This window comes from Dyella jejuensis (assembly GCF_044904675.1).
Lineage (GTDB): Bacteria > Pseudomonadota > Gammaproteobacteria > Xanthomonadales > Rhodanobacteraceae > Dyella_B > Dyella_B jejuensis.
The window spans coordinates 226,945-283,124 of record NZ_JADIKJ010000015.1; the positions used below are offsets into that span (position 1 = coordinate 226,945).

A 56,180-nucleotide genomic window follows, 5' to 3' on the forward strand; every position below is an offset into this window, starting at 1 on the left:
TCGGGGGTTTGCGCGATCACCCACACGCGATCGCTCGCCAGGCTGTGCGGGTCGGAGGGATCGTGGCCCCAATGGATGAACTTGCCGGACGCGGCGTCGTACTGGTTCAAGCCGGCATCCAGGCCGCCCGCCCAGAGCCGCCCCTGCTGATCGACCAGCAATGAGGAAATTTCATTGTTGTAGAGCGAGCCGGGATCTTGCTCGATATGCCTGAACACCCGGAAGTGCACGCCGTCGAAGCGCGCGATGCCGTCCTTGGTGCCGAACCACATGGCGCCCTCGTCATCCTGCGCCATTGCGTTCACGCTGCTGCTGGGCAAGCCATCGTTCATGCCGTAGCGGCGGAACTGGGGGGTGGGCAGCGGGGCGGCGGCGGGCGTATGCGAGGCGGGCCGGGCCGGTGGCGCCGCGGAAGCGGCCGACGCGGGGCCGCCAGGTACGGAAGTACCCAGCATGAAGGCCAGCCCCAACATGAAAACCGCCACAGTGGCCCCCTCAGGCACGTCAGGCGGGGTGGTGCCCTTCACACACCCCGCACAGCGCGGATCATGCCAAATCCCGGGGTCCGCCGTGTGTCTTTTCTGCGACGGCTGTTGTCGCCTGCGCGACAACGATCCGTTTCCGCCCGCCGGCTGGCGACATCGGGGCGTTTCGGCCAGACTCCTAAGCATGGTCCGCCGCCTTCCCTATCTGTTGTCCTTGGCCTGCCTTGGATGCATGGCGCCAGGACCTTGCGTCCATGCCGCCTCCGCTACCTATCGCTACGACCCGGTGCACAGCCAGATCGTCTTCAGCATCGACCACGACGGCTTCTCGCGTCCGCTAGGCCGGCTGCATATCGCCCATGGCTGGCTGCGGTTCGATCCGGATGACTGGTCCGGCGCCGCCACCGAACTGGATCTCGACATGACGGGCGTGGACCTGGGCGATGCCGCCTGGAACGCCGCGGCATGCCAGCCCTCGCTGCTCGACTGCAAGGCTTATCCGATCGCGCATTTCGCCAGTACCTCGGTGGAACGCAAAGACGCCACGCATGGCGTGCTGCACGGCGTATTGAGCTTGCATGGCATCCACCGGCCGATCGACATTGCCTTCCGGGTCAACCGGATCGGCACGACGATCTACGGCATGCATACGGTGGCCGGCTTCTCCGCTACCGCCAGCCTCGACCGCACGGCGTTCGGCATCAACGGTTTTCCCCATGCCATCGGCCACGATGTAGCGCTATGGCTGGAACTGGAAGGCATCCGCGACAGTCAGACTTCCACCGCCGATAATCCGACCCATGGCAAGGAGCACCCATGAGCCTGCGCAACGACAACCGCCAATGGGGATCGGTTGCCAAGTTTTTCCACTGGGTCATGGCGCTGGGCATTCTCGGCAATGGCGCCTGGGGATTGCTGATGACCGGCATGTCGCCCTCGATGAGCAAGATCAATGTCTATGCGCTGCATAAGTCGATCGGCCTGACCATCCTGGCGTTGTTCGCGCTGCGACTCGCGTGGCGCCTGTTCGATCGCGCCCCGCCGGATGAACCTGCGCCGCGCTGGCAGCGCATCGCCGCCCATGCCACCCACGTGCTGCTGTACGGGTTCATCCTGGCCATGCCGCTGAGCGGCTGGTGGTACAACTCGCTGCACGGTTATCCGCTGCAATGGTTCAAGCAATTCAATCTGCCGGCGCTGGCGGCGAAGAACGACGATCTCGCCCATACCGCGCACGCCGTGCATGAATATCTGTTCTACCTGCTGTTGCTGGTGCTGGTCGGGCACGTCGGCGCGGCGCTGAAGCATCACGTTTTTGACCAGGACAATGTCTTGCGCCGCATGCTGCCATTCGGCCGCGTGCGCCACGGCAAGCCTTCCCCAGGAGAACTTTCATGACCGCCCGCGTTCGTTTCCTACCCTTCGCCTTGCTGTTGGCAGTGGCCGCCCCGGGCGTTGCCGGCGCCGCCGACTACACGGTGCGTCCGGGCAGCATGCTTGGTTTCAGCAGCAGCTTCCAGGGCAGCAGCTTCGATGGCCATTTCGATACATGGACGGCCACGATCCACTACGATCCGGCCCAACTGGCCAGTTCGGCATTCGATGTAACGGTCGATCTGTCCAGTGCAAAGACCGGCGACAACGATCGTGACAACGCCCTGCCAGGCACGGATTTCTTCGACGTCGCCAAGTACCCGCAAGCACACTTCGTCACCACCGCCTTTCACCAGCAAGGCGGCCAGGTGATCGCCGAGGGCATGCTTACGCTGCACGGTGTCACCAAGCCGGTGCGCTTGAACATCAACTTCAAGCCGCAAGGCAGCGGCGCGACGCTGGACGTAAGCGGCAGCCTGAAACGTCTCGATTTCGGTGTCGGCGGCGGTCAATACCAGGACACCTCGGTGATCGGCGCCGACGTTGCCGTGACGGCGCATCTGGTGCTTGGCGCGAAATAAGCAGCCGGCGGTAACCACTGGCTCTTGCGTTGAACCCAGCCAGCGCACGCTTCGCTTCAATGCCTTCGCAAGATTGCCCCTCACCTCGATCCTCTCCTCACTCCTCAAACCCGAGCACATCCGTGTGCTCTCCCCGCTTGCCCGCAGGGGAGAGGAGGAAAAGCGAGATGCTTTCGCAGTGGAGAAAAGCAGCGTGCTTGCGCGTTTGACGCCCTCTCCCCGCCGGGGAGAGGGCCGGGGTGAGTGGCAGCCGGCCCGGCTGCGCTCCGCGAGCGGTCGCACGCCTGGTTACTGCTCCGTCGGCTCCCCTATCCAGCGGGCCACGGCCGCGGCGTCGAACGGCCAATCCAGTTCCCGTCCATCGCGCAGGTCGCGCAATACCGGCACGCGCACGCCGTAGCGCTGCACGAGTTCCTGGCTGTCGTCGACCCAGATGCTGTCGAAATCCGGCGCACGCGCCTGCGCCAGCACCGCCAGGGCCTGGTCGCAAAGGTGGCAGTAGTCCCGCTGATAAAGAACAAACTCGGCCATACGGAGGCGAATACACTGCGGTCAGGTGGATGCCCGCGTAGAATAGCCAGTTCACTCCTGTCATCGCAGTGCATCCATGGCTGTCAGCGCTTTCGATATTTTCAAGATCGGCATCGGTCCGTCCTCCTCCCATACGGTGGGGCCCATGCGTGCCGCGGCGCGTTTTGCCGAACGCTGGCTGGAAGAGAAGGGCGTGCTCGACCGGGTCGCGCGCGTGCGAGCGGAACTGTACGGATCGCTGGCGATGACCGGCCGCGGCCATGGCACCGACAAGGCCGTATTGCTCGGCTTCGAAGGCGAACACCCGGACAAGGTCGACCCCGACCGTATTCCCGAAATCCTCAAGCGTGTGCGCACCAGCCAGCGCATCCGCATCCTCGGCAGGCACGAGATCGATTTCGAGGAAAAACGCGACCTGATATTCAACAAACGCCAGAAGTTGCCGTTCCATACCAATGGCATGCGCTTCAGTGCCTATGACGCCGACGGCAACGAGCTGGCCACGCGCGACTATTACTCGGTCGGCGGCGGTTTCGTGGTCAACCATGACGAGGCGGCGGAAGACCGCATCGTCGCCGACACCACCGAACAACCCTACCCCTTCGCCAGCGGCGATCAGCTGCTGGCGCTGTGCGAACAGCACCAGCTGACGATCGCGCAGCTGATGATGGAAAACGAGAAAGTGTGGCGCAGTGAGGCGGACATCCGCGCCGGCCTGCTGGCGGTCTGGAAGGCCATGCAGGGTTGCGTCGAACGCGGCTTGCGCTCGCCGGGGGTGCTGCCCGGCGGACTGAAAGTGACGCGGCGGGCGCCGGCCATGGCGGCCGAATTGCGTAACCAACCCGAAGCCGCGCTCAGGGACCCTCTCACCATCCTGGACTGGGTCAATCTCTATGCGCTGGCCGTCAACGAGGAAAACGCCGCGGGTGGACGGGTCGTGACCGCACCAACCAACGGCGCCGCCGGCATCGTTCCGGCCGTGATGCATTATTACCATCGCTTCTGCCCGAAGTCCGACGAGCATGGCTTGATCGATTTCCTGCTCACCGCTGCCGCGATCGGCATCCTCTACAAGGAGAACGCCTCCATTTCCGGCGCGGAAGTAGGCTGCCAGGGCGAAGTGGGCGTCGCCTGCTCGATGGCCGCTGGCGGGCTGACCGCCGCGCTTGGCGGCAGCGTCATGCAGATCGAGAATGCCGCCGAGATCGGCATGGAACACAACCTCGGCCTCACCTGCGATCCCATCGGCGGCCTGGTGCAGATTCCTTGCATCGAGCGCAACGCCATGGGTTCGGTCAAGGCCATCAATGCCAGCCGCATGGCGTTGAAGAGTGACGGCAAGCATCGCGTGTCGCTCGACAAGGTGATCCGCACCATGCGCGACACCGGTCGCGACATGAAGGATAAATACAAGGAAACATCGCGCGGCGGTCTGGCCGTGAATGTCATCGAGTGCTAAGGCTCGTGCTCTCGCATCCTTCTTTCCAGGAAAGGATGCAGGAGCCTCTACGCACATCCGGCCAGGGAGACATCCCGGCAAAAGCGCTCAGCGCGATCCTCGATCGAACACGATGCAGGCAATCGCACCGTTGGCATCGGTGCGTGGACGGATGGAAACATCCCATCCGTAGAGTTCGCACAGGCGCCGCACGATGGCCAACCCCAGCCCTGCGCCGCTGCCGCCCGCGCCTTCGCCACGCACGCCACGCTGGAACAGGCGTTCGGCATCTTCCGGCTTGATGCCGGGACCGGTGTCGATCACTTCGATGCGTCCGTGCTCCACCTGCACGCTCACGCGGCCTTCCAGCGTGTACTTGATCGCGTTGCCGATCAGGTTGGTAAGCGCGACCGACAACACCGACGCAGGCGCATTCACGCTGACCGAATCGCCCCGCAACAGCTCGATATCGACCGGTTTGTCGCGCAACTGCGGCCGCTGGCTTTCGATCACGTCGGCGGCCACCTTGGCCACGTCGGTGGTTTCGCCGCGCGTGGGGCCGCGACGTTCGGCGCGCGACAGCAACAGCAGCGCCTCGATCAGCTCGGTGGCCTGGCGCGAGGCGCGCTCGATGCGTTTGAGGCGCTCGCGCAGCTTGTCGGTGAGATCGGGCGAGCCTTGCAGCAATTCGGTCGTGCTGGCGATAACGGCCAGCGGCGTGCGCAATTCGTGGCTGACGTCGGAGTTGAATTCGCGGTCGCGCTCGACCATGGCGGTGAGGCGGGTGGAGTATTCATCCAGCGCCTGCGCGAGCTCGCCGACTTCGTCATCAGCAAAATGGGGAGCCAACGGTTCGGCACGCCCTGTCTTGCGGAAATCGCGCAGGCGCGTTGCCAACTCGCTAACCGGCTTGAGCACTTTGCGCGAAAGCCACAATCCGATAGCAAGCGACAGCAGGCTAAACAAGATGACCGCCGCAACCAGCGAGGTGATGAGTTGGCGTTTGCCCAGATCCTCACGGCTGATGTCGTAGCGAATAAATCCAATGATGCCGTCTTTGCGACGTACCGCAAGCTTGTAATGCCTAGGATGACCACCAGCATCCGTTTCGTACATATCGTGGACGCCGGTATCAAGATTCTGCCAAGCAAGCGGCATCTTATAGATCGTGCGATCGCTCTTTATCCAGGCCTCGACCAACTCGGACGCAACAGGTTGGTTGGGATTGGCAATCGTCTTGTCGACCGCCTGATCGACGTCGCTTTGCAACGCCACTGCGACAAGCTGGTCTTCAACCTTGGCCCGCACATACAGCGAGGCCATGGCAAACAACGCACTCAGTCCGAAGCCGAACAGCGCGAAGGAGACGATAAGGCGGAACCGCAGCTTACGCCTGGACTGCATCCGGATCGACCATGCGGTAACCGATGCCGTGCCTGGTGTGAATCAGCGCCTTGTCGAACGGCTTATCGATCGCGGCACGCAGACCGTGGATATGCACGCGCAGGCTGTCGCTGTCGGGCAATTCTTCGCCCCACACTTTCTGTTCCAGATCCTGGCGCGTGACGACCGAGGGGCTGGCTTCCATCAATGCCTGCAGCAGCTTCAGGCCGATCGGGTTGAGCTGGATCGACTTGCCTTCGCGGGTGACCGTGAGCGTATCCAGGTTGTAGGTAAGGTCGGCCACCTTCAGCACGCGGCTCTGCGGCCCCTTGCCGCGGCGCGCCAGCACTTCCAGGCGTGCGGCCAGCTCCTGCAGGGCGAACGGCTTGGTCATGTAATCGTCGGCACCGGACTCGAAGCCGGTGAGTTTCTGCTCCAGCGCATCACGCGCCGTCAGCATCAGTACCGGGGTCTGCTTGTGGGCCTCGTGCCGCAGCTTGCGGGCGACATCCAGGCCATCCATGCCCGGCAGGGTCAGGTCCAGCACGATCACGTCGAAGTCGTGCACCACGGCCAGATGCAGCCCGGTGACGCCATCTCCGGCGAAATCCACTACGTGGCCCCGATCTTCCAGGTAATCGCCAATATTGGTGGCGATGTCGCTATTGTCTTCAATCACCAGAACGCGCATGCGTCTCTCCGCTACGCAGCCGGCGCACAGGCCGGAGGAGGTCCAAGCTTAACGAGTGCGCGCGGCAAATGTTAAGCGCCCTGCTGAACACCGTGGCCGGGTTCGCTCGAGGCAAAGAAAAAGCCCGGATGCCGCGACATGTGTCGCTACACCCGGGCTGAAGCTACTGCCCCGATACCGTCGCCTGCTGTCACCGGACCTTGCGATTGAAGTGGCGAGCAAACAAACAGTGCAGCCTTTATAGGGGTGGGGGGGTTACGCGGCAGTTAACTTGCGCTCACTGGCAGGTTAATCCGGCGATATCACTCACGGATGACGCATGGGCGGTCCAGGGCTGTTGCTCGCCGGACAAGGATGAGCGAGTGCGTGTGCGGACGTACACGATCGATTGATGACGCCCCTGGCGGGCAAACTCGGGTGAGCGTTTCGCGAACAGTACGAGCAGGCCCCTCGGCTAATCGCGCCTGGCGGGCTTTCCTGCATGGCGCTCCAGGTGCTGGATGATGTGTTCGGACACGTTCACGCCCGAAGCCGCCTCGATGCCTTCCAGCCCTGGCGAGGCATTCACTTCCAGCACCAGCGGACCGCGCCGGGAACGCAGCAGGTCCACCCCGGCGATGCCCAGCCCCAGCGCTTGCGCGGCGTCCACCGCGATACGCTTCTCGGCCGCTGTCAGCTTGGCCGCCACCGCGGTGGCGCCGCGATGCAAGTTGGCACGAAATTCCCCGGGCAGCGCTTCGCGTTGCATGGCGGCAACCACCTGCTTGCCCACCACGAAACAGCGCAGGTCACTGCCCTTGGCTTCGGCGATGAACTCCTGCACCAGGAAGTTGGCGTACAAGCCGCGGAAGGCTTCGACCACGCTCTGCGAAGCGCTGCGCTTTTCCGCCAGCACCACGCCCGTGCCCTGGCTGCCTTCGTTGAGCTTGATGACGTGCGGCGGGTCGCCGAGCATGTCCAGCACGTCGGTGGTGTCGTCCGGGTTGTCGCCGAATACCGTCACCGGCATGTCCAGGCCCTTGGCGGCAAGAATCTGCAGGCAGCGTAGCTTGTCGCGCGCGCGCAGCACGGCGTCGGAGGGGTTGGGCGTATACACGCCCATCATTTCCAGCTGCCGCAGCACCGCCGTGCCATAGAACGTACTCGAGGTGCCGATGCGCGGGATCGCCGCGTCGATATCGTGCAGCGCCTTGCCCTTGTAGCGAATCTCCACCTCGCCCGGCGCGATGCGCACATAGCAACGCAGCGGATCGAGCACGCGCACCACGTGGCCGCGCTCGCGCGCCACTTCCACCAGCCGCTGGGTCGAATACAGCCGCGTATTTCGCGAAAGGATGGCGATTTTCATGACTTGTCCATCATCGTCGTGTGCGCGGGTCTGGGGAGGGTATAGGAAAGTGCGGGATTAACCGTGAAACGCCCGGCCAGCGCGGTGCGGCCCAGCAGCATGGGAAACAGCATGTGCCGGCGATCGGTCAGATTCATGTCAACCTCAAAACGCTCGCCGGCCAGCATGACCTGGGTGCGGATGAACCATCGCTCGCTGCGGCCGCCACCGGTGTCCATCACCACGCGACGATCACACGCCGGCGCTTCGCACTGCACGTGCCGCGCCGCGCGGCGGCCGAGCCCGACCATGAAGCGCAGCCAGGTATCGCCATCGCGCACGAACGTCTCCAACTCATCCACGTGCAACGAACTGGTGCGGGCACCGGTATCGAGCTTGGCCTTGAGCACAGGGATGCCGAACTGGGGCAACGCCAGCCGTTCCCGCCAACCGAGGGTAATCACGTCCGCCATATCAGCTCACGCTGTCGGGTTGGAAAATCTCGGTGGGGAACCGGAGGGATGGAAGCATGGAGCGGGTGAAGGGAATCGAACCCTCGTCAGTAGCTTGGGAAGCTACAGCTCTACCATTGAGCTACACCCGCTTTGCGTCCGGCGATGGTAACCGGCGGATGCGGCTTTTGGAATCCTGGAGCGCGCACGTTCCAGGTTCGCTTGGCAACGCCCGGTGCTCTTCGATGGCGTTTTCCTGAACTGCCCGCGCCACCATGGCATGCGGCAGATGCCGCCATCACGCGCCGTGCGCATAATCGAGCTGCAACAGCTATCCACAGACGCCGACGAAAGCGCGACCGTCTCGCGCGCCACAGCACGGAGAGTCGCATGCGTGCATTCGAATTTGCGGTTCCGTTCTCGCGCGGCTGGCGGTTGCTGTTTGCCGCCTTGCTGCTAGGAGCAGGCGCAGCCCATGCGCAAACGGATGCCGGCGATCCGCCGGCGCGGGTGGCGCGCGTGGCTTACGCGGCCGGTGATCTGGGGCTGATGCCCGCGGGCAGTACCGCGTGGAGCGCGGCCGATATCAACCGACCGCTGACCAATGGCGACAAGCTGTCCAGCGGGCCGGATGCCAAGGCGGAACTGGACCTCGGCGGCGCGGCGCTGCGCATCGCCGGCGGCAGCGACCTGGGAGTGCTCAATCTCAATGAGCAGATCGGCCAGTTCGAGCTGACCCAAGGCACCTTGAACCTCAGCGTGCGCAACCTCGATCCGGGCGCCAGCTATGAAATCGATACCCCGACCCTGGCGTTGGTGCTCAACCAGCCCGGCATTGTCCGGGTGGACGTGGACGGCGACGGCAATGCCACCTCGGTAACCGTATTCGACGGCGTCGCGACGGTCTACGGCGAGAACCATGCGCAGCGCGAGGTTTACAGCGGGCGCCATTACCAGTTCAACGATTCGGCATTGAACAACGTCGTGGTCGACGACAGCGAAGGTGGCGATGCCTTCGATGTGTGGTGCAGCGGGCGCGATGCGCAGGAAGCAAACAGTGCCGGCGCTCAATACGTCTCGGACGACGTGGTTGGCAGTGACGACCTCGACAATTGGGGCAGCTGGGAGGAAGACGAAGACTACGGGGCTGTCTGGTACCCCGCCAATGTGGCGGTCGGCTGGGCGCCCTACCGGTTTGGCCATTGGGTATGGATCGCGCCCTGGGGCTGGACCTGGATCGATGATCTGCCCTGGGGTTTTGCGCCCTATCACTACGGACGCTGGGCATTCATGCATAACCGTTGGGGCTGGATACCTGGTCCGCGCCGCATGCGCCCGGTCTATGCGCCAGCGCTGGTGGCCTTCGTCGGCAGCGGCAGGAGTGGCCCGGTCGGCTGGTTCCCGCTGGGGCCGCGCGATGTCTACAACCCGTGGTATCGCGCATCGCGCAACTATTACACCGGGGTGAACCTGTCCAACCTGGATGGCGGCCGTTACGGCGATCGTGGCGCACTGGCCACTGCCATCCATCATCAGTACGCCCTCTACCAGGGCGGGCGTCCGATACCGGCTTCGGCCTATACCTATCGTCATGCTGCCCATGCGTTGACAGCGGTCTCCGCACAAGCGTTTGCCAGCGCCCGCAACGTGCAGAGCAGCCAGGTGCATCTGAATGCGCAACAGATGGCCGCCGCCTCGGTGCTGGCGCCGGCCGCCTTGCAACGTCCGGCAGCGGCCAGCTTCGGCCGGCCGCGTGCCGTGAGTGCACGGCCGCTGCCCTCGGCTGCATTCAATCGCACGGTGGTGGCGGTCGGGCGACCGGCAGCGGCGCTGGCCGCTACCGCTTCGGCCCGTGCCGGACGTCCGGCATCCCAGGTACGCATCCTGGATGCGCACGTGAATGCGGCGCCCAGGGTCATCACCGGCGAAGGTTTCGCACGCCCTGCCACGCGGGGGGTGCCGGCTGCGTCGCGCCCGGCGGCACCGTCCCTGCCGCAGGTGCCGCACTTCGAGCAGGCCCAGCAGATCCGGCCCATCGAGCAGGCACCGCGCGCCCAGCCGCAGCCCTCCGTGCAAGAAGAGCAACAGCGTTTCGGCGCGGCCCAGCATTCACACGAGTACGTTCCTGAGCAGGCGCGTCCCTACGCGCCGATGCGCGAGCCCAATCCTTCTTACGAGCCGCAGCCACGCCAATACGGGATGCCACAGTACGCGCATCCCGAGCAAGCGCGCCCGCAGGAGTTCCATCCGTCGCAGAATGCGCCGCACCCGCGCGAAAGCGCGCCGGCGTCGCCACGCAATGACAGTCAGCATTGAAGGGCGGTGGCCCGGCTACCGCACACCAGTGCGGCCATCGCCGGGGCGCTACCGCTAGAATGGGCGGATGCAGATCACTCTCAATGGCCATCCGCGCGACTGCGCAGACAGCATCACCGTTACCCAGTTGCTTCACGAAGCCGGCTACGCGGGTCGCCGCGTCGCGGTGGAAGTCAATCATGAAATCGTGCCGCGCAGCCGGCACGAAAGCCATGCATTGCGCCAGGGCGATCGCGTGGAGATCGTCCACGCCATCGGTGGCGGCTGATCTCATCGTCCATCCTCCCCGCGCCGCGCGCCTGGTACTCCCATGAATTTCAAGACACACGACAGCACCGATCCCCTGATCATCGCCGGCAAGCACTACGGTTCGCGCCTGTTGACCGGCACCGGCAAGTACAAGGACCTGGATGAAACGCGGCGCGCCACGCAGGCCGCCGGGGCGCAGATCGTCACCGCGGCGATCCGCCGCGTGAACCTGGGCCAGGACCCCAAGGCGCCAAACCTGCTCGATGCGCTGCCGCCGGACCAGTTCACCCTGCTGCCCAATACCGCCGGTTGCTACAACGCCGTGGACGCCGTGCGCACCTGCAAGCTGGCGCGCGAACTGCTGGATGGCCACCAGCTGGTCAAGCTGGAAGTGCTCGGCGACGAACGCACGCTGTTTCCCGACGTGGTGGAAACGCTCAAGGCGGCCGAGCAGTTGGTGGCCGATGGCTTCGACGTGATGGTGTACACCAGCGACGATCCCATCCTGGCCAGGAAACTCGAACAGATCGGCTGCGTCGCGGTCATGCCGCTGGCCGCGCCGATCGGCTCGGGCCTCGGTATCCAGAATCGCTACAACCTGCTGGAAATCATCGAGAACGCGAGCGTGCCGATCATCGTCGATGCCGGCGTGGGCACCGCATCGGATGCGGCGATCGCGATGGAGCTGGGCTGCGATGGCGTGCTGATGAATACGGCGATCGCCGGCGCCAAAGACCCTGTCTTGATGGCGCATGCGATGAAGCTGGCGATCGAGGCCGGCCGTGCCGCTTTTCGCGCCGGGCGCATCCCGCGCAAGCGCTTCGCCTCGGCCTCCAGCCCGATCGACGGCACCATCGGCTGACTGGCATGACCGGCACCGACGCACCCCAATACATGCGCCGCATCCGCAGCTTCGTGCTGCGGGAAGGTCGCATGACCCCGGCCCAGCAGCGCGCCTTCGATACGCATTGGGCGCGCTACGGTATCGATTACACCGGTACCGCTCAGGATTTCGACGCACGTTTCGGCCGCCATGCGCCACGTGTGCTGGAAATCGGCTTCGGCAACGGCGAAGCGCTGGCGTGGGCCAGCGAGCACGACCTGGCCCGCGACTATCTGGGCGTGGAAGTGCATGGTCCCGGCGTGGGCCGGCTGATGAACGCATTGGCCGCGCGCGATGCCAGCAATGTGCGCCTGTACAAGCACGACGCGGTCGAGGTGCTGGAGCAGGAGATTCCCCCGGCCACGCTGGCCGAGGCGCGCATCTGGTTCCCCGATCCCTGGCACAAGAAGCGCCACAACAAGCGGCGCATCATCCAGTCCGGCTTCGTCGCCCTGCTTGCCACGCGCATGATCCCGGACGGCTTGCTGCACCTGGCTACCGACTGGGCGCCTTACGCGCAGCACATGCTCGAAATAATGGAAGCGGCGCCGGATTGGCGCAATGCCGTCGGCCCGGGCCAGTACGCCGAGAAGCCAGACTGGCGCATCGAAACGCACTTCGAGCGGCGCGGGCTGAAACTCGGGCATGGGGTGTGGGATTTGCTCTACAAAAAGGTCTAGTTCCACGCACTTCGACCTTCGCCACCACCCATGGTGGTGAAGAGAGAGGGCAACGGTTCACCAGTCCAAAGCGGCGCGCGCTTATACTTTCCCGTCAAACAGGGATGAGTCACCGCGTGAAGCAACTGCTGCCCCATCGCATCCAGCCTTGCCCAGCGCCCGCCAGGGACGATCCACAGTGGCGTTGACCCTCACTCCCGAGATGATCCTGGTGCTGGGGCTGGTGTGTTTCACCATGCTCATGCTGGTGCTGGAATGGATCCGTGCCGACATGGTGGCACTGCTGGTCGTGGTGGTGATCGGCCTGACCGGCCTGATTCCCTCCGATCGCGTATTCAATGGTTTCGCCGGCAACGCGGTGATTGCGATCATCGCGATCATGATCATGGGCGCGGGACTCGATCGCGCCGGCGTGCTCGGCCTGACCGCGCAATTCGTGATGCGCATGGCGCGCGGCAAGGAGTCGCGCCTGGGACTGGTGATCAACTCGGTCACCAGCCTGTTCAGCGCGGTGATTCCCAGCCAGGCCCTGGCCGCGCTGATGATCCCGGTTACCAGCCGCCTGTCCGCGCGCACTGGCGTGCCGATCTCGCGGCTGCTGCTGCCGATGGCGTTTTGCATCCTCACCGCCACCAACACCACGCTGATCGCGAATTCTCCGCTGATCGTGCTCAACGACCTGATCGCCAGCGCCAACGCCAACCTGCCGCCCGGCGCGCAGACGGTGCCCAAGTTCGGACTGTTCAGCGTAACGCCGGTAGGCCTCGCACTGGCGGTGGCCGGCGTGTTGTTCTTTTACTTCTTCACGCACAAGCTGCTGCCCGAACGCGAGGACGAACGCCAGAACGTGACGCCCGGCCGTACCGAGAGCTACTTCGCCGAGACCTACGGCATCGTCGGCGAGACTGCCGAGCTTACCGTGACCGCCGAGAGCCCGTTGGTCGGCATGAGCATCGGTGAAGTGGAGCAATTGCACGGCGCGCCACTGATCCTGGCGATCAAGAGCGGCAATGACGCACGCATGGCGCCGCCGGCCGATCAAGTGATCTGGGTCGGTTCGGTACTTGGCGTGCTGGGACCGCGCGACGAACTCAACCGCTTTGCCAATAACCAGTTGTGCCGGCTGTCGCCGCGCATGCGCCAGCTGGGCGAACTGTTCAATCCCACGCGCGCGGGCATTTCCGAAGCGGTCATCCCACCTAGCTCGCGCTTCCTCAAGCAATCGGTCGGCGACCTGCGGCTGCGCAAGCGCCACGGTATTTCGGTGCTGGCGATCACCCGCGGCGATCACGTCTATCGTGACGACCTGCGCTCGGTCAGCCTGCGTACCGGCGATACGCTGGTGCTGCATTCCAGCTGGAAAGCGCTGCAGGAGGTTTCCGAAGACAAGGACCTGGTAGTCGTCACCGACATCCCGCGCGAAGAGCAACGCCCCAACAAGATCTGGCAGGCGGTGGGCTTTTTCCTGATGGCGAAAGGCTTGGCATTGTTCACCAACCTGGATCTTTCCGTGGCCATGATGACCGGCGCCATCGGCATGCTGCTCAGCGGCGTGCTCAACATGGACGAGGCGTACAAGGCGGTCAACTGGAAAACGATTTTCGTCACCGCCTGCCTGATTCCGCTGGGCTGGTCGATGGATTCCACCGGTACCGCCGCATGGGTGGCGCAGGAAGTGCTGCTGCACCTGGGCCACGCCTCGCCATGGGTACTGCAAGCCTCGCTGGCGATCCTCACGCTGCTGTTTTCCCAGGTGATGTCGAACGTAGGCGCCACGGTGATGATGGTGCCGGTAGCGATCAGCGTGGCGGTCGCGACGGGTGGCAATCCATCCGCGTATGCGCTGATCGTGGCGGTGTCCTCATCCAATACGTTCCTGTTGAGCTCCGGCCATCCGGCACTGATGATGGTCACGGGTCCGGGCGACTACCGCAGCAAGGATTTCCTGCGTGCCGGCCTGCCGTTGACGTTGATCGTGCTGGTGATCACCCTGGTGGTCATCAACCTCATGTTCCGCTGATTCCTTCCATGCCGGGAGCGCGGGCTTGCCGCCATGGCGAAAATCTCCTCCGGCTCGCCGGGTTTCGGGTGGATTTAGGGCAACTGCGTTCCCTCACCCTCTTCAACGAAAAGCGTTTCAGGCGTCCAGAATCACCTCGCCCTGCTCCACTCGCACCGGCACCGTGCGCAGGCTTTCACCCCGGCACGGACCGCCGGTGCATTCGCCGCTATCGACACTGAAACTCGCGCCGTGTGCCGCGCATACCAGCATGCCCCTGGAAACCAGGAACTTGCCCGGTGCCCAATCGAGGCGACGCCCTGCGTGGGGACAGATGTTGAGCCACGCATTTACACGTTCGCCCTGCCGCAACAGGATGACGCTCTCCTCTCCCTCCGGCAGCATGACGTCCAGCGCCATCGCTTCACCGTCGGGCATATCCTGCAGCCGGCAAAGGCGGCGGGGCGTTGCTGTATCCATGGGCACTTGCCTTGGAGGCCACCAGGCCTCATCGTTACGCGCGTAAGTCCTTGATTTTACCATACGGATTTTTAACATGCGCGTTGTCCTGCCACTGCTGCACCGCCGTCGTCATCCGCTGGCCCAGGCTTTGTCCGTGGTGCTCAGCTTGTTGGTCATCGGCGTCCTGATGGTATTCGGGCTGGTGGTGGCGGGCGTGCTGATGACCGGTGGCGCGCTGTGGCTGGTGTGGCGCCAGTGGAAGCGCGGCCGCGTTGCGGCTCCCATGCAAGCGGCCCGGCAGCCCGATGTGCTCGAAGGCGAATACGTGGTCATTCGCCACTCGCGTCCCATGGCGCATCATTGATCGCAAGATCCGGATAGTGCCCTTCGGACGTCCGCCTTACGCTGACGGCACTCCGCTCAGGACGCCGCCATGCGCCGCTCGCCCGCTACGCTTGAAATCCCATTGGAACATGTCCGCGCGCTGATCGAGGGCGCCACCGAAGCGCCATCGCTGGCCGCGTTGGCGCACGCCGCGCAATTGAGTCCAAGCCACCTGCAGCGCGCCTTTCGCCGGCGCTATGGCATGAGCCCCGCCGAATACCATCGCGCGCGCCGGTTCGGCCAGTTCAAGACGGCATTGCGCACGGGCGCCGCCGTAGCCGATGCCGTGTACGACGCCGGCTTCGGTTCCGGCAGTCGCGTCTACGAGCACACCAATCGCCTGCTCGGCATGACCCCGGCCAGTTATCGCGCCGGCGGCGCCGGTGCGGATATCCGCTACACCACCACCCGCACTCCCCTTGGGCAATTGCTGGTGGCCGCCACGGGCAAAGGCATCTGCGCGGTCACGCTGGGCGCGAACGACCATGAACTCGAGCAGCGGCTGGCGGAAGAATTCCCAAAGGCGACGCGCGAGCGCGTCGACCATGGGCGCGAGGAATGGCTCGATGCCGTGATCGCACGCATCGCCAGCGAACTGGGCTGGAGCGACCGGGCAGCGCCGGACATGCCGCCGCTCGACGTCGCAGCCACCGCCTTTCAATGGCGCGTGTGGGAAGCGCTGACCCGCATTCCTTCGGGCACCACCAAGAGTTACGGCGAGCTCGCCGCGGAACTTGGCAAGCCCGGCGCGGCGCGCGCGATCGGCCGCGCCTGCGGAAGCAACCGGCTCGCCCTGCTGGTGCCATGCCATCGCATCGTGCGCGAAGACGGCACGCCTGGCGGCTGGCGCTGGGGGGTGGAACGCAAGCGCGCCTTGTTGGCGCAGGAAGAGCAGCGCAAGGCTTTCAGCCAGGCAAACACGTAATGTTTTGCCCTGGCCATAACGCCGCATGCTTGTAAGAGGATTGAACGTGGACATGCAAACCTGAGAGATTCGCGGCGCTTTTTGATTCGTCTTCAACCCTGCCTTGCAATGTCTGCGCTACTGCCACGCATTCCTTGCGGCTATCGTTACGATCCATTCCCCGCCGACAAGCCGATGACGGATTCCGCCGCCAACCCAATCATCGTCGCGCGCGACCAGCATGCCTCCGGCAGCTGGGTGCCTTTGTCGATGTTCGCGCTGTACATCATCTGGGGTTCCACGTATCTCGCCATACGTGTCGCGCTGCGCAGTTATCCGCCATTCCTGCTGGCAGGCATGCGCTTCGCCATCGCCGGATCGCTGCTGCTCGGCTACTTGCGCCTGCGCGGCGCGGCGATGCCGAGTACGCGCCAATGGTGCCATGCCGCCGTGACTGGCGTGTTGCTGCTGGGATTGGGTAACGGCCTGGTGTGCTATGCCGAGGAAAGCGTGAGCTCGGGCCTTTCCGCCGTGATGGTGGCGAGCATGCCGTTATTCGCCGCGATATTTGCCGGGTGGTACGGCGACTGGCCGACGCGCCGCGAAACCGTTGGCCTGCTGATCGGTTTTGCCGGCGTGATCGTGCTGAATGTCGGCGGCGGTCTGTCCGCCTCGCGCCTGGGCGCGCTCGCCTTGCTGGTGGCGGCCGTCGCCTGGGCTTTCGGTTCGGTCTGGAGCCGCCGCCAGGATATGCCCGCAGGCATGATGAACACGGCGGCGCAAATGGTGTGCGGCAGCATCGCGCTATTTATCGCGGGCTATCTGGGCGGCGAAACGCTGCCTTCGCATCCGGCGCTGCACGCTACGCTTGCGGCCGTTTACCTGGTGGTATTCGGATCGCTGATTGCTTTCAGCGCGTACCTGTATGTACTCAAGCGCGTCCGCCCGGCGCTGGCGACCAGCTATGCCTACGTCAATCCGCCCGTGGCGGTGCTGTTCGGCGTATGGCTCCTGGGTGAAAAAGTGGGGCCGTATGATCTTGCAGGCATGGCGGTCATCCTGCTGGGCGTAGGCACCATCACGCTGGTGCGGCAGCGCAAGGTGCACTGATCATCACGAGCGCCCAAGATGCGCGGCCCATTGCGATCGGCACCACGGCTGATACAGCCAACAAATTACTGCGATGCCCATGGCTCCTGGCGTACTGGACGGTGCAAGGTCCAGCCGAGGCAGGTGCATGGTCCACTTCTGACGGGATTGGTCAGGTCTTAACGGGCTGCATGCTGCGGTCGAACAACCGCCACTGCCCGTCCGCGCCTTCAATGCTTATCGCGGCGCTCACGTCTGGCACGCGCGCGGCCTCGGTCATGGCATATCGCAACGCCTCGCCTCGGCTGCGAAACGGTTTGGCGTCTTCACCGTTGAGCACCAGCCAAGTCTCTGACTCTGCGGGGCTATAGGGAATATCGAAAATAAACATGCGCAGTACGTTGGAAGGAGTCCGAATGAGAGAAAGCAAATTCCATGCCTTTTCCGTTCAAGCGGGATACCGTCATGCGGCGCCCATATGCGAACGGCACTGGCGGGATACCGCGATGCGTTCGGTCCCTGCACCGCCGATGCGATCGTGCGCATGCCTTCATCTTCGACAAGGCTCTGCCTTGCAATATCAAGCAGCGGCAAGCAAAGGCGTGCGACATGCAAGACATCATGGACACGGGATGTAACCGTTCATGACACTCAATGCCCCCATGTGACAAACATGGCGACGGCAGCCGCTGCCATGACTACCGTCGCGAGCCAGCCAAAGGTTTTCATCCAGCCGCCGAGCATGCACGCCGGCCCCATGATGTGTTCATTGGTACCCATCAACATGATCATGGCCATGACCGGAGCGGCGATGACACCATTGATCACCGCGCTCCAAAAAAGCGCCTTCATCGGATCAACCGGCAGCAGGTTGATCAATACCGCGGCGATCGTCGCGAGGATCAGCACGCCGTAAAAGAATTTCGCATAACGCGGTTCATGGCCGAGGCCGTAAGTCTTCCCGAGCGCACCACACACCGCATACGCGGTGGATCCGGCCAGGACAGGCAGGGCAAGCAATCCCGTACCGATGATGCCGAACGCGAAAAGCGCGAAAGCAAAGGGACCGGCGAGCGGACGCAATGCTTCGGCGGCCTGCGCCGAGGAGGCGATATGCGTCTTGCCGTGCGCATGCAGCACCGCGGCCGTCGTTATGATGATGAAGGCGGCCACGATATTGGAAAAGATCATGCCGACCGTGGTGTCGACACCTATTCGTTCGATCGCCTGCGTCCGCTGGTGCGGCGCGCGCTTCAGCGCCTTGCGTGCTTCGATGGAACGAATTTCTTCCACTTCCTGCGCGGCCTGCCAGAAAAACAAATAGGGACTGATCGTGGTGCCCAGGATGGCGACGATAGCCACCGTATAGGCCGCATTCCAATGGATCGCGGGCAACACGACGCTCCTGAACACCTGGAGCCATGGAACCTGCACCACGAACACGGTGATGACGTAGGCGAACAGGCTTAACGTCATGATTTTCAGGAACGGCGCATAACGCGAAAAAGGCACCACCATTTGCAACACCAGCGAGCCCAGTCCAAAAAGGGCGGCATACACCGGCGCAGGCCCTCCCACGACCAACCGCAACGCATCGCCCATTGCCGCGATGTCTGCGCCCAAATTGATGATGTTGGCGATGGCGACCATGCCGATCAAGGGAAGCACAATGGCGTGCGGATAATGCTCCCGCATGACGCTTCCCAGGCCTCTACCCGTCACGCGCGCAATGAAAGCGCTGATGCCCTGGATCGCCACCATCAACGGCAGGGCCAATGCCAGGCTCCACACCGTGGCATAGCCAAATTGCGCGCCGACCTGGGAATACGTGGCGATGCCGCTGGGATCGTCGTCGGCCGCGCCAGTTACCAGGCCCGCACTCAATTGCTGACGCAGGCGTTTCAGGAGGCCGGTGGCATGGCGGGATGTCATAGAGGATGCAGGCTTTCCTGGAAAGTTGAAGCGGCAGTCACGCTATCGATGAACTGTCGCACTGGCCTGTTCATCGCATGGCCCGGGTGAACGCGCTGTATGGAGTCGATTGCTCAAGCGATGCAGCGATGCACGGCGAAGGCATGCTCGACAGCCGGCTTGGACATGTAGCGCTGCCGCGTGGGAAATGCCATGGCGGTGCGCGCTTCTATTTCCCACGGGCAGCAGCCCACAGGTCACGCCGGCCTGGGCCGCCGGCCAAGGATCGCGTGTCGTCGTTCTGCGCAAAGCCAGGCTGCTTTGCGTTCATCCATCAGTGCGCGGATAACATCCTTCGAATCGTCAACAGCAGCCTTCCAACTTCGAATGGCTTGGTGATGATATCCGTGCGTTCGTCAATCAGGTCACTACGTTTTGCCGCTTCCTCGGAATACCCGGTCATGAAGAGCACGGGCAACGCGGGCCGCGCCTGGCGGGCGATCTGTGCCAGTTGCGTTCCACGCATATCCGGCAAGCCGATATCCGTAAACAGCAGCCGGATGTCGTCATGGGCAACCAGCAGCTGGGCGGCAGAAGCCCCGTCGGAGGCTTGTTCGCATCGATATCCGGCCGAGGTCAGCGCTTCGGCAACGAGGGCGCGGACGGGCGACATATCTTCCACCAGCAGGATCTTTTCGCCTTGCCCTGAGACCATCGGGGTTGGCGCCGACTTATTTGCCGATAACGATTCGCCTACGCCACTGGGCAGCACGAGATGAACCTGCGTGCCCTGGTCGAGGCGACTTTCGATACGTGCGATCCCGCCCGATTGGCGCGCAAACCCGTAGACCATCGATAGTCCAAGTCCCGTGCCCTGACCCGTGGCCTTGGTCGTAAAAAAGGGCTCGAACACTTTTTCCAGGACATCGGCTGCGATACCCCTGCCGTTGTCGGCGACGGTGAGCACCACGTAGCGGCCTTGCGCAAGTTCAGGATCGTTGGCGATCCATTGGTCAGCCACTTCGATGGTGATCCGGCCATTGCCCGAGAGCGCGTCGCGCGCATTGATGACCAGATTCAACACGGCGTTTTCAAGCTGGTTCGGATCGACTTTGGCGATCGCCGGCTCCGCTGCCAGGGTAATGTCCAGGTCGATTTGTTCGCCAATCGTCCGCCGCAACAAATCGCCCAGGGAACTTATGTTGGCATTTACGTCCACCACTTTCGTATCCAGCGGTTGCTGGCGGGCGAAGGCCAGCAAGCGGTGCGTAAGGGTGGCGGCATTGTGCGCCGACCGCAATACCATGCTCGCGAAACGCTTGGCGGAAACCGTGTCGTGGCTGTCGAGCTTCACCGTGAGCATTTCGGTAGCGGTGATGACGCTAGTCAGCAAATTATTGAAATCGTGCGCGATGCCGCCGGTCAGCTTGCCCAGCGCATCCATTTTTTGCGCCTGAAAAAGCTGCGATTGCGCCTTTTGGCGAACCTCGATTTCCTGGTTCAACCGATGCTGCGTGCTGTCGAGGCGCTCGGCCTGAACACGCTCGCGCTCCTTGTGCCGGGTGACATCTTCCACAAACGCTATGCCTACGCTCGGCTCGCGATACGGCGCTATGCGCCAATGCGTATCGCGGAGCACGCCATCCATCACCATCGTCAGCGCGCCCTGCCATCGCTGCTGCTTCTGCAATGCCGACGAAAGCGCCGCCAGCACTTCTTCCTGTCCTGCCGCGAAACTGGCGCCCAAGTTGTCCTTGATGCGTACACGTCCAATTTGTTTATCGAACGCGGGATTGGTTTCGTGCAGCAGCAGATCGCCGTCGATCACCGCGATGGGCGCCACGACGCCATTGAAAATCTCGCGGAAGCGCTCTTCACTTTGGCGCAACGCCGATTCGGTATCGCGCACCCTGAGCAAGGTGCGCAGCGTGGCGAGCAACACATCCGGGTCGACCGGATGGATAAGGTAAGCATCGGCGCCGGCATCCAGGCCAGTGATCAGGTCGCCGGTTGCGATCGAGGCCGCTGACACATGGATGACGGGAAGGAGCGCCGTCTTCGCCGTCGCGCGCAAGTGGCGCACGATATCGAAGCCGCTGGCGTCGGGAAGATTGACGTCCAGCAACACCGCATCGACGCGATCGCTCTGGATTTTCGCCATGCCCTCGGTCCCGGTGCCGGCTTCGAGCACCGAATACCCGTGCTTGTGAAGAATGCGCCGCATGGCATAACGTGTGGCGACGTTATCGTCGACGACAAGCACCTGGATGTCAGGGCACATGGTTCGACTCCAAGACCAATGCAATAGGAATCAGCACATAGAAAGTGGAGCCTACTCCCGGTTCGCTCTGCACGCCGACATGGCCGCCGAGAAGTTCCGCGAAGCGCTTGCACAAAGATAACCCCAGGCCGGTTCCGCGCAACCGCTTTTGCACCGGCGAATCCACCTGGACGAAATCCTCGAATAGATGTTCGTGCATCTCGGCCGGGATGCCTATCCCGGTATCTTTCACCGCGAAGCGAACCTCGTCGCGTCCCTCCAGGCGCACGGATACCCGCACCTCGCCCCTGGCGGTGAACTTCAGCGCGTTCGCAATGTAGTTGCGCAGGATTTGCGCCAGCTTCTTGTCATCGGTATACAGGCGCGGCAAGCCTTCAGGCTCTTCGAAAATCAAATCGACCGCGGTCGTGTCGACGATAGGACGGAACATGCCGCGCAACGCCGCGAACAAATCGATCATGTCGAACCAGGCCGGCGAGATCGTAATGCGGCCAGCCTCGATTTTGGCCAGGTCGAGAAGATCGTCCACCATGTCTCTCAATTCGCGCGCGGCCGAACTGATGAGTCCGACCTGGGTGCGTTGCTCCGCGGCGAGAGGACCGTCCAGCTCATCGGCAAGCAGGCGCGTCATGCTCAAAATCGAACCCAATGGCGTGCGAAACTCGTGACTCATGTACGAGAGAAAACGGCTTTTGAGATCCGAGGCTTGCCGTAGCTGCTCGGCCTGGACGTCCAATTCGGCGTACAACGCCAAGACGCCCTGGTTGGTTTCGTTGAGTTCGTCGCGCAGCGACGCGACTTCCGCCCGAAGCCGCTCCAATTCGCCGCCTGCCGTCTCGTTAGTTTGACTGGACATGGGCATTCCCCAAAGGGAGAACCAAAATGGTCACGTCATCCGTGCGACGGCGAAAATCGCGATGCAACAGTGCCGCGATGACAGCGGGATGCTTGTGCCCCAGTCCGGGATAGTCCGTGATGTTCCATCGGGATTGCAGGCCGTCGCTATGCAAGATCAGAAGATTTCCTGCCACCTGCGTATAACTGAAACACTGCGCCTTGCGGTGGTTGACGCCGAGGATGCCCGGCATGGAAACGAGGCCGCGCGACACACCGGCGCCAAGCAACCGGGCTGCAATGTTACCTACGCCGGCGAAGTGCAAGGTGGCGTCATGGCCCGTATAGCGGGCCACCGCCGCGGCGCCGCCGCGCGTACCCGTCATCGCTGCATGCAACGCTTGCAGGAGCGCCGGCGGATCCCCGAAGGGGGAACGCAAGAAAGCGTCTACGCCGGCCTTCGCTGCGTACTCGGCTTCCGGCCCATGCCCCAGGCCGTCGATAACCACCGCACTGACGTTCCCGTCCGCCAGGGCGACCTGCCATGCATCGCCACAGGCGCTGCTTCCGTGCAACGCATACTGGCAGACGCCCAGCGCCATGTCCTGCACAGGCGCCCTGCCGTCGTAGATCCTCGAAAGGATCACCGATCCACGCACGTCGCTGTAGGCATCGAAGACAGATGCCTGCCGCACCACCGCTCCCAAGCCGATGCCTTGGGTACCTTGGGTAGAAAACCCGTCAGCCACGCACGTACCGAGGTCAAGTCCCGGTCCCTTGTCAACGGCCAACAACTCGACCCCGACCTCGTTACCGGGAACCCGCTGCAGATAGAGTTCGCCTCCGCCGGCATGCTTGATCATGTTGCTCGCCAGCTCCGTGGCCGATAACGCGACGCGCCCGGCATCCGTGTCGGAGAGGCCGATCCGCTGGGCGAGGTGTTGCGCCGCTCGCCGCACATGCCCTACTTGACTGACGTCTTCGACCGTCAGGATGGCGGTCGGGCCCCCGCCGACAGTCATGCCCATTGGGTAATGGTCACGCGCGTCCCTGCGCCCGGTGCGCTATCGAGCTCAAACTCGCTGACCAGCCTTTTGGCGCCGGTCAATCCCAAGCCAAGGCCGCCACCGGTGGTCCAGCCATCGGTCATGGCCTTTTGTATGTCGGCAATTCCAGGGCCTTTATCACGAAAGTGCAGCCGCAGACCGCGCCGCCCGTTCTCTTCCAGCAGCGTCCAGTCCATGTCGCCACCGCGTCCGTAGATGACGGTATTGCGCGCCAGCTCGCTCGCTGCGGTAACGAGTTTGGTCTGATCCACCAACCGCAGGCCACAGGTCTGCGCAAGCCGCCGAACCGCTTGCCGCGCCAGCACCACATCCTGCTCGACACGAATAGAATGGGTCCCCTGTTCCAGGACCGTCATAGGTTTCTCACGTGCTCGCGCAAAATCGCCATCCCGCGCTCGACGTTCAACGCGGTCTTGACGCCGGGAAGGGTGAGGCCTAATTCGACCAGGGTTATTGCCACGGCCGGCTGCATGCCGACCAGTACGGTCTGCGCATCCATGATGCGCGACAAGCCCGAGATGTTGCCGATCATGCGCCCGACAAACGAATCGACGATGTCGAGCGCCGAAATGTCGATCAACACGCCGCTGGCGGACGTCTCGCTGATGCGCTGGGACAAGTCGTCCTGCAACGCCAGGGCAAGTTGATCATGCATGTCGACCTGGATCGTTACCAGCAAACAATCACCCATGCGCAAGATGGGAATACGATCCATGCTTAAACCTTCCTGCTGACGGCAAACCCGGTTCGGCCCAGTGCCAAGGCCAAGGCATCGGCCAGATTCGCCTTGGTGATGACGCCCTGCAAGTCCAGGCCCAGGTGCACGATCGTCTGGGCAATCTGTGGGCGCACGCCACTGATGATGCAGTCGGCTCCCATCAGGCGAATGGCCGTCACCGTCTTCAAAAGATGCTGTGCGACCAGGGTATCGACGGTCGGTACGCCAGTGATGTCGATGATCGCGATTTCCGAGCCGGTATCGGCAATGCGCTGGAGCAGGGATTCCATCACCACCTGGGTACGCTGCGAATCGAGGGTGCCGATCATCGGCAACGCCAGCACGCCGTCCCACAGTTTCACGACCGGGGTCGAAAGCTCGAGCAACTCTTCTTGCTGCCGCTTGATGACCGCTTCGCGCGATTTCTGGTAGGTGCGGACGGTGTGCAACCCCAATGCATCAATCAGTCCGGAGATCTCCCACAGCTGCTCTATCAGCTGGTTTTGATCTTTTGCGTACTCTTGTTGCAGCAGGGGAAATAGCGGCTTCTTCAACGAAAAAATAAAGCCGGCCGTTTCCTGGGAATCGAAGCCCTTGACCGCGCGGTTGTGCGACAAGGCTTCCAGAAAGGCCCGCACATCGTCCCAGGATGGATCGCTCAGGCCTTTGCCGCCGCTTGCATCCAGCCCATCCACGAAAAGGTGCAGAAACTGTGACGTCTCCTTGTGAAACTCATCGTTGCTCGACCTGACGTCGCCGCGGGAGCCCAGGGCTTCCAGATTGTTACGCCACTGTTGGAGCAATTCGGATTCGTTGTGACGAATGATGTCCGTGGTGCGCTTTTCGATTGACGCCATGGTGAGTGCCTTTACTCGAGGAGACTTATCATGACGCGAGCGCTTACGTGTGGGAATAGTACGAACGCAACGGTTCTACGCCCACGCCCTCTTAACGGGACGGCATGAAAGGCGCACTCTAGGGATGCTCTGGTCAATGCTACGTAGGCGTCACCAGCTCTGTCTGTTCGCAGACCATAGGTTCGTCGGCGAAGGCAGACTGGCCGTCTGTCGAGACGACGGGCCGAAGGGATGCGGACAGACAGAGCTGGCCCCAACATGTTGAATTTAAAGCGATGGGGTGATGACCAGAAGGCACGCAGAGTGCGCCGCGCGGCTTGGCAAGACGGCCAGTCTTCCCGGCGCCGCACAACACACTCTGCGAGCCTTCTGGTCATCATGCCGCCTGCGTAGCATTGACCAGAGCATCCCTAGCAAGGCGTTCGTCAAGCGCACGGCCACAAAGGCTGAAGGTCAGGCCAAAACGCTTCGTGGCACATGGCCACTCATCTTTCCGCATGCTGACGAAAGCATTCGCGCATGCAATACCCGGCGTCCGCACACGCGCGCACACGCCGGGTCGATATAAACGGGGATGCCGGGGGTCCAGTGGCTTTCGGGCCCTTGCTCAGAACGCCTGGTTGAAGCCCGCGACCTTTCAGCGCTATCAACGAGCGCGCGCACGGCATTTGCATTGCGCACATCGCTTCAGGCACGCACCCCGGCTATCGGGATGGAAAAACGAACGGGCGCGGGCGCGCGCCCGCAAGGTTCACAGTTCGCGCAATGCCGTAGTTACCGGCAACCGCGCCGCACGCACCGCCGGAAACAGGCCGCCGACGAAGCCGATCGCCAGCGCCCATTTCAAGCCTTGCCAGAGCAACTCGGGCGAGACCTTGAAGGCGAACGTCAATTGCCCGACCGTGCCAGCCGCCATGGTCGATGCGGTATAGCCGTTGAACACGAGCCACGCTACCAGTCCGCCAAGCAGCCCGCCGAGCAGGGCCAGCAGCATGGTTTCCAGCATGATCGCGATCACTACGGGGGGGCCGCGAAAGCCGATCGCCCGCAAGGTCGCGATCTCGCGCGCCCGCGAGGCCACCGCCGCGAACATGGTGTTGAGGGCGCCGAATACGGCACCGATCGCCATGATCAGGCCTACCGTGATCCCCATGATCCGCATGACTTTGCTCATGCCTTCGGATTGCTTGCCAAAGTAATCCAGCGTGGTGTCGGTATCCACCTTCAGGCGCGGATCGGCGGCCAGCGCGGCCTTGAATGCAGCGTAGGCGCCCGGGCCAGTCAGCTTGACCGTTACCGATGCGCGGCTGCTGCCGCGGCGGTAGGTGGAAGCGACTGTGTCGGCATCGCCCCAGATTTCCGAATCCAGCGCATCGTTGGAAGCGAAGACCCCGACCACCGTCCACTCCTGGTTGCCCAGCTTGACCTGATGACCGGGTTGCAGCCCCGCGAACTGCCGTTGCGCGCCCTGGCCTACATCCAGCTCGCGCATCCCTGGCGTGAATTTGCGTCCGGCAATGATCTTCAGATGCGGACGAACGGCCCAGGCCTGCTCGCCAACACCACGCAATTGCACGCTGCCCTCTTCATCCGGCGCCCCGCCTTTGACCGGAAGATTCGCGGCCACCACGATTTCCGGCGAAGCGATCGGCTTGCCCTGGCTGTCGCGCGCGATGCCGGGGGCCTGCGGCACCACGACCACGCTGTCGTGCTCCATCACCGACATTACCTCGCTGGCCGATCCACCGCGCATCACGATGGCGGTATCGTCGCTGCCGGTCTTGCGCAAGGTCTGCGCATAACCGTCGCCCATCGCCAGCAGCGCTACCAACACGCCAACGACGCCCGCGATACCGACAATCACCACCGATGACGAGCCCAGCCGCTGCCGCAGCGTGCTCAGGCCGACCGCCGTGACCGAGGCCGCCTGGCGACCGCGCCGGGTGAGCAGCATCCACGCTCCAAACACCACCGCCAGCGCGAGCACCACCGGCCACGATACATACATCCAGATCACCAGGAACGCCGCCAGCACCAGCAAGAGAATCAGATTGAAAATGACATTCATGACATGGCTCCTCAGCGTCCGGCCAATGCGTCGACGATGTTCAGGCGCATCGCACGCCATGCCGGCAGGGCGCCGACGATCAACCCGATCGCCACCATCAGCGCGACGCCCAAGGTCCAGCTGCCGATGCCGACCGTGGGCAGGTTCAGCAAGCCGCCGCTGCCAGCGCTGACACCCGGAATCAGCAGCGCGGCAAGCGCTATGCCGATCACGCCGCCAAGCAACACCAGCAACAGCGATTCGGCCAGCACCATCGCCAGCACGCCGCGGTTGGAAAAGCCGATCGTCTTGAGCACCGCCAGTTCCGAAGTGCGTTCGCGCACCGCCTGCATCATGGTGTTGCCGGTCAGCAGCAGCAGCGTAAAGAACACCGCACCCATGATCGAACCTACGATCAGCCCGATGTCGGCCAACTGCTTCATCCAGGACGCCGACGCGGCGGCTTCGGTCTGCGTGCGGGTCTCATGATCGGAATTGGTGGAAAGCGCATCAATGGCCCTGGCCACCTTGTCGGCCTGGTTCGCGTCGTTCACGCTGACCACGTACCAGCCGACGGTACCGCCGTTGTAAGGCGTGGCTTCGTCGAAGTACTTCCAGTGCATGAGGATCACCTGGTCGTACCAGCCGGCGCTTTTGTCCTTGGCGTGCATCACGCCCACGATGTCGAAGGTCCAGTTCTTGCTGCCGTCGCGCAGTGGAAAGATGGTCGATTGCAATGGAATCTGGTCGCCGACTTTCCAATGGTATTTATCCGCCAGCGCCTGGCCGACGATGATGCCGGTTTGCGTGGTGGCGAAGGCCTTGCGCGCCGCATCGCTGACGTCGACTTCCGGATACTGGTCGATGTAGTTGTCGCTGACCGCGAAACTGAAGATCTGGTTGTGCGGATCCTGGTAGGCACCACCGAACCAGTTCGCATAGGCCACCGCTTTCACGCCGGGCACGCGCTCGATCTGCCCGCCCAGCCCTTGCGGCAAGGTCTGGATGAAGGACAGCTTGGACCCGGTCTGCAGGCGCCGCGCGCCGTTCGCGCTGGCACCGGCCTGGTCGAAGGAAGTACGCACCGCATCCAGCATGCCGAACAGCAGGAACGCGGCGGCGATCGAGACCAGGGTAAGCAGCGTGCGGGTCTTGCGCCGGAACAGCGCGGCCCAGATCAGATGGAAATATTTCATGGAAAATCCTCCGCGAGGTCCTTGCCCTTTCGAACGAAGCGCTTGCAGGGTGATGCGTTACGCGAGCGCCTGCTCGACCAGGGTGCCCTTGTCCAGGTGCAAGGTTTGGTCGGCGTATTCGGCGGCCTTCGGATCGTGCGTCACCATCACGATGGTCTTGCCATGTTCGCGATTGAGCTGGCGCAGCAGGCCAAGCACTTCCTCCGCCGACTGGCGGTCCAGGTCGCCGGTTGGCTCGTCACAGACCAGCAGGTTGGGGTCGGACACGATCGCGCGCGCGATCGCCACCCGCTGTTGCTGCCCGCCGGAGAGTTCGGCCGGCTTGTGCGAGGCGCGCTCGGCCAGGCCCACCAGTTGCAAGGCAATGGATGCGTTCTTGCGGCGTTGCGCCGCTGAAAGCCTGGTCAACAGCAGCGGCAGCTCGACGTTCTTTTGCGCGCTGAGCATCGGCATCAGGTTATAGAACTGGAATACGAAGCCCACGTTCGCGGCGCGCCAGCGCGCCAGCGCACCGGCGCCCAGCTGGTCGATGCGCTGGCCGGCCACGGCAATGCTGCCGCCAGTGGGCGTATCCAACCCGCCCAGCAGATTCAGCAAGGTGGTCTTGCCCGAACCCGATGGCCCCATCAAGGCGAGGAAATCGCCTTCGGCAATGTTGAGGTTGATGTGATGCAGCACTTCGACTCTTTGCTTGCCGCGTTCGTAAATCTTGGAAAGATCGCGGATCTCGATCAACGTACCCATAGCTCTCACCTCCCGAGTGGATCGATCGGCTGGCGCGCAAGCCAGCCTGCTTTATTCAGGGCGAACGGCTTTGCACGCTTACATCCGAACCGTCATGCAGGGCTTGCGGCGGCGACACCACCACAACATCGCCGGCATCGACCGCTGCGGGAATCACCCGCATGTCGCCCTCATCCTGTGCGCCGGGTTGCACGGTTTGTTGGCGCACCTTGCCATCCGCCACGATAAAAACCGTATCGCGTCCATGGCGCTTGACGATGGCCGCAGCCGGCACCAGCACGCCTTTGGGCGCCTGCGTGGCGACCGCGGGCCTGGCCTCCAGGAACGAGACGCGCACACCCATGTCCGGCACGATGCGCGCGTCTTTGTGTTCCAGCGCCACGCGCACTTTCACGGTAGCCTTGCCGCGATCGGCGGCCGGCACGATGGCGATCACGTGCGCGGGAATCTTCCAGTCCGGATACGCATCGAGCACGGCTTCGGCCGGCATGTCCGGGGTGACGCGACCGATATAGGCTTCGTTGACGTCGACATCGACTTCCAGCGAATCCATGTCCACGATGGTGCCGATGCCGGTGCGGGTGAAGCCACCGCCGGCGGAGAAGGGCGAGATGATTTCGCCGACCTGCGCATCCTTGGTGGTGATCACGCCATTGAATGGCGCGCGCACCACGCAATAATCGAAATTGACGCGCGCCTCTACCACCTGTGCATCCGCCGCGACGGCCTGCTTCTGCTGCGAAAGCAACTGCGCGCGGGTGCTATCGGCCAGTGTGCGCGCCTGCTCGGCCACCTGCCTGGAAATCAGCCCTTGCATGGTCAACGTTTGGTCGCGCGCGGCATCGCGCAGGTTTTGCGCCAGTTGCACCTGGTACTGGGCGACCAGCGCATGCGCGGCCTTGGCCTGGGCGATGGCGGTATCGAGGGCGGCCTTGTACTGGCTGTCATCGAGCTTCGCCAGGATCTGGTCTTGCTTGACCCGATCGCCTTCTTCGATCAATACCGCGGTCAAGGTACCGGTGATCTGGGCGGACACTGTCGCCTGGCGGCGTGCCGTAACGTAACCGGTGGCCTGCAATACCGCACCGGCCGATGGGTCGCTGGCAGCCGCCACCGCCTGCGCGGTTTGCACGGGCACGGCGCGATGGCCGTATAGCCACCAGGCGGCGCCCGCGACCATCGCGACCAGCACGATTGCCCCGACCATCCATGGCCAGCGCGCCGGACCGCGAGCATGGTGTTCCTCGCGCTGGTGGCGCTCGATGCGCAGTTCCTTCAGCAGATCGGTATTGCTCACCCTGATACCCCATGTGTTCCCGACCGTTGCACGATAAGCGTTTGCCTACGCGGCTACCACCTATGCCTATCAGGCCGTGTCGGTGACAGCTGTCATGTCTCATGACGAACAAAGCGATCTGCGATCGACCTGCGCGCGCGCGCGCGTTGCGTGCATGGATGCCCATGCGGATAGAACCATTCATAGCTATGGCTATGCGTACTGCGTTGCCGTGACGTTTCATCGTGGCAGCTATGCGATACCTGCCATGGCATCTAAAGATGGATGGCCTGGAAAGTTGGCAAGCCTCCAGCCTGGGAGAACAGCAGTGGATAGCTGCTAATCTTGGCCGATGCGCTACGTCATTCCTGCCCCGACTATTCCTAGCCTTCCCATCTATGGAAGTGAAGAACGCTTCCCGCTCCGCCGTGTGTTCTGCATCGGCCGCAACTATGCCGAGCATGCGCGCGAAATGGGCGCAACGGTGGATGCGTCCATGCCGATGTTTTTCTGCAAGCCGGCCGATGCCGTGGTCACGGAGGGCGGCGACGTGCCTTATCCGCAAGCCACCGCCGACCTGCATCACGAGGTGGAAATGGTGGTGGCGCTGAAAGCCGGCGGCCGCGATCTCGACGCGACGCAGGCCGCCGCCGCCATCTTCGGCTACGGGGTCGGGCTCGACCTTACCCGCCGCGACCTGCAGGCCGCGGCCAAGGCCAATGGCCATCCGTGGGACGTGGCCAAGGCCTTCGACCATTCCGCACCGGTATCGGCATTGCGGCTGGCGAGCGAGGCATCGCTCAGCGCGGATACCACCATCAGCCTGCACGTGAACGATGCGCTGCGGCAACAAGGACGCCTGGGCGAGATGGTGCACAGCGTCGTGGACATCATCGCGAAACTGTCCACCTTGTTCGAGCTAAAGCCGGGCGATCTCATTTTCACCGGTACCCCGGCCGGCGTCGCGGCGCTGCAGCGCGGCGATCGCTTCCATGCCCAATTGCAGGGCATCGCTGCGCTGGACGGCCGCATCGTCTAAGGGCGCGCGCGGAACCCTCGACGGCATCGGAAAATAGGCGGCCGGTCGCGGTGGCACACCTACGGTTTTCACCAGCTTGCGTTAAAGTCGACCCTGCCATCCGGCGGACAACCTCAGGGAGACGACAATGGGCATGCTGCAGGAGTTCAAGGAATTTGCCATGCGCGGCAACGTGGTCGACATGGCGGTGGGTATCGTCATTGGCGCGGCGTTCGGCAAGATCGTTACTTCATTGGTCAGCGACATCATCATGCCGCCGATCGGCTGGATCACCGGCGGCATCGATTTCTCGGAGATGAAATGGGTGATCCGTCCGGCCGACAATAGCAATCCGGCGCACAAGATCCCGGAAGTCGCGATCGCCTACGGCAGCTTCATCAATACGGTCATCGCTTTCGTGATCGTGGCCTTCGCCATCTTCATCCTGGTCAAGATCATCAACCGGTTCTACACCAAGGCTGCCGCGGCCACGCCGCCGGATGTGGCGTTGCTGACCGAAATCCGCGATTTGCTCAAAAGCCGGTCGTAGAAAATAAAGAACGGGAAGTGACCGGAGCGGATGGGCGCGCAGCAACCTCTGCTTTCCGTTCCGTCCTTTCCCTCGTCACTATGACTTCTGGCCTAAGCGTTGCCTGATGCGAGCCCCATAATCGGGGCTCGCTTACAGGGAATCCTTCCATGCAACGCCCTACTCTTACTTTGCTTGCCGCTGCCTTGATGCTGGCTACCGGTCTTGCCTGCGCCACCGACACGCCCACCACGATACCGGCGGCGGCCGTGCACACCGCCGAACAACTGCGCGACAAGGCCATGCACGACGACACGGCTTACCAGGTGGTGGCATCGCTGACGACCGAGATCGGCCCACGTATCGCCGGCGGCGTGAACGACCCTCGCGCCAGGGCATGGGCGATCGCCAAGTTCAAGGCATTGGGCTTCGACAAGGTTTACACCGAGCCGGTGACTTATCCGCTATGGGTCCGGCGCAGCGAGCATGGCGCGATCGTGGCGCCCTTTCCGCAGTCATTGAGCTTGACCGCATTGGGTTATTCGCCGGGGACGCCCAAGGGCGGCCTCACCGCGCAGGTGGTGCAGTTTCCCAGCCTGGAAGCCTTGAAGGCGGCCGATCCGTCCAGCGTGAAAGGCAAGATCGTATACATCGGCTATCGCATGCACCGCACTAAGGATGGCCATGACTACGGCATTGGCGCGGGCATTCGCGAGGAAGGCCCGCTGGTGGCCTATGCCAAAGGGGCCGCCGGTTTCCTGCTGCGTTCGGCCGGCACCGATCCGAACAGCCGCACGCCGCATGCCGGCGTCACCGACTTCACCGATTTCAAGCATCCGGACAAGGCCGTCCCTGCCGCCGCGCTGTCCAATCCCGATGCCGACCAGCTCGAGCGCGTACTGGCCTATGGCAAGCCAGTGACGGTGAAACTGGACCTCGATTGCGGGCTCGCCGGCACCTACACCGGCTATAACGTGATTGGTGACATTACCGGGCGCAAGTATCCCGATCAGGTAGTGGTCATCGGTGGACATCTGGATTCGTGGGATCCGGGTACCGGTGCCATCGATGATGGCGCCGGCGTCGCCATTGCGCTGGGCGCGGCCAAGCTGATCCATGACTTGCCGCAACGGCCGGACCGCACCGTGCGCGTCATCGCCTTCGCCAACGAGGAAATGGGTCTGTGGGGCGGCCGTGCCTACGCCGATCGACACGCCGCTGAAGTCGGCAAATTCCAGCTCGGCACCGAATCGGACCTGGGCGCGGCGCCGGTCTGGCGCATGAGTGCCAGCGTGAAGCCGCAGGCGCGCGGCGCGATCGAGCAGATCGCCAAGGTGCTGGAACCGATCGGCGTGGCTTACGATCCCAAGCGGCCGGGCGGCGGTGGCTCGGATCTCTCGCAAATGCACCTGAAGGGCATGGCGGCGCTATCGCTCGCGCAGGACGCCACGTACTACTTCGACTGGCATCACACGGCCAATGACACGCTGGACAAGATCGACCCGCAACAACTGGCGCAGAACGTGGCGGTGTATGCGGTGTTTACCTATATGGCGGCGCAGGCCGACGGCAACTTCGGCTCGGCGCCGAATGCCTTCGCTGGCGACGGCGCGGACGATTAAGCGGCCTATGTCTTGATGGTTGCGGCAAGGCGGTTAGCCGCCTTGCCGTCAGCCGTTGGCCGCGCCGTCCTCGCTGCGTTCGGCCGGCGCTTCGGCGACATCGAGCGCTTGCAGGTTTTCCTTCAGGCGGGTCATGACGTCCATCGCCTGGGACATTTCCTCGTAGGTGATGCCCACGGTGCATTCGCGGCGCAATTCGTATGCGATGCGTTCCATATCGTCGACCACTTCGCTGGCCTGGGCAGTGGTGTACAGGCGCCAGGCGCGACGGTCCTTCGGATCCGGCCGCCGCTCCACGAAACCGGCCGCCTGCAGGCGATCGATCACGCGGCCCACGGCGATCGGCTCCATTTCCAGGAATTCAGCCAGCTCGGTCTGCCGCAGGCCCTCGCGCCGGTACAGCATCTTGGTGGCGCGCCACTGCGCGCGCGTCAACCCGAATTTCACCGCACGTCGATCGAAATGCTTGCGAAATAGCAGCGTTACGTCGTTGAGCAGGTAACCGAAGGAAATGTCTTCCGTTTTGGCCATGGCCGGCACTCAATAGGTGTGTCACTTGCCCCAAGCATAAGCTGAAACAGGCTGAACCCATGCCCATGACTGTCGTCACAGCCGACCTGACCCGAGTGGCCCTGGATGCCATCGTGAATGCCGCCAGCCCGGCGTTGCTGGGCGGGGGCGGGGTGGACGGCGCTATCCATCGTGCTGCCGGGCCAGCCTTGCTGGAAGCCTGCCGCGCATTGCCGGAAGTGTCGCCCGGCGTGCGCTGTCCTACCGGCGCGGCACGCATCACGCCGGGCTTCGCCTTGCCCGCGCGCCATGTCATCCATACCGTGGGGCCCGTGTGGCACGGTGGTCGTGACGGAGAAGCCGGGTTGCTGGCATGTTGCTATCGATCATGCGTCGCACTGGCTGCCGAACATGAGCTACGCAGCTTGGGTTTTCCGGCGATCAGCTGCGGCATCTACGGTTATCCGCCCGAGCAGGCCGCGCCGGTGGCGATCGCCGCATTGCGCGAGGCGCTCTCGGCGCACCCTGCCCTGGAGGTGCGGCTTTGCTGTTTCGACGACCGCATGTCAGCCATCTGGCAACAGGCGCTCAATCGAGCTTGAAAGGGTACAGCGGCGGTAGCGGCGAATCCTTGCCCCCATGCCCGCTTTCGTCGCGCCAGAGGAAACCCTGCGCGAACACCGCGGCAAGATCATCTGGCGTCCGATCGGAGGCGCCCGCGTATTGCTGTTGCTGCAACCGTTCGATCGCCGCGCGCTGCACGTCGGATGCCAACGCATCCGATAGTTGTCCAAGATTTCGCAACCCCGGCCGTTCGCTGCGGGCCCAGGCCAGCAGATGGCGGGCCTGGGCGGAACGATCGTTGCCACGCGCGGCTTCCATGAAAGCCTGGCGCAGGGCACGGGATGAATCAGGTGCGGCTTTCGGTGCAGATGACGGCGTGCGCTTGCGCCACCACACGAACGCGACAACGCTGAGCAGCCATAGCCCGAAGCTGCCAAGGGCGATCCCGCGCCACGGCAGCCATGACGCAGCCGGCGCGGAGGCCGCCGGCGTGGCGGTGACACTGCCCGCTATCGCCGGTGAAGCGTTCGACGCCAACGGCACGGCAGGCGCCGAGGTGGCCGCAGCGCCATTCGCAGCGCCCGCCACGGCAAGGACTTGAGCCGGCAGGGTTGCAACCCGCTTCTGTCCGGTTTGCACATCGAACCAGCTCAGGCTGACCGCGGGAATGGTCAGTGTGCCGGCACGCTGCGGGAACACTGCAAAACTGCGTTCACGATGGCCATCAAGCCATTGGCCATCGTCATGGGTGGTATCGGTGGATGGATCGGGGTAGACCGTTGCGCCATCGATGGCGGGCAGCGTCAGCTCGGGCAAAGCGTCGGCGGGCATGCCGGTCGCATCGATGCTCATATGCAGGTTGAGCGGCTGACCCACAGTGGCCTTGCCGTCGCTCGGCACGCCTTCGAGCTTGAGCGTGAGCGCACGCGCGGGCAACCATGCCGTACTGCCCCAGTCGGCAGGCGCGGCCTGCACCTCGATGGCGAGCGGTGGCGAATCGGCGCTTACCGGCGAGGCGTTGCCGAACAATCCGCCCGAACCGAAGAAGCTGCCAGGATCGTTGGGGTTGCCCGGATCGATCGCTTCGCCCTGGAACTCGATCGATGGGATGGTCACTGTCCCGGCGCGCTGGGGAATCAATGCATAGCGCCGTTCGATCACGTGGTAGCGGCGACCGTTGCGATCCGCGTCGTAATTGTCGTCCGCACCGAGCTTGCGCAGATCCACGCCATCGGCATGCGGATCGGGCAGGCTGCCGTTGTTGAGGTTGATGTCGTAGAACAGGCGAACGGTATAGAGCAGCTGTTGCCCGACATAAACCCGCTGGGGGTTGGCCGACACTTCGATGAAGACATCCTTGCGGTTGTCGGTGCCAGCGGACGGATCGGGCGGGCTGACGTGCAGGACCAGCGGACGTGTCTGGCTGCCCGCCACCGTTAGCGCGGGTATCGGCAAATCGCCGACATGTTTGGGGCGAAGGGCGACGCCGATCATCCATTGCGCGCTCTGCCGGCCATTGACGATGCTCAGGCTGCTGCTGGTGGAGGTGCCCAGCACTTCGAAATCATTGTCGAGCGCGCTGAGATCGGGGGTGCTGGCGCTCGTGCTGCCATCGATGCGCAGGTTGAGCGTGACCGTCTCGCCAAGGTGCACGCTGTCGCGATCCAGCGAAGCCTGTACGTCCGCCAGCGCGCTCAGCGGCAATAACAGACAGAGCAGCAACAGCCAGCGACGACTCATGGTTGATCTCCAACATCCGGCTGCGCGCCCATGCGCTCACGGTATTCAAGCTCGAATTTGCGACGCAGCAGCGCGCCCGGATCGTCAGGTACACGCTGCAGGTCGCGACGCACGTCATTGGGCAATTTGGCAAGCGGGTCATCGCTGTCCGCCGCGCCCAGTTCATGCGTCGGAGGCTTATCGGCTGCCTTCTGCCGGACTTGCATCAATGCCTTGTCCATTTGCGATTGCAGGCCCTGCCGGGCTTTTTCGGCTTGCGCCTGTTCGCTGCTGGATGCAGGCGCGGGCGCTTGCCTGGATGCGTCTGGTTTGGCGCCTTCGGCGTTCTGTTGCGTATCGCTGCCGCCTTTTGGTGGCGAAGCTTGTGCGCCTTGCTGAGCGCTTTGGTCCTGATCGCCCTGCTTCGTGTCGCGATCCTGCCTGGACTGACCACGCTGTTGGCTATCTTGCTGCTGCCCGTGGCTATCGTGCTGCTGCCCGGATTGTCCGCCCCGCTGTGACTGGCTTTGCGCAGACGACTTTCCAGCGCCTTGCTGATCTTGCTTGCTCTGGCCGTTCTGTCCACTTTGCTGTTGCTGTTGCTGTGGCGGGTTTTGCGGCGGCTTGCGCATCGCCTCTTCCACCGCTTTGCGGTTGGCGCGGGCATCGTCGTTGCGCGGGTCAAGTTGCAGGGCACGATCATAAGCTTTGATCGCATCCGGGTAGCGCCCCAACTGGGCGAGCGCGTTGCCGAGGTTGTACTGCGCATCCGCTCCCTTGGCCTGCTCGAGTGCCTGTGCGGCGGCGGCGTAATCCTTCGCACGATAGGCGGCCGCGCCGCGCCACGCGGGGTCTTGCGCAAGGTGGAGGGCTTCGGCCGGATGGCCTTGCTGCAAGGCATGGACCGCCTGCTGGTCAGGTCGCCGCCACCAATCCTGCCAATCGCCGGCCCTGGCGTTCGTGGGCAACCACGGCAGCAGCACGAGCGGCAGCAGCAGCACCCATCCTCGACGGAATGCGACCGTCACCACCAGCAACAACGGCAGCAGCAGCCAGGGCCCGCGATCTTGCCAGACGTCGCCGCTTTGTCCATCCGCGAGCTTGGCCTGTTGCGCCGGCTGCTGTCCGGCGTGCAGCGTGGCGAGGTCACTGCCGTTGTCGCTCATCGCCACGTAACGGCCACCCCCAGCCTGCGCCAGCGCGCGCAGATGATCGTCATCGCGGCGGGCGACGATGATGTCGCCTTGGTCGTCGCGTGCGAATCCGCCGTCCGTTTGCGGCACCGGCGCGCCTTGGGCGGTACCGATACCCAGCACGGAAACATGCACGCCGCTGGCCAGCGCCGCGTGCGCGGCGTCTCGCGCGGCAGCATCGGCATCGTCCGTGACCAGCACGATGGAGCCGCTCTTCAATCCGGCATCGTGGATCAACGTCACGCCCTGCTCGATGGCCTGCGCAGCATTGTCGCCATCGACCGGCATGGTGTCGGGCGACATTGCATCGAGCAGGTCGTCCAGGCTGTGCGCGTCGCTGGTCAGCGGCGCCACGACGAACGACTGCCCGGCGTAACCGATCAGGGCGTTCAGGCCATCGCTGTTGGCGGAGAACAGATCGCGCGCCTTGAAACGCGCGCGCTCCATGCGGCTGGGCGGCACGTCCCGCGCGAGCATGTGCCGGGACAATGAAACGGCAACCACTTGCGCGGCACGGTCCGCGAACAGGGGTTCGGCGATGCGGTTCCAGGTGGGACCCGCCATGGCCAATACCGCCAGCACCCAGCCCAGGGCGAACAATCCGGATGGCAATCTGGCATGCCGTTGGCCACCGCTTACCAGGTGCGGCAGGAGTTCAGGATCAACCAGCCGACCAAGCACGCGCGGCGCGGCGTCATTACGCAAGCCGAACCACAGTAGCAAGGGCAACGCCAACAGCCCGAGCAACCACCACGGCTGCAGGAAGTGGAATGACTGGAGGGCGCCGCTCATGCGCTTGTCCCTCGCCACCGCGGCCAAAACATGCCCAGCAACAGGCATAGCGCGGCAGCGGCCAACGGCACGCGAAACAGCTCATGTCGCAAACGCAGGCTGGGGCCATGCCGTGGCATCGGCTCGAGCGCATCGATGGCGCGATAGGCTTCGGCAAGCTGGTTGCCATCGGTAGCCCGATAGAATTGCCCGCCGGTTTCGTGCGCGATATAGGTGAGCATGTCCGCATCCAGGTCGGCGGACGGGTTGACCACGCTATCGCCAAACAGACCGGGGACGGTCATACGGGTCGCACCGATACCGATGGTGTAGATGCGAACGCCCGCGGCTTTGGCCGCGCGCGCGGCATCCTGCGGCGAAATGCTGCCGGAGTTGTTGACGCCGTCGGTGAGCAGGATCAGCACGCGCGCCTGTTCCGGCAAGGCGGCCAACCGCTTCACCGCCACCGCGATGGCGTCGCCGATCGCGGTTTCGGTACCAGGCAAACCCACGGCGGCACTTTGCAGCTGCGCGCGTACTGCATTGAGATCATAGGTGAGCGGCGTGACCAGGAAAGCGTGCGTGCCGAACAGCACCAGACCCAGCTCATCCCCTGTGCGGCGGGAAATGAAGTCGCCCGCGATGGCCTCCACCGCGCCAAACCGGCTTAGCTGTTGCCCACCCAGCAACATGTCGGGGGTCTGCATGCTGCCGGACAGATCCACTGCCAGCATCATGCCGCGGCCGCTGTGCATCTGCGCCTGCGGTGGCCCGATCAGTTGCGGTCGCGCGGCCGCGGCCAGCAGGCACAACCAGCCCAGCGCCCACAGCCAGGAGCCAGCGCCGCGTGTCGGCAGTTGATCGCCCGCGCTCCACGTGAGCGACCCATGCGGCAAACGCAAGGCCTGCCCGGGCGAAGCCGGTTTCAGCAGCCGCCATGCCAGCCAGGGTAATGGCAGCAGCACGAATACCCAGGGCCATGCGAACTCAGGCATGCCCTTGCTCTCCGGCGGCCATCTTCGGGCTCCGCAATGCGGCCTGCAGCCACCGATGGACGGCCGCCTGCGCGGCCTGCCGATCCAAATCCGCCTGCGGCCGGTACATGCGTGTTTCGAGCGCCATCAAGGTATCGAGGGTTGCCGTATCGACGGGCACCTGCGCCAGCACCTGTCGCCACGATGCGCCTTGTACATGATGTGCATCGGTGGCGTAGCGCCGCGCGGCACGGCGCAGCAACTGGTGCAGCGAAGTGGCGTAGGCAGCATCGTCGCCAGCATGGCGCATAGCCAGTTGCGGTATTTCGGCCAGCACCTGTTCGCGCCAGCGCCGTCGACGACGACGGCGGCGATAGGCGAGCGAAGCCAGCGCCAGCGCAACGCATAGGACGCCGCACGACACCCACCAGCCCGGTGCCGGCGGCCACCAGGATGGCGCGGGCGGAAGATGGATATCGCGCAGCGCCAACTGCGCGGGCGCTTGCGGGAACAGGCCGTTCATCGCCGGGTTCCCGTGTCGCGCAGCAGCGCTGATACCGCGTCCAGCGGGTCGGTCGCCGTATCGATGGTGCGGCAGGGAATACCGAGCGAGGCCGCCATGGCGGCAAGCCGGGCCTGCCCTTCGCCCAGGCTATGCCGGAATGCTTCACGCTGACGAGTGGAACGCAAGATGACGTGACGCCGCTCACCCTGATGCTCGATCGGATAATCACCGGCTGGCGCCGGCTGCAGTTCGAGCGCGTCGGCAACAACCAGGACGCGCACGGCCGTATGGCGCATCATTTCGATCAACCGGTTGCGGGCAGCTTCGTCGCTGCTCTGGCCGTCGCTGATCAGCAACGTGCGGTTGGCGCCATGCCGGAGCTTGATAACGCGCTGCAGGGCTTGCGAAAGCGGCTCATGCGGGCCAGTCGCCTGGACATCGCAGCGCGCCAGGGCGCCACACACGTCCAATGCCCCGCGCAGGCCAGCCCGTGGCCGTTGCAGATAGCCGTCCGCGCCGAATGTCATCAAGCCGATGCGTTCACTGGCTTTCACGGCGTACCAGGCAGCCAGCGCAGCCGCGCGACTGGCCTGCACGGATTTGAAGCGGACCCGGGTACCGAAATGCATGCTGGCGTTTCGATCGAACACGATCAGCAACTGTCCTTCGCGCTCTTCCTGGAAAAGCTTGGTGTGCAATCGGCCGCTGCGTGCGGTGAGCCGCCAATCCAGGCGTCGAACATCGTCTCCCGGTTGATAGGCACGCGACTCGGCATAGTCCATGCCGCGCCCATACAGGCGGCTGGAATGAGTACCGATACGAGTGGCGCGGCTGTCCTGCGGCGGAAGTCGCAAATGCGATACGCGACCGCGCAGGGCAATCAGCTCCGCCAACGATACGCGCACTCGCCCATCGCCGTCCGTTTGCTTCAACGCAGTATCGTTCACGGCAAGGGTACGAGATCCAGCAGGCGGCTGATGACGTGATCGCTGCGAACGCCTTCGGCCTCGGCTTCATAGCTGAGCAAGACGCGATGGCGCAGCACCTCGTACACCACGGCGTGGACATCTTCCGGCAATACAAAGTCGCGGCCGCGTAGCCATGCATGGGCGCGGGCACAGCGATCCAGCGCAATGGTGGCGCGCGGGCTGGCGCCCCAGGCGATCCAGCGTTTCAGTTCGTTGCCATAACGGCCGGCATCGCGCGTCGCCAGCACCAGTTGCGCCAGGTATTCCTCCAGGGCCTGAGCCATGTGCACGCCCAGCGCCGCTTTACGCGCGGCAAAGACATCTCCTTGCGTCACCGTGGCGGCGGCAGGCGGCGCCTTCTGCGAAGACATGCCGGCCTGTTCGCGCGCCAGCCGCAGGATCGCCAGTTCGGATGCGGCATCGGGATAACCGATGGTCACGTGCATGATGAAGCGATCCAGCTGCGCCTCCGGCAAGGCGAAGGTTCCTTCCTGCTCGATCGGATTCTGCGTCGCCATCACCATGAACAACTCAGGCAGGCGCCAGGTGCTGCGCCCGACCGTGATCTGCCGCTCGGCCATGGCTTCGAGCAGGGCCGACTGTACCTTTGCGGGTGCGCGGTTGATCTCGTCGGCCAGCACGATGTTATGAAACAGCGGCCCACGCTCGAATTCGAAGCTCCCCGATTGGGGACGGAATATATCGGTGCCGGTAAGGTCAGCCGGCAACAGGTCCGGAGTGAACTGCACCCGGTGGAAGTCCGCTTCGATGTGCCCGGCCAGGGCCTTCACGGCCGTGGTCTTGGCCAGCCCCGGCGCGCCCTCCACCAGCAGGTGGCCATCGGCCAGCAACGCGATCAGCAGGCAGTCGATGAGCCTCGGCTGGCCGATGACTTGCTGCTGGAGATCGTCGCGAAGACGGGAAAACGCTTGCTGCAGCAGCCCGGGCGCGGGGACTTGGGGCATATCCATCGGAAAATCCTGTACTACACGGTGCGGATGTACTGACAGCAGGGGGAGGAAAAAGTTTGGCGGCGATTTTGCCGAAAAAAAAGGGACGGCGTGGCGCCGTCCCTTTTCCTGTCGTCAGCTGTTGCTGTTACTGCAGACTGTCGCTGAGGATCCGCGGGGTGACGAAGATCAGCAGCTCGTCCTTGTCGTTGATGTGCGTAGTACTGCGGAACAACACACCCAGGCCCGGGATGTCGCCGAGTCCGGGCACCTTGGCAATGGTGTCGCTCTTGGTCACTTCGTAGATGCCGCCCAGCACCACGGTCTGGCCGTTATCCACCAGCACCGAGGTGTTGAGCGAACGTGTATCGATGACCGGCACCTGGCCGCTGCCCGTAACGTTGATGTAATGGTCCAGCGAATCCTTGTTTACGTTGATCGCCAGATAGACGCGATTGTCCGCGGTGATGGTCGGCGTGACCTTCAGCTCGAGCACGGCATCCTTGAACGCAACAGTCGCCGTGCCGCTGGTACCCGCACCGCCGCTCTGGTTCTGGAAGGTCACGTAACCGATTTCCTGGCCCTGGCGGATATCGGCTTCCTGCTGGTTAGCGGTGATGACGCGCGGACTGGACACCACTTCGCTGCGGCCTTCCGATTGCGCCGCGGAAAGCTCCAGATCCAGCGCGTAGTTCTTGCCGAGGATGGCCGCAGCCAGCGTGGATGCGGTACCCGTAGTGGGGGTTGCCGGCAGATTGACGTTCAGCCCGCCTGAAGACAGGCCTCCGCCGAGGGTCGAGGTGGTCGTGTTATTGCCTTGCGCACCGCCTATCGCCGTTCCGACCTGCAGCACCTGGCCGCTGGGATTCGCGCGGTTGCCGGTGACACCCCATTGAACGCCCAGGTCGCGCTCGAAATCGTCGGTCGCAATGACGATGCGCGACTCGATCAAAACCTGCTGCACAGGCCGATCCAGCTGGGCAATGATGGCCCGCAGTTCGGCGGTTTTTTCTGCCGTGTCGTTGATCAGCAGCGTATTGGTGCGCTGGTCGAAAGTGACGCTGCCACGCGGCGAGAGGAAGCCGCGGTGCTGGCTGGCTTCGCCAGATCCGGTCGTACCCCCGGCGATACTCTGCATGCTCCCGGTGGTCAGCAGCTTGGCGATGTCCTGCGCCTTGCCATAGCTGATCGGAACATAGGTGGTGATCAGCGGCGCCGTGTCCTGCGCCTTGAAGCGCGCGTCGGCGATGTTTTGCTCGTAATCGGCCAATTCCTTCTGCGGAGCGATCCAGATCACGTTGCCGTCGCGACGCTTGTCCAGGTCCTTGGCGCGCAGGATTACATCCAGCGCCTGGTCCCAGGGAACATTGTTCAGCCGTAGCGTGATGCTGCCGCCCACCGTATCGGAGGCAACCATGTTGATGCCCGAGTAATCGGCCAGCAACTGCAATACCGAGCGAACCGGGATGTCCTGGAAGTTGAACGTCACGCGATTGCCCGTGTACACCGGCTGGGCATCGGAAGCCGGATTGGTGTCCTTGGACGTCTGCTTCTTGGGCGTCACTTCCACCACATACTGATCGCCCGTCTGGTACGAAGAGGTATCCACGTCGCCGCTGAAGGCAATGTCCACGTGCGCGCCGCTCGCGGTCGAGTGCGGCGAAATGGATTGCACCGGGGTGGCAAAGTCGAGCACGTTCAAGCGCTGGCCCTGGCTGGCCGGCAGGCGCGCGTTATCGATATCCACCGCGATATTGTCGCCCTGGCGGTGCATGTTGGCGTTCGCGCCGGAACCGCTGAAATTGATCAGCACGCGACCGGATCCGTTCGCGCCACGCTGGAAATCGATGTTGGTGATGGCCGGGCCGCTCATGGCCGAGGGCAGCGCCTTGGACGGATCGATCGTGGCCGCGGTGGTCACCGGCTGCGTTTGCATGCCGTTGTTGACGTCCAATACCAGGCTGTTGCCTTCGACGCGGGATTTGTACGAGGAGGCCTGCATCAACTCGACCACGACCCGGGTGCGCCCGCCCGCGGAAACGGCCGAGACGCCGGTGGTGGTGCCGACGCCAACGTCCTGGTGGCGCGCCGCATCGTTGGTGGTGTCCGGGAAATCGATCGCAATGCGCGGCGGATTGTCCGTGGTGAACACATTGGGCTGCGGAACCTGGTTGCTGTCGAAGCTCATGCGCAGCTCGACCCGGCCACCGGGCAGCGTCTTGTAGGTGATGTTCTGCAGTGTGCTGGTCGCGATGGCGGCGTTCGCCCAGGCAGCGACGCCCAGCACCATGGCGGTCATCAGGCAACGGCTCGCCAAGTGCATGGCACGGCTCCGGACTGGTTTGATTGGATTAGTCATTGCATCAGCCCCTGTATTCCTATTTCGCGACAAGCGCGATGCTGGCCGGACGTTCCATCCAGCCGCCATTGCCGTTGGAAACCAATTCGACCAGATCGATCCGGTCACTGCTGATGGCAGTGATGCGGCCATAGTTCTGGCCCATGTATTCGTTGGCGTGCGCGCGATGGATCACTCCGCCAGGATCCTTGACCAGAGCTTCCATGGTGGCGCCGCTGCCGATCGTGCCGACCATCTTCAAGCTATCCAGCGAGTAGGCTTCGAGCGGTTGCCTTGCACGTCCTTCATCCGGGCGGGGACCGTTGTTCTCGTTCAGCTCGTCCGGGCTTGGGCTGAATGGGTCACGCTTGTCCTGATCGGTATAGGTGAACGTCTCGAACGTCTTGATCACCGGCAGCGGCGGAATCGGTGCTCCGCGCTTGGCTTTCTCCTGCGCCACCCAGTCGCGCAGGTCGGACATGCCGCGGGTGCAGCCACCGAGTACCAGCGCCGTGCCGACCAGCAGGAACAGCTTGGCGAAGCGGGCAGGTTTCATGGCAGTCATGGTCCTCATTTCCGCCCCCTGACCTTCTTCGACTTGCCTGCCGTATCGCCGGTCTCCGAATCGTCCAGATAGCGATAGGTCTTCACCGTGCCTTGCAGTACCAGCAACTGGTTCGGACCGGGCTCGCTGCCTTTGCCGGGCGTATTGAGCGGGGTCAGCGACACATCGTGCATGGTGAGGATGACCACGCGCGGCAGCGAGGCCACGCCGCTGATGAAGGTGCCGAACTGGTGATAGGTACCGATCATCTTCAGCTGGATCGGCTTCTCCGCGTAGAAGTCCTTGGGGACTTCCGTGCCCGGCTGGAACAGTTCCTGTTGCAGGCCGGCCGATAGCGCCGTCTGCGAAACGTCCACCAGCAGTTCCGGCATTTCAGTCTTGCTGGGCAGCTGGCGCAGCAGCTGGCGCAGCATGTCCTTCATCTCGTCGAGCTGCTGCTGCAGCGCTTCGAGGTTGACCGACTTGGCTTGCTTCTCGGCAAACTCCTGCTTGAGCTTTTCTTCCTTGCCGGCCAGGTTCTGCAGATTGTCTTGCTGGTCGCTGATCACGACATACCAGCCGACCAGCATGATTACGGCGAACAGCAACACCGTGAAAAAAGTCTTGACCGATTTTGGCCAGCCGCCGATGTTGTTGCGATCGAGATTGCGCAGATCGTCGAGGAGTTTCATTACTTGGCTCCTCCCTTGGCAGGCTCGGCGCCAGCTGGCGCTTGCGCGTTGGCGGACGGCGTCACGACGGATTTGGGCGCGGCGGCGCTCGTGCCCGACGATGCGGGCGTGGCCGGGTTCTGGCTGTCGTCCTTGGGCTTCTGCAGTGCGACCGTCAGGCCGAACTTATAGGGCATGCGCGAGGAGTCGTGGCTGTTCTCGGTCTTGCTCAGGTCCGTCTGCCCCATCCACGGCGACGTTTCGATGTTGCGCATGTAGTCGGCAACGCTGGCGTTCGATTGCGCCACGCCGTCGAGCACCATCTGGTCACCGGCCTGCTTGATCGAAGTCAGGCGCGCGCTGCTCGGGATCGTCTTAACCAGTTCGTCGAACAAGTGCACCATCTGCGAGCGGTTGGCCTGCAGCTGTTCGATGATTTGCTTGCGTGCCAGCAACTGGGCGCGCACTTTTTCCAGATCGTTGATCTTGGTGAGCCGCGCGTCCACTTGCTTGATCTGGTCTTGCAAATAAGCGTTGCGCTCGTTCTGGTTGTCGACGCGCATGCCCATCCAGAAACCCCACAAGAGCAGGACGCCCACGGCCGCCAGGGCAGCCGCGCCAAGCTGCATGAAAAACTCGCGCTGGCGGATCTTGCGGCGTTCGGCGCGCCACGGAAGCAGGTTTATGCGTGCCATCAGTCGAAACTCCTCATGGCGAGTCCGACCGCGATCATCAGGGCCGGCGCATCCTGGGTCAGCGACTGCGCCTGGACCCGGTTGGACAGCGACATGCGCGCCAGCGGATTGGCAACGATGCATGGCAGGCCAAGCTGTTCTTCCAGCATCGCACTGATGCCGTCGATCGAAGCACAACCGCCGGCCAGCACGACCTGGTCGACCTTGCTGAATTCGCTGCCCGCGTAGAAGAACTGCAGCAGGCGGCTGATCTGCTGTACCAGCGATTCCTTGAACGGCTGCAGCGCCTCGGTCTCGTAGGATTCGGGCAATCCGCCCTTGCGCTTGGCGCGGCCGGCTTCCTCATAGGACAAGCCGTAGCGACGCATGATCTCGTCGGTAAGCTGCTTGCCGCCGAAGACCTGCTCGCGCGAATAGATGGTGCGCTGGTTCTTCAGCACGGAAAGGGTGGTCATGGTGGCGCCGATATCGACCACCGCGACCAGCGCATCGCGCCCGACGTTCAATTGGTCCGCGATCAATGCGAAGGCATTTTCCATCGCAAACGCTTCGACATCGATCACCTGCGCGGCAAGTCCGCCCAGGTCCAGCGCGGCTACGCGCATGTCCACGTTTTCCGTGCGCGATGCCGCCAGCAGCACGTTATTCATTTCCGGGTTGTCGCGGACCGGGCCGAGTACTTCGAAATCGAGGCTTACTTCATCGATCGGATAGGGGATGTACTGGTTCGCCTCGACCTGGATCTGGCTTTCCAGATCTTCATCGGACAGCTCGGCCGCCATCGGCACGATGCGCGTGATGACCGCCGACCCCGCGACGGCGGCGGCGGCGTGTTTGAGCTTGGCGCCCGAACGCGCGAGCGCGCGGCGCACTGCCTCGCCGACGGCCTCGACCTCGACGATGTTCTTTTCGACGACAGCATTGGGGGGCAGTGGCTCGATCGCGTAATGCTCCACGCGATAGCGGCCTCCGGCTTGGCTGAGCTGCAGCAGCTTGACGGCGGTCGAACTGATGTCGACACCGACGAGCGGCGGCTTCTTGGGTGTGAAGAGCCCCACGATGATTCCCCCTTGACCCCTGACGCTTCCGCCAGAGACTGGCGGGTTGCCGGGCCATTTAATCCAAAAATTAACGCAATAGCAACGGCCTACGCGATCTTCTTCGAGACTTTTGGCGTGATGGCCTGCACATTTGGACCAACCCGCCCGGTACGCGATTAAGGTTTTGCTAATCCGTCGCTCATGCCGCACATACTGCTACATCTATACTCTGAACTGTTTTGACTCAGGTCTCGATTGGGATGATCTGATTCGCTCCAGGCAGGTGGCATGATGCCCAGGAGGCTGGCGGATGCGTTGGCGCGGGGAAGCGGACCGTCGTCATTCGCCGGAGCCCATGCGCAACCCTGTAACCTTTGCATGGAGCGGCCCCTGGCACAGCCGGAAAGCCTGCCTGGATATCCCGTCATCATTTTGAGATTCAATAAGTTGGATCGATTCTGCCCGCCCATTACCTTCCGTCTTCTCCTGCAACAAATGACCAGACCCGGCTTTGCCGGCTGGCCCGTGGCCGTGAACGGACATGGCCGATGCCCTGCGCGTAATGAACCAGACCGAGCACCGCTAACCCCATGACGCGAATCCTGAAAAGCCTCCTGCGCTGGTGCCTGATCCTGGGCTTCAGCGGTCTCCTGCTTCTCGCCGCCGCCGCCGGAGTGGCTTACTGGCTGGTATCTCCCCGGCTGCCCTCGGTAGCGGTGTTGAAGGACTATCACATGCAGGTGCCGCTGCGGGTGCTGACCGCCGACGGCAAGCTGATCGCGACGTTCGGCGAGACCCGGCGCATCCCGGTCTCCATCGAGCAGGTGCCGGACATGGTCAAGCATGCCGTCCTGTCGGCCGAAGATGCCGATTTCTACAGCCATCCAGGCGTCGACTGGCGCGGCGTGATGCGCGCCGGGTTCCACGTGGTCGCGTCCGGCGGCAACAAGACCCAGGGCGGCTCGACCATCACCCAGCAGGTGGCGCGCAATTTCTTCCTGAGTCCGGAAAAACTCTATTCGCGCAAGCTGATCGAGATGTTCATTGCCCTGCGCATCGAGGGGCAATTGAGCAAGGACCAGATCCTTGAGCTTTACCTCAACAAGATGTTCCTCGGGCACCGCTCCTATGGTGTGGCAGCGGCCGCCGAGTATTACTACGGCAAGCGCCTGGACCAGCTCACCATTGCGCAGTGCGCGGCCATTGCCTCCACTTTCCAGTTGCCTTCGGCGGTCAATCCGTTGACCAACACGCCGCGCCTGATCGGCAGGCGCAACTGGGTGCTGGGCCAGATGCTGGAGCACAAGTACATCAACCAGGCGCAGTACCAGGAAGCCATCAACGCGCCCGACGATGCCGCGCCACACGAGCAACCCATCCAGGTAGACGCGCCCTACGTTGCCGAGATGGCTCGGCTGCAGGCACTGGACCGCCTCGGCAATGACGCGCTGACCGAGGGTTACGTCGTCAAGACCACCCTGGTCAGTACGCGCCAGCAAGCCGCCGTGGCGGCGGTGCGCGATGGCCTGTCCATTTACGACCATCGCCATGGCTGGCGCGGCCCGGAGGCGCACGAGGCATTACCGCCCGGCGCCAGCGAGGCTGACTACGGCAATCTCCTATCCAGCTATAACGATGTTGCCGGTCTGGTTCCCGGGCTGGTGATCGCCTCCTCTGCCACCGAGGCCTCGGTCTACCTGCCGGACCATCAAACGGTGAAGCTCGGCCTCGCCGCAGTGGATTGGGCGCGCGCCTACATCAGCGACAGTCGCATGGGCGCCACGCCCAAGGCGGTCGATGCGGTACTCAAGCCTGGCGACATCATTCGCGTCACCCAGGATGCCAAGGGTGCCTGGCAGCTCACCCAGATTCCCAAGGCCCAGGCGGCCCTGGTTTCGCTCAATCCGGAAAACGGCGCGATCCAGTCGCTGGTCGGCGGCTTCAACTTCCAGCGCAGCAAGTTCAACCGTGCCGTGATGGCAGCGCGGCAGCCAGGCTCGAGCTTCAAGCCTTTCATCTACTCGGCCGCCTTCGAGCGCGGCTATACCGCCGCATCGATCATCAACGACGCGCCCATCGCACTGCCGGATCCCTCGCAGCCCAACGGTCTGTGGACACCCAGCAACGATGACGACAAATTCGCCGGGCCCATGCGCCTGCGCGAGGCGCTGATCGAATCCAAGAACCTGGTGTCGGTGCGCCTGCTCGATGCCATCGGCGTGCGCTACGCGCGCAACTATGTCACGCGCTTCGGCTTCCCCCTGGACGCGCTGCCGAACAATCTGTCGATGGCGCTGGGCACCGCTTCCGTATCGCCGCTAAGCATGGCGCGCGGCTATGCCGTATTCGCCAACGGCGGGTATCTGGTCACGCCTTACTTCATCAGCGAAATCGACGATCGCGATGGCAAGCCGGTTTATGTCGCCAACCCGGCCCGCGCGTGCGCGAGCTGCCAGGCGCGCCTGCTGCAGGACAGCCCACCTGCCCCACCTCCGGCCAGCATGCTGACCAATGGCGTGGCAGCCACCTCCTCCAACGCGCCGGCACCCGCGTCGAGCGTGGCCATGGCCGGCGAAACCACCTTGCCTGCCGACGCGCACACCGGCGAGGCCGCGCCGGTGCTTGCTCCACACGTCATCGATATCCGCAACGACTTTCTTGTTACCTCGCTGATGAAAGACGTGATCCAGTCGCCGATGGGCACGGGCTATGCCGCAAACGTCCTCAAGCGTCCCGATCTGGCCGGCAAGACCGGTTCCACCAACGATCACCGCGACGCATGGTTCGTGGGCTTCAACGGCGACCTGTCAACCGCGGTATGGGTGGGCTTCGATGATTTCGGTTCGCTGGGCAAAGGTGAATTTGGCGCCAAGGCCGCATTGCCGATCTGGATCGACTATATGGGTGACGTGTTGAACGGCGCGCCCGAAAACAGCCTGACGATGCCGCCAGGGATCAGTACCGTGCAGATCAATCGTGAAAATGGACTGCCGACCTCACCCGGCGATCCGAACGCGATGTCGGAGCTTTTCAAGGTCGAGGATATCGATCGCCTGCATAACCAGGCACTGCAACAACAGCAGCAAAACCAGGATCAACAGCAGGCTAACGATATTTTCTGATTTTCCGGTAGTCTTGCCTTGGGCGCGCAATTGAGGGCCGGAGCAATGGCACGAGGCGAACACCATCGCATCCACGCGCACGACCGTGTGCAGCGCAACCGGTTACGTGTCGCCCAGGAGGCGGCGCGACTGATGAGCGAACACGGCATCCGCGACTTTCACCACGCCAAACGCAAGGCCGCCGAACGCTTGGGCGTGCTGGACGAACAGGCGCTTCCACGCAATCACGAGATCGAACAGGCGCTGCGCGAGCACCAGCGCCTGTTCCAGGGCGACAGCCAGCCGCAGCTATTGAGAGAACGGCGTGAAGCCGCCGTCGAAGCGATGCGCTTCCTGCAGGGTTTCGAGCCAAGGCTGGTCGGCAGCGTACTGGATGGAACGGCCGATTCGCATTCGGCTGTCTGCCTGCACGTGTTCAGCGACGATCCGGAAGCAATCGGACTTTATCTACGTGAACACGGCGTGCCGTTCGAAATGCAGACGCGCCGATTGCGCATCAGCCGTGAAGAACAGGCCGAATATCCGGTGTTGCTGTTCGCCGCCGACCGGCTTCCCTTCGACCTTACCGTGCTTCCGCATAACGCGCTGCGCCAGGCACCGCTCGATCGCATCGACGACAAGCCGATGCGTCGCGCCTCACTGGCGTCGGTAGAGATCATGCTCGCCGAGGCCGGCGGCGAGCAGGACGATTTCGAGCGCAAGCTCGCCGCGGCGATTAAATAACGTCGTCTTCGCACCGGGATTTTCTTGCGCCCTCTCCCTGGCGGGAGAGGGCGTCATGCAAGCTCAGCGCTTGTCGATACCCACGTAGTCGCGCTTGTCGGAACCCACGTACAGCTGCCGCGGGCGGCCGATGCGCGAGCCTGGCGTTTCGTGCTGCTCAATCCAGTGTGCGATCCAGCCGGCGGTGCGCGCGATGGCGAACATCACGGTAAACATCTCGGTCGGAATACCCAGTGCCTTGTAGATGATGCCGGAATAGAAATCGACATTCGGATACAGCTTGCGTTCGACGAAGTAGTCGTCCTTCAGCGCCGCTTCTTCCAGCTTCATCGCCACGTCGAGCAACGGATCGTTGACGCCCAGCTCGGACAGCACCTTGTGGCACATCTCGCGGATGATCTTGGCGCGCGGATCGAAGTTCTTGTACACGCGATGGCCGAAACCCATCAGGCGGAAGTTGTCGTTCTTGTCCTTGGCGCGCTTGACGGCGGTTTCCACCTTGTCGGGCGAGCCGATCTCTTCCAGCATCTTCAGCACCGCCTCGTTGGCGCCGCCGTGCGCGGGACCCCACAACGCCGTGATGCCGGCCGCGATCGATGCATACGGATTCGCACCGGTCGAACCGACCAGGCGCACCGTGGACGTGGACGCATTCTGCTCGTGGTCGGCATGCAGAATGAACAACAGGTCCAGCGCCTTCGCGGCAACCGGGCTCATTTCCAGCGGCTCGCTCGGCACTTCGAACATCATGTGCAGGAAGCGATCGACGTATTCGAGGTTGTTGCGCGGATAGCGGAACGGCCAACCGATTGAATAGCGATAGCAGGCAGCGGCGATGGTCGGCATTTTCGCGATCAGGCGGATCGCGGCCAGCTTGCGGTCGTCGGCATTATCGACGTCCAGGTCTTCGTGATAGAACGCCGACAACGAAGCGACCGAAGCGGCCAGCATCGCCATCGGATGCGCATCATGATGGAAACCCTGGAAAAAATTCTTCTGCGACTCATGCATCATCGTGTGATGCGTGATGTCGTTCTCGAAGCCGGAAAATTGCTTCTTGTCCGGCAGGTTGCCGTTGAGCAGCAGATAGGCCACTTCGAGGAAGCTGGACTTTTCGGCCAGTTGCTCGATCGGGTAGCCACGGTACATCAGCACGCCCTGGTCGCCGTCGATGTAGGTGATGGCGCTCTTCGTGCTGGCGGTGCTGCCGTAGCCGGGATCGTAGGTGAAGTGCCCGGTGTCCTTGTACAGCGGGGCGATGTCGATGCAGGCCGGACCGATCGTACCGGTAAGCAGCGGGAGTTCGCTGCTACGGCCGTTGGACTCATCTACCAGCTTGACGGATTTGGAATCGGACACGGAAACCTCCTGCTCATGGGTCGCCACCGGGGCGACCGCAGAACGGCAACCAGCCGGCAAGGGAAAAGCGCATCGTCGTGGGGAGGCGACGATGCATCCTATCTATTATCGCACATCGGACTATGACAATCCGACGGCGCATGGTCCAACGGATGGACGCAAAAATGCACAAGGCAGGCGCGAAGCCTGCCTTGTGCATGGAACCCGCAGCTGCCTTGCGGCGGATTCGGAACGATTACTTCTGCGCGTAACGGCGGCGGAACTTGTCCACGCGACCGCCGGCGTCGATCGTCTTCTGCTTACCGGTGTAGAACGGGTGCGAATGGCTGGAGATATCCACCTTGATCAGCGGGTACTCGTTGCCGTCTTCCCACTTGATGGTTTCCTTGGTCGCAATCGTCGAGCGCGTCAGAAACGCGAACTCGGACGAGAGGTCCTGGAACACCACCTGGCGGTAATTCGGATGGATATCGGGCTTCATGGCGGACTCTAAAAGCGGTGGGTGAAAAGAGCGGCATTATATTGGCCGTTCAGTGACTTGGTCAAGCCAGTCGACCTGCTAACCACCCGGATCTGCCGCCAGCGACGAACGCACGGTGGCGTACCGGCGAAAGGATATCGTGGTTCACGCCGCCGGGTCTGCTCCCAGAGCCCGGCGCACCATCGCGGCGAACTTCGCCTGGTCCAGTTCCAGTACCACGTTGGCCTGGGCGGGCAAGCCCAGCCGGCCGCCCCAGTCCACCACGGTGGCGCCGCGGGTGAGCCGCCCGTCCAGTTCCACCCCTACGCGGCGGCGCTCGCTGCGGACTACGACCGAAGGATCGATCGCCACCGCCATGGCCAGCGCGTCGGCGGCAATGATTCCACGCCGGCCGCGCTCGCTGTTGGTCTGGCGAGCCACCCGGAAAATACGTTCGAAGAAGACCGCACGCTGATCGCCGGCCGCCAGCCAGCCATCGAAATCCGCTTCGTCGAAGGCATGCCGCAGCGTGAGTTCCCAATCGACGAGATCAAAGTCGGGAAAACCTTCGAACACCACATGCGCGGCCTCCGGATCAAAGCCGACATTGAATTCGGCGGGCACGCGCCCGGTATTGCCATGCCCGGTGACCGCGCCACCCATCACGACCAGGCGCCTTACGCGCTGCGGCAGTTCCGGATCCAGCCGTAGCGCCAGCGCCAAGTTGGTCAAGGGGGCCAGCGCGACCAGCGTCACTTCGCCCGGCCGTTCGCGGGTCAAGCGCAGCAAGGCGTGCACGGCGTGTTCGTCGGCAATGCCGGTTACCGGCTCCTGGAAACCGGCATCGCCCAGTCCATCCTGTCCGTGCACGAACGCCGCGTCTTCGTCGGGCAGGCGTACCAGCGGTGTCGGGCAGCCGGCAAACACTGGCGTCGAACCGCCGACCTTATCGACCAAGGTGCGCGCATTGCGCACGGTATGCGCAAGACCCACATTGCCGGCGGCGACACTCAAACCAAGCACGTCGGCATGCGCATGGGCCATCAGAATGGCCAGCGCATCATCCACGCCGGGGTCGGTATCGATCAGGAGTTGCGGTTTGCTCATGGTTTTTCAGGCAAGTGGGAAAGGGTGAACCGGGAATAGTAAAAGCAAAGCGCGACCGCTTTCATTCCCGTTCGCCGCTCTCACGCATGGGCGTATCGCGCCGCACCGCCGATCCAGCGCTCGATCAGGCGTCCTGCCCGCTCTGCATGCTGCGCCAGCATCTGCTCGCCGACATGCTGTACCGCAGGCAGCAGATGCGCATCCCGCGCCAGGTCCGCCATGCGGAAACTCAATTGGCCGGTCTGGCGGGTGCCCAGCACTTCGCCAGGTCCGCGCAGCTCCAGGTCTTTTTCCGCGATGCGGAAACCGTCATTGGTCTCGCGCATGACCTGCAAGCGTTCGCGCGCCAGCTGCCCCAGCGGCGGCTGGTAAAGCAGTACGCAGTTCGATGCGAGGGCGCCACGTCCGACACGTCCGCGCAATTGATGCAATTGCGCCAAGCCAAGGCGCTCGCTGTTTTCGATCACCATCAGGCTGGCATTGGGTACATCCACGCCCACCTCGATCACGGTGGTAGCGACCAGCACTGCCAGTTCGCCGGCCTTGAATGCATCCATGACTGCCAGCTTTTCCTTCGGCTTCATACGGCCATGGATCAGGCCGACGCGACAGTCGGCCAGTGCGTGGGTGAGCTCCGCATGCGCCGCCTCGGCGGCTTGCGCCCGCAGTTGTTCCGATTCTTCGATGAGGGTGCAGACCCAATAGGCCTGCCGCCCTTCCACGCAGGCGGCATGAATGCGTTCGATAACATCCATGCGACGCGCGTTGGAAACCGCAATGGTCTGGACCGGTGTACGGCCGGGCGGCAACTCGTCGATGGCCGACATGTCCAGGTCGGCATAAGCGCTCATCGCCAGGGTGCGTGGAATGGGCGTGGCCGTCAGGACCAGTTGATGCGGCACCAGTTCGCCCTCCAGGCCCTTGTCGCGTAACGCCAATCGCTGCTGCACGCCGAAACGGTGCTGCTCGTCGACGATCACCAGGCCCAGGCGCGCGAATTCGACGCCTTCCTGCATCAGCGCGTGCGTACCGATCACCACCGGCGCGCCCTCCGCCACCCGGCGCATCGCCAGTTGGCGCGCCTTGCCCTGCTGCTTGCCGGCGAGCCACTCGACCGGAATATTCAGCGGCTCCAGCCAATGGCGAAAATTGCGCAGGTGCTGCTCCGCCAGCAATTCGGTCGGCGCCATCAAGGCGACCTGATATCCAGCCTCCACGGCGGACAACGATGCCGAACACGCCACCGCGGTCTTGCCCGAACCGACATCGCCTTGCACGAGACGAAGCATGGGCCGCGGTTGCGCCATGTCGGCGGTTACTTCCCGCGACACGCGCTGCTGCGCGCCGGTGAGCCGGAATGGCAGCGATTCCAGCCATCGTTGCCGCAGATCACCGCTGCCGCCCAACACCGGCGCGCGACGTTCGCGTACCGCGGCACGCAGGCGCTTGAGGCTCATATGCTGGGTAAGCAGTTCCTCGAAGGCCAGGCGCTGCTGCGCGGGATGCCTGCCCTGGGTCAGCTGGTCCACGCGCGCATCGGGCGGTGGCCGATGCACATAGAGCAACGCTTCGCGCAACGACGTCAGGCCGTGTTGCGCGCATAGCGATAGCGGAATCAGTTCCAGCTCCGCCTCGTCGGGAAGCAGTTGCAAGGCCTTGGCGATCACACCGCCCAGGCGCTTTTGCCCGAGTCCTTCGGTCGTGGGATAGACCGGACTGAGCCGCTCCTCCAGCACTACCTGCGCGTTTTCATCCAGCCGCTGGTATTGCGGATGCACCATCTCCAGGCCGCCCGCGCCTTGCCGTACTTCACCGTAGCAAAGCAGGCGCAGGCCCGCTCGCAACTGCTCGGCCTGCGCTCGGTTGAAATGGAAAAAGCGCAGCAGCAGCGTGTGCATCGCGCCATTGCCAATCATCACTTTAAGCTGCGGACGATACCGATAGGCTTTTTCGACGGCTTCCACCACACCAGCCACCTGCACGCGCATGCCTGGACGCAGATCTTCCAGCGGCATCAGGTGGGTACGGTCCTCATAACGCAATGGCAGGTGGAACCAAAGGTCCTGCACGCGATGCAACCCGAGGCGCGCCAGCGCATCGGCCAATGCCGGACCGACACCGCCGAGCGACGCCACGGGCAGGCGGCCCGGGTCGGCAATCGATTCGGCCATAGCGTGAGATTTGGAAGCAGCCATCGATGCAAGACTAACCGAGCCAGTCCGCGGCGACAGCGCTTGTTGCGATCATGCTTGTCAGCCGGCCGCGCAGATATCGATCAGTCCAGCACCATGACGGCATCGACTTCGACCTGCGCGCCTTTCGGCAAACCGGAAACCTCGATGGTGGAACGCGCCGGATACGGCTGCTGGAAATACTCGCCCATGACTGCATTGACGGCCGCGAAATTCGCCAGGTCGGTAACGTAGATACCCACACGCACGATCTGCGCGAGCGAACCGCCGGCCGCCTCGGCTACCGCCACCAGATTGTCGAACACACGACGTGTCTGCGTACTGATGTCGCCCTCGACCAAAGCGCCAGTAGCGGGATCGAGCGGAATCTGTCCGGAAAAATACACGGTGCCGCCGGCACGCACGGCCTGCGAATACGGGCCGATCGCGGCGGGAGCCTGCTCGGTA

54 protein-coding genes and 1 tRNA gene (2 of these 55 only partly in view) are annotated in these 56,180 nt (G+C 63.4%); 18 read left to right on the forward strand and 37 right to left on the reverse strand.

The genetic code is table 11. From position 1 onward, the window contains the following. Nucleotides 1–473, reverse strand: the start of a protein-coding gene (locus tag ISP15_RS14105; RefSeq protein ID WP_404548252.1) for a hybrid sensor histidine kinase/response regulator. Its footprint begins 3,115 nt before the window's first position; only the first 473 of its 3,588 coding nucleotides appear in the window; its start codon is at nt 471–473; its stop codon lies off the left edge, out of view. Nucleotides 474–717: 244 nt separating this feature from the next. On the opposite strand from ISP15_RS14105, the gene ISP15_RS14110 reads away from it, so the two are divergent. From ISP15_RS14110 to ISP15_RS14120, 3 genes are read left to right on the forward strand one after another with little or no spacing between them, the layout of a single operon-like run. Beyond that, complete coding sequence (locus ISP15_RS14110) at nt 718–1,305, forward strand: YceI family protein (protein ID WP_404548253.1); 588 nt, start codon at nt 718–720, stop codon at nt 1,303–1,305. Beyond that, complete coding sequence (locus tag ISP15_RS14115; RefSeq protein WP_404548254.1) at nt 1,302–1,883, forward strand: cytochrome b; 582 nt, start codon at nt 1,302–1,304, stop codon at nt 1,881–1,883. Before ISP15_RS14110 ends, ISP15_RS14115 begins: the two co-directional genes overlap by 4 nt. Next, a complete protein-coding gene (locus tag ISP15_RS14120) occupies nt 1,880–2,440 on the forward strand; it encodes a YceI family protein (RefSeq protein WP_404548255.1) in 561 nt (186 codons plus the stop codon). Before ISP15_RS14115 ends, ISP15_RS14120 begins: the two co-directional genes overlap by 4 nt. Nucleotides 2,441–2,728: 288 nt before the next feature. Here ISP15_RS14120 and ISP15_RS14125 read toward each other — a convergent pair whose 3' ends face one another. Beyond that, nucleotides 2,729–2,971: a glutaredoxin family protein gene (locus tag ISP15_RS14125; RefSeq protein ID WP_404548256.1), complete on the reverse strand. Its 243-nt coding sequence runs from the start codon at nt 2,969–2,971 to the stop codon at nt 2,729–2,731. 76 nt (nt 2,972–3,047) lie between these two features. Here ISP15_RS14125 and ISP15_RS14130 point away from each other — a divergent pair, with 76 nt between their 5' ends. After that, nucleotides 3,048–4,430: an L-serine ammonia-lyase gene (locus tag ISP15_RS14130; protein WP_404548257.1), complete on the forward strand. Its 1,383-nt coding sequence runs from the start codon at nt 3,048–3,050 to the stop codon at nt 4,428–4,430. Nucleotides 4,431–4,517: 87 nt separating this feature from the next. On the opposite strand, the gene ISP15_RS14135 is transcribed toward ISP15_RS14130, so the two are convergent. From ISP15_RS14135 to ISP15_RS14155, 5 genes are all read right to left on the reverse strand, one after another. Further along, nucleotides 4,518–5,813: a sensor histidine kinase gene (locus tag ISP15_RS14135; protein ID WP_404548258.1), complete on the reverse strand. Its 1,296-nt coding sequence runs from the start codon at nt 5,811–5,813 to the stop codon at nt 4,518–4,520. Then, entirely contained in the window at nt 5,797–6,483 is a 687-nt protein-coding gene (locus tag ISP15_RS14140) for a response regulator transcription factor (RefSeq protein ID WP_126673328.1), read from the reverse strand. The genes ISP15_RS14135 and ISP15_RS14140 overlap by 17 nt, the downstream gene beginning before the upstream one ends. A 454-nt stretch (nt 6,484–6,937) precedes the next feature. Next, nucleotides 6,938–7,831: a 30S ribosomal protein S6--L-glutamate ligase gene (gene rimK, locus ISP15_RS14145; RefSeq protein ID WP_404548259.1), complete on the reverse strand. Its 894-nt coding sequence runs from the start codon at nt 7,829–7,831 to the stop codon at nt 6,938–6,940. Next, the gene (locus ISP15_RS14150) at nt 7,828–8,283 is read right to left on the reverse strand and encodes an ATP-dependent zinc protease family protein (RefSeq protein WP_404548260.1); all 456 of its coding nucleotides are present in this window, start codon (nt 8,281–8,283) and stop codon (nt 7,828–7,830) included. Before ISP15_RS14150 ends, rimK begins: the two co-directional genes overlap by 4 nt. A 57-nt stretch (nt 8,284–8,340) precedes the next feature. Next, nucleotides 8,341–8,414, reverse strand: a tRNA-Gly gene (locus ISP15_RS14155). Between the two features lie 238 nt (nt 8,415–8,652). Between ISP15_RS14155 and ISP15_RS14160 the strand changes: the two genes are divergently transcribed. The 5 genes from ISP15_RS14160 (at nt 8,653) to ISP15_RS14180 (ending at nt 14,410) form a co-directional block, all read left to right on the forward strand. Next, nucleotides 8,653–10,578, forward strand: coding sequence for a DUF6600 domain-containing protein (locus ISP15_RS14160; RefSeq protein WP_404548261.1), 1,926 nt, complete (start codon nt 8,653–8,655; stop codon nt 10,576–10,578). A gap of 67 nt (nt 10,579–10,645) precedes the next feature. Further along, nucleotides 10,646–10,846 carry a sulfur carrier protein ThiS gene (gene thiS / locus ISP15_RS14165; RefSeq protein ID WP_404548262.1) on the forward strand — a complete coding sequence of 67 codons (201 nt, stop codon included), beginning with the start codon at nt 10,646–10,648 and terminating at the stop codon, nt 10,844–10,846. Between the two features lie 42 nt (nt 10,847–10,888). Further along, nucleotides 10,889–11,689, forward strand: a complete 801-nt coding sequence (locus ISP15_RS14170) for a thiazole synthase (protein ID WP_404548263.1) — start codon at nt 10,889–10,891, stop codon at nt 11,687–11,689. Between the two features lie 5 nt (nt 11,690–11,694). Next, nucleotides 11,695–12,390, forward strand: a complete 696-nt coding sequence (gene trmB / locus ISP15_RS14175) for a tRNA (guanosine(46)-N7)-methyltransferase TrmB (RefSeq protein WP_404548264.1) — start codon at nt 11,695–11,697, stop codon at nt 12,388–12,390. 202 nt (nt 12,391–12,592) lie between these two features. Further along, nucleotides 12,593–14,410: an SLC13 family permease gene (locus ISP15_RS14180; protein WP_404548355.1), complete on the forward strand. Its 1,818-nt coding sequence runs from the start codon at nt 12,593–12,595 to the stop codon at nt 14,408–14,410. Between the two features lie 117 nt (nt 14,411–14,527). Here ISP15_RS14180 and ISP15_RS14185 read toward each other — a convergent pair whose 3' ends face one another. Further along, nucleotides 14,528–14,869 carry a Rieske (2Fe-2S) protein gene (locus tag ISP15_RS14185; protein ID WP_404548265.1) on the reverse strand — a complete coding sequence of 114 codons (342 nt, stop codon included), beginning with the start codon at nt 14,867–14,869 and terminating at the stop codon, nt 14,528–14,530. Nucleotides 14,870–14,945: 76 nt separating this feature from the next. On the opposite strand from ISP15_RS14185, the gene ISP15_RS14190 reads away from it, so the two are divergent. The 3 genes from ISP15_RS14190 (at nt 14,946) to yedA (ending at nt 17,249) form a co-directional block, all read left to right on the forward strand. After that, the gene (locus ISP15_RS14190; protein ID WP_404548266.1) at nt 14,946–15,215 is read left to right on the forward strand and encodes a hypothetical protein; all 270 of its coding nucleotides are present in this window, start codon (nt 14,946–14,948) and stop codon (nt 15,213–15,215) included. A 69-nt stretch (nt 15,216–15,284) separates the two neighbouring features. Next, nucleotides 15,285–16,160 carry a methylated-DNA--[protein]-cysteine S-methyltransferase gene (locus ISP15_RS14195; RefSeq protein WP_404548267.1) on the forward strand — a complete coding sequence of 292 codons (876 nt, stop codon included), beginning with the start codon at nt 15,285–15,287 and terminating at the stop codon, nt 16,158–16,160. A gap of 174 nt (nt 16,161–16,334) precedes the next feature. After that, nucleotides 16,335–17,249: a drug/metabolite exporter YedA gene (gene yedA / locus ISP15_RS14200; protein ID WP_404548268.1), complete on the forward strand. Its 915-nt coding sequence runs from the start codon at nt 16,335–16,337 to the stop codon at nt 17,247–17,249. Nucleotides 17,250–17,400: 151 nt separating this feature from the next. Here the strand turns inward: yedA and ISP15_RS14205 are convergent, their stop codons facing one another. The 12 genes from ISP15_RS14205 to ISP15_RS14260 form a co-directional block, all read right to left on the reverse strand. Further along, complete coding sequence (locus tag ISP15_RS14205) at nt 17,401–17,619, reverse strand: DUF2188 domain-containing protein (RefSeq protein WP_404548269.1); 219 nt, start codon at nt 17,617–17,619, stop codon at nt 17,401–17,403. Between the two features lie 260 nt (nt 17,620–17,879). Next, nucleotides 17,880–19,160 (reverse strand): NRAMP family divalent metal transporter, encoded by a 1,281-nt coding sequence (locus tag ISP15_RS14210; RefSeq protein ID WP_404548270.1) that lies wholly within the window; start codon nt 19,158–19,160, stop codon nt 17,880–17,882. A gap of 313 nt (nt 19,161–19,473) precedes the next feature. Beyond that, a complete protein-coding gene (locus ISP15_RS14215) occupies nt 19,474–21,420 on the reverse strand; it encodes a response regulator (protein WP_404548271.1) in 1,947 nt (648 codons plus the stop codon). Next, nucleotides 21,410–22,276 (reverse strand): sensor histidine kinase, encoded by an 867-nt coding sequence (locus tag ISP15_RS14220; RefSeq protein ID WP_404548272.1) that lies wholly within the window; start codon nt 22,274–22,276, stop codon nt 21,410–21,412. The genes ISP15_RS14215 and ISP15_RS14220 overlap by 11 nt, the downstream gene beginning before the upstream one ends. Then, entirely contained in the window at nt 22,260–23,276 is a 1,017-nt protein-coding gene (locus ISP15_RS14225; RefSeq protein ID WP_404548273.1) for an ATP-binding protein, read from the reverse strand. The genes ISP15_RS14220 and ISP15_RS14225 overlap by 17 nt, the downstream gene beginning before the upstream one ends. Further along, entirely contained in the window at nt 23,273–23,677 is a 405-nt protein-coding gene (locus ISP15_RS14230) for an ATP-binding protein (protein ID WP_404548274.1), read from the reverse strand. Before ISP15_RS14230 ends, ISP15_RS14225 begins: the two co-directional genes overlap by 4 nt. Beyond that, nucleotides 23,674–24,036 (reverse strand): STAS domain-containing protein, encoded by a 363-nt coding sequence (locus ISP15_RS14235; protein ID WP_404548275.1) that lies wholly within the window; start codon nt 24,034–24,036, stop codon nt 23,674–23,676. Before ISP15_RS14235 ends, ISP15_RS14230 begins: the two co-directional genes overlap by 4 nt. 2 nt (nt 24,037–24,038) lie before the next feature. Further along, a complete protein-coding gene (locus tag ISP15_RS14240; protein WP_404548276.1) occupies nt 24,039–24,896 on the reverse strand; it encodes an STAS domain-containing protein in 858 nt (285 codons plus the stop codon). A gap of 751 nt (nt 24,897–25,647) precedes the next feature. Beyond that, nucleotides 25,648–26,964: an ABC transporter permease gene (locus tag ISP15_RS14245; RefSeq protein ID WP_404548277.1), complete on the reverse strand. Its 1,317-nt coding sequence runs from the start codon at nt 26,962–26,964 to the stop codon at nt 25,648–25,650. Between the two features lie 11 nt (nt 26,965–26,975). Then, on the reverse strand, nt 26,976–28,139 hold the full coding sequence (locus ISP15_RS14250; protein ID WP_404548278.1) for an ABC transporter permease: 1,164 nt from the start codon (nt 28,137–28,139) through the stop codon (nt 26,976–26,978). 57 nt (nt 28,140–28,196) lie between these two features. Continuing rightward, nucleotides 28,197–28,883: an ABC transporter ATP-binding protein gene (locus ISP15_RS14255; RefSeq protein ID WP_404548279.1), complete on the reverse strand. Its 687-nt coding sequence runs from the start codon at nt 28,881–28,883 to the stop codon at nt 28,197–28,199. Between the two features lie 55 nt (nt 28,884–28,938). After that, the gene (locus tag ISP15_RS14260; RefSeq protein ID WP_404548281.1) at nt 28,939–30,180 is read right to left on the reverse strand and encodes an efflux RND transporter periplasmic adaptor subunit; all 1,242 of its coding nucleotides are present in this window, start codon (nt 30,178–30,180) and stop codon (nt 28,939–28,941) included. Between the two features lie 331 nt (nt 30,181–30,511). Between ISP15_RS14260 and ISP15_RS14265 the strand changes: the two genes are divergently transcribed. The 3 genes from ISP15_RS14265 (at nt 30,512) to ISP15_RS14275 (ending at nt 33,328) form a co-directional block, all read left to right on the forward strand. Beyond that, the gene (locus ISP15_RS14265) at nt 30,512–31,198 is read left to right on the forward strand and encodes a fumarylacetoacetate hydrolase family protein (RefSeq protein WP_404548282.1); all 687 of its coding nucleotides are present in this window, start codon (nt 30,512–30,514) and stop codon (nt 31,196–31,198) included. A 127-nt stretch (nt 31,199–31,325) separates the two neighbouring features. After that, nucleotides 31,326–31,727 (forward strand): large-conductance mechanosensitive channel protein MscL, encoded by a 402-nt coding sequence (mscL, locus tag ISP15_RS14270; protein ID WP_404548283.1) that lies wholly within the window; start codon nt 31,326–31,328, stop codon nt 31,725–31,727. Nucleotides 31,728–31,876: 149 nt separating this feature from the next. Continuing rightward, nucleotides 31,877–33,328, forward strand: a complete 1,452-nt coding sequence (locus tag ISP15_RS14275; RefSeq protein ID WP_404548284.1) for a M20/M25/M40 family metallo-hydrolase — start codon at nt 31,877–31,879, stop codon at nt 33,326–33,328. A 48-nt stretch (nt 33,329–33,376) separates the two neighbouring features. Here ISP15_RS14275 and ISP15_RS14280 read toward each other — a convergent pair whose 3' ends face one another. After that, nucleotides 33,377–33,859, reverse strand: a complete 483-nt coding sequence (locus tag ISP15_RS14280; RefSeq protein WP_404548285.1) for a MarR family winged helix-turn-helix transcriptional regulator — start codon at nt 33,857–33,859, stop codon at nt 33,377–33,379. Nucleotides 33,860–33,918: 59 nt separating this feature from the next. On the opposite strand from ISP15_RS14280, the gene ISP15_RS14285 reads away from it, so the two are divergent. Then, nucleotides 33,919–34,440 carry an O-acetyl-ADP-ribose deacetylase gene (locus ISP15_RS14285; RefSeq protein ID WP_404548286.1) on the forward strand — a complete coding sequence of 174 codons (522 nt, stop codon included), beginning with the start codon at nt 33,919–33,921 and terminating at the stop codon, nt 34,438–34,440. Here the strand turns inward: ISP15_RS14285 and ISP15_RS14290 are convergent. From ISP15_RS14290 to ISP15_RS14340, 11 genes are all read right to left on the reverse strand, one after another. After that, nucleotides 34,427–36,142, reverse strand: coding sequence for a BatD family protein (locus ISP15_RS14290; RefSeq protein ID WP_404548287.1), 1,716 nt, complete (start codon nt 36,140–36,142; stop codon nt 34,427–34,429). The genes ISP15_RS14285 and ISP15_RS14290 overlap by 14 nt on opposite strands. Next, nucleotides 36,139–38,106 (reverse strand): vWA domain-containing protein, encoded by a 1,968-nt coding sequence (locus ISP15_RS14295; protein WP_404548288.1) that lies wholly within the window; start codon nt 38,104–38,106, stop codon nt 36,139–36,141. Before ISP15_RS14295 ends, ISP15_RS14290 begins: the two co-directional genes overlap by 4 nt. Beyond that, on the reverse strand, nt 38,103–39,080 hold the full coding sequence (locus ISP15_RS14300; RefSeq protein WP_404548289.1) for a VWA domain-containing protein: 978 nt from the start codon (nt 39,078–39,080) through the stop codon (nt 38,103–38,105). Before ISP15_RS14300 ends, ISP15_RS14295 begins: the two co-directional genes overlap by 4 nt. Next, nucleotides 39,073–39,582, reverse strand: a complete 510-nt coding sequence (locus tag ISP15_RS14305; RefSeq protein ID WP_404548290.1) for a DUF4381 domain-containing protein — start codon at nt 39,580–39,582, stop codon at nt 39,073–39,075. Before ISP15_RS14305 ends, ISP15_RS14300 begins: the two co-directional genes overlap by 8 nt. Then, nucleotides 39,579–40,511 carry a DUF58 domain-containing protein gene (locus ISP15_RS14310; RefSeq protein WP_404548291.1) on the reverse strand — a complete coding sequence of 311 codons (933 nt, stop codon included), beginning with the start codon at nt 40,509–40,511 and terminating at the stop codon, nt 39,579–39,581. The genes ISP15_RS14305 and ISP15_RS14310 overlap by 4 nt, the downstream gene beginning before the upstream one ends. Beyond that, entirely contained in the window at nt 40,508–41,503 is a 996-nt protein-coding gene (locus ISP15_RS14315; protein WP_404548292.1) for an AAA family ATPase, read from the reverse strand. The genes ISP15_RS14310 and ISP15_RS14315 overlap by 4 nt, the downstream gene beginning before the upstream one ends. A 127-nt stretch (nt 41,504–41,630) precedes the next feature. Next, the gene (gene pilQ / locus ISP15_RS14320; protein ID WP_404548294.1) at nt 41,631–43,805 is read right to left on the reverse strand and encodes a type IV pilus secretin PilQ; all 2,175 of its coding nucleotides are present in this window, start codon (nt 43,803–43,805) and stop codon (nt 41,631–41,633) included. Nucleotides 43,806–43,860: 55 nt separating this feature from the next. Then, entirely contained in the window at nt 43,861–44,394 is a 534-nt protein-coding gene (locus tag ISP15_RS14325; RefSeq protein ID WP_404548295.1) for a pilus assembly protein PilP, read from the reverse strand. Next, on the reverse strand, nt 44,391–45,056 hold the full coding sequence (gene pilO / locus ISP15_RS14330) for a type IV pilus inner membrane component PilO (RefSeq protein WP_404548296.1): 666 nt from the start codon (nt 45,054–45,056) through the stop codon (nt 44,391–44,393). The genes ISP15_RS14325 and pilO overlap by 4 nt, the downstream gene beginning before the upstream one ends. Then, nucleotides 45,056–45,730 carry a PilN domain-containing protein gene (locus ISP15_RS14335; RefSeq protein WP_404548297.1) on the reverse strand — a complete coding sequence of 225 codons (675 nt, stop codon included), beginning with the start codon at nt 45,728–45,730 and terminating at the stop codon, nt 45,056–45,058. The genes pilO and ISP15_RS14335 overlap by 1 nt, the downstream gene beginning before the upstream one ends. Further along, the gene (locus ISP15_RS14340) at nt 45,730–46,788 is read right to left on the reverse strand and encodes a pilus assembly protein PilM (RefSeq protein WP_404548298.1); all 1,059 of its coding nucleotides are present in this window, start codon (nt 46,786–46,788) and stop codon (nt 45,730–45,732) included. The genes ISP15_RS14335 and ISP15_RS14340 overlap by 1 nt, the downstream gene beginning before the upstream one ends. A 572-nt stretch (nt 46,789–47,360) precedes the next feature. On the opposite strand from ISP15_RS14340, the gene ISP15_RS14345 reads away from it, so the two are divergent. Next, nucleotides 47,361–49,892 (forward strand): penicillin-binding protein 1A, encoded by a 2,532-nt coding sequence (locus ISP15_RS14345; RefSeq protein ID WP_404548299.1) that lies wholly within the window; start codon nt 47,361–47,363, stop codon nt 49,890–49,892. Nucleotides 49,893–49,937: 45 nt separating this feature from the next. Next, nucleotides 49,938–50,615 (forward strand): hypothetical protein, encoded by a 678-nt coding sequence (locus ISP15_RS14350; RefSeq protein ID WP_404548300.1) that lies wholly within the window; start codon nt 49,938–49,940, stop codon nt 50,613–50,615. Between the two features lie 63 nt (nt 50,616–50,678). On the opposite strand, the gene ISP15_RS14355 is transcribed toward ISP15_RS14350, so the two are convergent. The 5 genes from ISP15_RS14355 to ISP15_RS14375 all read right to left on the reverse strand — a co-directional run. Next, a complete protein-coding gene (locus tag ISP15_RS14355) occupies nt 50,679–51,974 on the reverse strand; it encodes a citrate synthase (RefSeq protein WP_404548301.1) in 1,296 nt (431 codons plus the stop codon). 235 nt (nt 51,975–52,209) lie between these two features. Next, complete coding sequence (locus tag ISP15_RS14360) at nt 52,210–52,455, reverse strand: type B 50S ribosomal protein L31 (RefSeq protein WP_404548303.1); 246 nt, start codon at nt 52,453–52,455, stop codon at nt 52,210–52,212. Nucleotides 52,456–52,599: 144 nt separating this feature from the next. Continuing rightward, the gene (locus ISP15_RS14365) at nt 52,600–53,541 is read right to left on the reverse strand and encodes a nucleoside hydrolase (protein WP_404548304.1); all 942 of its coding nucleotides are present in this window, start codon (nt 53,539–53,541) and stop codon (nt 52,600–52,602) included. Between the two features lie 80 nt (nt 53,542–53,621). Next, nucleotides 53,622–55,736: an ATP-dependent DNA helicase RecG gene (gene recG / locus ISP15_RS14370; RefSeq protein WP_404548305.1), complete on the reverse strand. Its 2,115-nt coding sequence runs from the start codon at nt 55,734–55,736 to the stop codon at nt 53,622–53,624. Nucleotides 55,737–55,816: 80 nt separating this feature from the next. Beyond that, a protein-coding gene (locus tag ISP15_RS14375; protein ID WP_404548306.1) for a RidA family protein crosses the window boundary here: on the reverse strand, nt 55,817–56,180 show its 3' portion. The gene runs 20 nt beyond the window's last position; only the last 364 of its 384 coding nucleotides appear in the window; its start codon lies off the right edge, out of view; the stop codon is at nt 55,817–55,819.

Excerpts from the sequence above, each read along its gene's own strand:
- ISP15_RS14225 (WP_404548273.1), bottom strand. The coding sequence starts at position 23,276 with ATGACTGTCGGCGGGGGCCCGACCGCCATCCTGACGGTCGAAGACGTC.
- ISP15_RS14230 (WP_404548274.1), bottom strand. The coding sequence starts at position 23,677 with ATGACGGTCCTGGAACAGGGGACCCATTCTATTCGTGTCGAGCAGGAT.
- ISP15_RS14335 (WP_404548297.1), bottom strand. The coding sequence starts at position 45,730 with ATGGCACGCATAAACCTGCTTCCGTGGCGCGCCGAACGCCGCAAGATC.
- ISP15_RS14275 (WP_404548284.1), top strand. The coding sequence starts at position 31,877 with ATGCAACGCCCTACTCTTACTTTGCTTGCCGCTGCCTTGATGCTGGCT.
- ISP15_RS14360 (WP_404548303.1), bottom strand. The coding sequence starts at position 52,455 with ATGAAGCCCGATATCCATCCGAATTACCGCCAGGTGGTGTTCCAGGAC.
- mscL (WP_404548283.1), top strand. The coding sequence starts at position 31,326 with ATGGGCATGCTGCAGGAGTTCAAGGAATTTGCCATGCGCGGCAACGTG.
- ISP15_RS14315 (WP_404548292.1), bottom strand. The coding sequence starts at position 41,503 with ATGGATATGCCCCAAGTCCCCGCGCCCGGGCTGCTGCAGCAAGCGTTT.
- ISP15_RS14150 (WP_404548260.1), bottom strand. The coding sequence starts at position 8,283 with ATGGCGGACGTGATTACCCTCGGTTGGCGGGAACGGCTGGCGTTGCCC.
- ISP15_RS14205 (WP_404548269.1), bottom strand. The coding sequence starts at position 17,619 with ATGTTTATTTTCGATATTCCCTATAGCCCCGCAGAGTCAGAGACTTGG.
- ISP15_RS14255 (WP_404548279.1), bottom strand. The coding sequence starts at position 28,883 with ATGGGTACGTTGATCGAGATCCGCGATCTTTCCAAGATTTACGAACGC.
- ISP15_RS14290 (WP_404548287.1), bottom strand. The coding sequence starts at position 36,142 with ATGAGTCGTCGCTGGCTGTTGCTGCTCTGTCTGTTATTGCCGCTGAGC.
- ISP15_RS14195 (WP_404548267.1), top strand. The coding sequence starts at position 15,285 with ATGCGCCGCTCGCCCGCTACGCTTGAAATCCCATTGGAACATGTCCGC.
- rimK (WP_404548259.1), bottom strand. The coding sequence starts at position 7,831 with ATGAAAATCGCCATCCTTTCGCGAAATACGCGGCTGTATTCGACCCAG.
- ISP15_RS14115 (WP_404548254.1), top strand. The coding sequence starts at position 1,302 with ATGAGCCTGCGCAACGACAACCGCCAATGGGGATCGGTTGCCAAGTTT.
- thiS (WP_404548262.1), top strand. The coding sequence starts at position 10,646 with ATGCAGATCACTCTCAATGGCCATCCGCGCGACTGCGCAGACAGCATC.
- ISP15_RS14185 (WP_404548265.1), bottom strand. The coding sequence starts at position 14,869 with ATGGATACAGCAACGCCCCGCCGCCTTTGCCGGCTGCAGGATATGCCC.
- ISP15_RS14135 (WP_404548258.1), bottom strand. The coding sequence starts at position 5,813 with ATGCAGTCCAGGCGTAAGCTGCGGTTCCGCCTTATCGTCTCCTTCGCG.
- ISP15_RS14210 (WP_404548270.1), bottom strand. The coding sequence starts at position 19,160 with ATGACATCCCGCCATGCCACCGGCCTCCTGAAACGCCTGCGTCAGCAA.
- ISP15_RS14285 (WP_404548286.1), top strand. The coding sequence starts at position 33,919 with ATGCCCATGACTGTCGTCACAGCCGACCTGACCCGAGTGGCCCTGGAT.
- ISP15_RS14365 (WP_404548304.1), bottom strand. The coding sequence starts at position 53,541 with ATGAGCAAACCGCAACTCCTGATCGATACCGACCCCGGCGTGGATGAT.
- ISP15_RS14295 (WP_404548288.1), bottom strand. The coding sequence starts at position 38,106 with ATGAGCGGCGCCCTCCAGTCATTCCACTTCCTGCAGCCGTGGTGGTTG.
- ISP15_RS14215 (WP_404548271.1), bottom strand. The coding sequence starts at position 21,420 with ATGTGCCCTGACATCCAGGTGCTTGTCGTCGACGATAACGTCGCCACA.
- ISP15_RS14110 (WP_404548253.1), top strand. The coding sequence starts at position 718 with ATGGCGCCAGGACCTTGCGTCCATGCCGCCTCCGCTACCTATCGCTAC.
- ISP15_RS14180 (WP_404548355.1), top strand. The coding sequence starts at position 12,593 with ATGATCCTGGTGCTGGGGCTGGTGTGTTTCACCATGCTCATGCTGGTG.
- trmB (WP_404548264.1), top strand. The coding sequence starts at position 11,695 with ATGACCGGCACCGACGCACCCCAATACATGCGCCGCATCCGCAGCTTC.
- ISP15_RS14300 (WP_404548289.1), bottom strand. The coding sequence starts at position 39,080 with ATGCCTGAGTTCGCATGGCCCTGGGTATTCGTGCTGCTGCCATTACCC.
- ISP15_RS14220 (WP_404548272.1), bottom strand. The coding sequence starts at position 22,276 with ATGTCCAGTCAAACTAACGAGACGGCAGGCGGCGAATTGGAGCGGCTT.
- ISP15_RS14240 (WP_404548276.1), bottom strand. The coding sequence starts at position 24,896 with ATGGCGTCAATCGAAAAGCGCACCACGGACATCATTCGTCACAACGAA.
- ISP15_RS14125 (WP_404548256.1), bottom strand. The coding sequence starts at position 2,971 with ATGGCCGAGTTTGTTCTTTATCAGCGGGACTACTGCCACCTTTGCGAC.
- ISP15_RS14280 (WP_404548285.1), bottom strand. The coding sequence starts at position 33,859 with ATGGCCAAAACGGAAGACATTTCCTTCGGTTACCTGCTCAACGACGTA.
- ISP15_RS14170 (WP_404548263.1), top strand. The coding sequence starts at position 10,889 with ATGAATTTCAAGACACACGACAGCACCGATCCCCTGATCATCGCCGGC.
- recG (WP_404548305.1), bottom strand. The coding sequence starts at position 55,736 with ATGGCTGCTTCCAAATCTCACGCTATGGCCGAATCGATTGCCGACCCG.
- ISP15_RS14250 (WP_404548278.1), bottom strand. The coding sequence starts at position 28,139 with ATGAAATATTTCCATCTGATCTGGGCCGCGCTGTTCCGGCGCAAGACC.
- pilO (WP_404548296.1), bottom strand. The coding sequence starts at position 45,056 with ATGAAACTCCTCGACGATCTGCGCAATCTCGATCGCAACAACATCGGC.
- ISP15_RS14160 (WP_404548261.1), top strand. The coding sequence starts at position 8,653 with ATGCGTGCATTCGAATTTGCGGTTCCGTTCTCGCGCGGCTGGCGGTTG.
- ISP15_RS14120 (WP_404548255.1), top strand. The coding sequence starts at position 1,880 with ATGACCGCCCGCGTTCGTTTCCTACCCTTCGCCTTGCTGTTGGCAGTG.
- ISP15_RS14245 (WP_404548277.1), bottom strand. The coding sequence starts at position 26,964 with ATGAATGTCATTTTCAATCTGATTCTCTTGCTGGTGCTGGCGGCGTTC.
- ISP15_RS14325 (WP_404548295.1), bottom strand. The coding sequence starts at position 44,394 with ATGAGGACCATGACTGCCATGAAACCTGCCCGCTTCGCCAAGCTGTTC.
- yedA (WP_404548268.1), top strand. The coding sequence starts at position 16,335 with ATGACGGATTCCGCCGCCAACCCAATCATCGTCGCGCGCGACCAGCAT.
- ISP15_RS14350 (WP_404548300.1), top strand. The coding sequence starts at position 49,938 with ATGGCACGAGGCGAACACCATCGCATCCACGCGCACGACCGTGTGCAG.
- ISP15_RS14345 (WP_404548299.1), top strand. The coding sequence starts at position 47,361 with ATGACGCGAATCCTGAAAAGCCTCCTGCGCTGGTGCCTGATCCTGGGC.
- ISP15_RS14190 (WP_404548266.1), top strand. The coding sequence starts at position 14,946 with ATGCGCGTTGTCCTGCCACTGCTGCACCGCCGTCGTCATCCGCTGGCC.
- ISP15_RS14235 (WP_404548275.1), bottom strand. The coding sequence starts at position 24,036 with ATGGATCGTATTCCCATCTTGCGCATGGGTGATTGTTTGCTGGTAACG.
- ISP15_RS14130 (WP_404548257.1), top strand. The coding sequence starts at position 3,048 with ATGGCTGTCAGCGCTTTCGATATTTTCAAGATCGGCATCGGTCCGTCC.
- ISP15_RS14140 (WP_126673328.1), bottom strand. The coding sequence starts at position 6,483 with ATGCGCGTTCTGGTGATTGAAGACAATAGCGACATCGCCACCAATATT.
- ISP15_RS14265 (WP_404548282.1), top strand. The coding sequence starts at position 30,512 with ATGCGCTACGTCATTCCTGCCCCGACTATTCCTAGCCTTCCCATCTAT.
- ISP15_RS14305 (WP_404548290.1), bottom strand. The coding sequence starts at position 39,582 with ATGAACGGCCTGTTCCCGCAAGCGCCCGCGCAGTTGGCGCTGCGCGAT.
- pilQ (WP_404548294.1), bottom strand. The coding sequence starts at position 43,805 with ATGCACTTGGCGAGCCGTTGCCTGATGACCGCCATGGTGCTGGGCGTC.